At 70.2% G+C, this 56,512-nt stretch carries 55 protein-coding genes (1 of these 55 cut by a window edge); 31 read left to right on the top strand and 24 right to left on the bottom strand.

Going from position 1 to position 56,512, the window contains the following annotated elements; genetic code table 11:
* Together T398_RS05010 and T398_RS05005 are read left to right on the top strand one after the other, a co-directional pair.
* On the top strand, positions 1-534 hold the 3' portion of the coding sequence (locus tag T398_RS05010; RefSeq protein WP_496445442.1) for an SIS domain-containing protein. Its footprint begins 498 nt before the window's first position; 534 of the gene's 1,032 nt are visible here — the last part of the coding sequence; its start codon lies off the left edge, out of view; its stop codon occupies positions 532-534.
* Positions 535-559: 25 nt separating this feature from the next.
* The gene (locus T398_RS05005; RefSeq protein ID WP_496445057.1) at positions 560-2,086 is read left to right on the top strand and encodes a sensor histidine kinase; all 1,527 of its coding nucleotides are present in this window, start codon (positions 560-562) and stop codon (positions 2,084-2,086) included.
* Positions 2,087-2,107: 21 nt separating this feature from the next.
* On the opposite strand, the gene T398_RS05000 is transcribed toward T398_RS05005, so the two are convergent.
* Positions 2,108-3,556 carry a glycosyltransferase family 39 protein gene (locus T398_RS05000; protein WP_496445055.1) on the bottom strand — a complete coding sequence of 483 codons (1,449 nt, stop codon included), beginning with the start codon at positions 3,554-3,556 and terminating at the stop codon, positions 2,108-2,110.
* A 338-nt stretch (positions 3,557-3,894) separates the two neighbouring features.
* On the opposite strand from T398_RS05000, the gene T398_RS04995 reads away from it, so the two are divergent.
* Genes T398_RS04995 through T398_RS04980 form a run of 4 tightly spaced genes read left to right on the top strand, consistent with a single transcriptional unit; the run spans position 3,895 to position 7,254 of the window.
* Positions 3,895-5,604: a nitrite/sulfite reductase gene (locus T398_RS04995; protein ID WP_496445053.1), complete on the top strand. Its 1,710-nt coding sequence runs from the start codon at positions 3,895-3,897 to the stop codon at positions 5,602-5,604.
* On the top strand, positions 5,601-5,759 hold the full coding sequence (locus T398_RS04990; protein ID WP_496445051.1) for a hypothetical protein: 159 nt from the start codon (positions 5,601-5,603) through the stop codon (positions 5,757-5,759). Before T398_RS04995 ends, T398_RS04990 begins: the two co-directional genes overlap by 4 nt.
* The gene (locus T398_RS04985) at positions 5,756-6,511 is read left to right on the top strand and encodes a phosphoadenylyl-sulfate reductase (protein WP_496445049.1); all 756 of its coding nucleotides are present in this window, start codon (positions 5,756-5,758) and stop codon (positions 6,509-6,511) included. The genes T398_RS04990 and T398_RS04985 overlap by 4 nt, the downstream gene beginning before the upstream one ends.
* Positions 6,493-7,254: a sirohydrochlorin chelatase gene (locus T398_RS04980; protein WP_496445047.1), complete on the top strand. Its 762-nt coding sequence runs from the start codon at positions 6,493-6,495 to the stop codon at positions 7,252-7,254. The genes T398_RS04985 and T398_RS04980 overlap by 19 nt, the downstream gene beginning before the upstream one ends.
* Before the next feature lie 110 nt (positions 7,255-7,364).
* On the opposite strand, the gene T398_RS04975 is transcribed toward T398_RS04980, so the two are convergent.
* Together T398_RS04975 and T398_RS04970 are read right to left on the bottom strand one after the other, a co-directional pair.
* Positions 7,365-7,622: a WhiB family transcriptional regulator gene (locus tag T398_RS04975; RefSeq protein WP_012014907.1), complete on the bottom strand. Its 258-nt coding sequence runs from the start codon at positions 7,620-7,622 to the stop codon at positions 7,365-7,367.
* Positions 7,623-8,046: 424 nt separating this feature from the next.
* Positions 8,047-8,997, bottom strand: coding sequence for a diacylglycerol/lipid kinase family protein (locus tag T398_RS04970; protein WP_496445044.1), 951 nt, complete (start codon positions 8,995-8,997; stop codon positions 8,047-8,049).
* Positions 8,998-9,039: 42 nt separating this feature from the next.
* Here T398_RS04970 and T398_RS04965 point away from each other — a divergent pair, with 42 nt between their 5' ends.
* Positions 9,040-9,429: a hypothetical protein gene (locus tag T398_RS04965; protein ID WP_496445042.1), complete on the top strand. Its 390-nt coding sequence runs from the start codon at positions 9,040-9,042 to the stop codon at positions 9,427-9,429.
* A 63-nt stretch (positions 9,430-9,492) separates the two neighbouring features.
* Here T398_RS04965 and T398_RS04960 read toward each other — a convergent pair whose 3' ends face one another.
* Together T398_RS04960 and sodN are read right to left on the bottom strand one after the other, a co-directional pair.
* Positions 9,493-9,894, bottom strand: a complete 402-nt coding sequence (locus T398_RS04960; protein ID WP_496445040.1) for an ATP-binding protein — start codon at positions 9,892-9,894, stop codon at positions 9,493-9,495.
* A gap of 140 nt (positions 9,895-10,034) precedes the next feature.
* Positions 10,035-10,439 carry a superoxide dismutase, Ni gene (gene sodN / locus T398_RS04955; RefSeq protein WP_018252249.1) on the bottom strand — a complete coding sequence of 135 codons (405 nt, stop codon included), beginning with the start codon at positions 10,437-10,439 and terminating at the stop codon, positions 10,035-10,037.
* A gap of 24 nt (positions 10,440-10,463) precedes the next feature.
* Here sodN and T398_RS04950 point away from each other — a divergent pair, with 24 nt between their 5' ends.
* The 3 genes from T398_RS04950 (at position 10,464) to T398_RS04940 (ending at position 13,230) form a co-directional block, all read left to right on the top strand.
* On the top strand, positions 10,464-10,865 hold the full coding sequence (locus T398_RS04950) for a S24/S26 family peptidase (protein WP_496445037.1): 402 nt from the start codon (positions 10,464-10,466) through the stop codon (positions 10,863-10,865).
* Positions 10,866-11,007: 142 nt separating this feature from the next.
* Positions 11,008-12,183, top strand: coding sequence for an NAD(P)-dependent malic enzyme (locus tag T398_RS04945; RefSeq protein WP_496445035.1), 1,176 nt, complete (start codon positions 11,008-11,010; stop codon positions 12,181-12,183).
* 84 nt (positions 12,184-12,267) lie between these two features.
* Positions 12,268-13,230 (top strand): zinc-binding dehydrogenase, encoded by a 963-nt coding sequence (locus tag T398_RS04940; RefSeq protein ID WP_496445033.1) that lies wholly within the window; start codon positions 12,268-12,270, stop codon positions 13,228-13,230.
* Positions 13,231-13,236: 6 nt separating this feature from the next.
* On the opposite strand, the gene T398_RS04935 is transcribed toward T398_RS04940, so the two are convergent.
* From T398_RS04935 to T398_RS04905, 7 genes are all read right to left on the bottom strand, one after another.
* Entirely contained in the window at positions 13,237-14,352 is a 1,116-nt protein-coding gene (locus T398_RS04935) for an acetate/propionate family kinase (RefSeq protein ID WP_496445031.1), read from the bottom strand.
* On the bottom strand, positions 14,349-16,424 hold the full coding sequence (gene pta / locus T398_RS04930) for a phosphate acetyltransferase (protein WP_496445029.1): 2,076 nt from the start codon (positions 16,422-16,424) through the stop codon (positions 14,349-14,351). The genes T398_RS04935 and pta overlap by 4 nt, the downstream gene beginning before the upstream one ends.
* A gap of 91 nt (positions 16,425-16,515) precedes the next feature.
* On the bottom strand, positions 16,516-16,710 hold the full coding sequence (locus T398_RS04925; protein ID WP_018726034.1) for a DUF6104 family protein: 195 nt from the start codon (positions 16,708-16,710) through the stop codon (positions 16,516-16,518).
* Between the two features lie 66 nt (positions 16,711-16,776).
* Entirely contained in the window at positions 16,777-20,514 is a 3,738-nt protein-coding gene (locus T398_RS04920) for a multifunctional oxoglutarate decarboxylase/oxoglutarate dehydrogenase thiamine pyrophosphate-binding subunit/dihydrolipoyllysine-residue succinyltransferase subunit (protein WP_496445027.1), read from the bottom strand.
* A gap of 264 nt (positions 20,515-20,778) precedes the next feature.
* A complete protein-coding gene (locus T398_RS04915) occupies positions 20,779-21,603 on the bottom strand; it encodes an ABC transporter permease (RefSeq protein WP_496445025.1) in 825 nt (274 codons plus the stop codon).
* Positions 21,600-22,535, bottom strand: a complete 936-nt coding sequence (locus tag T398_RS04910) for an ABC transporter ATP-binding protein (protein ID WP_496445023.1) — start codon at positions 22,533-22,535, stop codon at positions 21,600-21,602. The genes T398_RS04915 and T398_RS04910 overlap by 4 nt, the downstream gene beginning before the upstream one ends.
* A gap of 97 nt (positions 22,536-22,632) precedes the next feature.
* Positions 22,633-23,322, bottom strand: a complete 690-nt coding sequence (locus T398_RS04905; protein WP_496445021.1) for a hypothetical protein — start codon at positions 23,320-23,322, stop codon at positions 22,633-22,635.
* 162 nt (positions 23,323-23,484) lie between these two features.
* Between T398_RS04905 and T398_RS04900 the strand changes: the two genes are divergently transcribed.
* From T398_RS04900 to T398_RS04865, 8 genes are all read left to right on the top strand, one after another.
* Entirely contained in the window at positions 23,485-24,186 is a 702-nt protein-coding gene (locus T398_RS04900) for a response regulator transcription factor (protein WP_018726029.1), read from the top strand.
* Positions 24,183-25,754 (top strand): sensor histidine kinase, encoded by a 1,572-nt coding sequence (locus T398_RS04895; RefSeq protein ID WP_496445019.1) that lies wholly within the window; start codon positions 24,183-24,185, stop codon positions 25,752-25,754. Before T398_RS04900 ends, T398_RS04895 begins: the two co-directional genes overlap by 4 nt.
* Before the next feature lie 61 nt (positions 25,755-25,815).
* Entirely contained in the window at positions 25,816-27,321 is a 1,506-nt protein-coding gene (locus T398_RS04890) for a S1C family serine protease (protein WP_496445017.1), read from the top strand.
* 276 nt (positions 27,322-27,597) lie between these two features.
* Positions 27,598-28,740 (top strand): glycosyltransferase family 4 protein, encoded by a 1,143-nt coding sequence (locus tag T398_RS04885; RefSeq protein ID WP_496445441.1) that lies wholly within the window; start codon positions 27,598-27,600, stop codon positions 28,738-28,740.
* A 34-nt stretch (positions 28,741-28,774) separates the two neighbouring features.
* Positions 28,775-29,605, top strand: coding sequence for a patatin-like phospholipase family protein (locus T398_RS04880; protein WP_496445015.1), 831 nt, complete (start codon positions 28,775-28,777; stop codon positions 29,603-29,605).
* Positions 29,606-29,667: 62 nt separating this feature from the next.
* Positions 29,668-29,985 (top strand): divalent-cation tolerance protein CutA, encoded by a 318-nt coding sequence (gene cutA, locus T398_RS04875; protein ID WP_496445013.1) that lies wholly within the window; start codon positions 29,668-29,670, stop codon positions 29,983-29,985.
* Positions 29,986-30,165: 180 nt separating this feature from the next.
* On the top strand, positions 30,166-31,206 hold the full coding sequence (locus T398_RS04870) for a fatty acid desaturase family protein (RefSeq protein WP_496445011.1): 1,041 nt from the start codon (positions 30,166-30,168) through the stop codon (positions 31,204-31,206).
* Positions 31,207-31,336: 130 nt separating this feature from the next.
* Positions 31,337-32,488 carry an FHA domain-containing protein gene (locus T398_RS04865; protein ID WP_496445009.1) on the top strand — a complete coding sequence of 384 codons (1,152 nt, stop codon included), beginning with the start codon at positions 31,337-31,339 and terminating at the stop codon, positions 32,486-32,488.
* Positions 32,489-32,546: 58 nt separating this feature from the next.
* Here T398_RS04865 and rocD read toward each other — a convergent pair whose 3' ends face one another.
* The 3 genes from rocD to T398_RS04850 form a co-directional block, all read right to left on the bottom strand.
* On the bottom strand, positions 32,547-33,761 hold the full coding sequence (gene rocD / locus T398_RS04860) for an ornithine--oxo-acid transaminase (RefSeq protein ID WP_496445007.1): 1,215 nt from the start codon (positions 33,759-33,761) through the stop codon (positions 32,547-32,549).
* Complete coding sequence (gene ddaH / locus T398_RS04855; RefSeq protein WP_496445440.1) at positions 33,762-34,571, bottom strand: dimethylargininase; 810 nt, start codon at positions 34,569-34,571, stop codon at positions 33,762-33,764.
* Between the two features lie 223 nt (positions 34,572-34,794).
* Positions 34,795-36,165 (bottom strand): FAD-dependent oxidoreductase, encoded by a 1,371-nt coding sequence (locus tag T398_RS04850; protein WP_496445005.1) that lies wholly within the window; start codon positions 36,163-36,165, stop codon positions 34,795-34,797.
* A gap of 139 nt (positions 36,166-36,304) precedes the next feature.
* Here T398_RS04850 and T398_RS04845 point away from each other — a divergent pair, with 139 nt between their 5' ends.
* Together T398_RS04845 and fabG are read left to right on the top strand one after the other, a co-directional pair.
* Positions 36,305-37,744 (top strand): carbohydrate-binding protein, encoded by a 1,440-nt coding sequence (locus T398_RS04845; protein WP_496445003.1) that lies wholly within the window; start codon positions 36,305-36,307, stop codon positions 37,742-37,744.
* A 185-nt stretch (positions 37,745-37,929) separates the two neighbouring features.
* On the top strand, positions 37,930-38,685 hold the full coding sequence (gene fabG / locus T398_RS04840; protein WP_496445001.1) for a 3-oxoacyl-ACP reductase FabG: 756 nt from the start codon (positions 37,930-37,932) through the stop codon (positions 38,683-38,685).
* Here the strand turns inward: fabG and T398_RS04835 are convergent.
* Positions 38,658-39,164, bottom strand: a complete 507-nt coding sequence (locus T398_RS04835) for a hypothetical protein (RefSeq protein WP_496444999.1) — start codon at positions 39,162-39,164, stop codon at positions 38,658-38,660. The genes fabG and T398_RS04835 overlap by 28 nt on opposite strands.
* Positions 39,157-39,576 carry a hypothetical protein gene (locus T398_RS04830; RefSeq protein ID WP_496444997.1) on the bottom strand — a complete coding sequence of 140 codons (420 nt, stop codon included), beginning with the start codon at positions 39,574-39,576 and terminating at the stop codon, positions 39,157-39,159. The genes T398_RS04835 and T398_RS04830 overlap by 8 nt, the downstream gene beginning before the upstream one ends.
* Positions 39,577-39,681: 105 nt before the next feature.
* Here T398_RS04830 and T398_RS04825 point away from each other — a divergent pair, with 105 nt between their 5' ends.
* Both T398_RS04825 and erm read left to right on the top strand, forming a co-directional pair.
* A complete protein-coding gene (locus tag T398_RS04825) occupies positions 39,682-40,587 on the top strand; it encodes a Gfo/Idh/MocA family protein (protein ID WP_496444995.1) in 906 nt (301 codons plus the stop codon).
* Between the two features lie 343 nt (positions 40,588-40,930).
* Positions 40,931-41,731, top strand: coding sequence for an ErmE/ErmH/ErmO/ErmR family 23S rRNA (adenine(2058)-N(6))-methyltransferase (erm, locus tag T398_RS04820; RefSeq protein WP_496444993.1), 801 nt, complete (start codon positions 40,931-40,933; stop codon positions 41,729-41,731).
* On the opposite strand, the gene T398_RS04815 is transcribed toward erm, so the two are convergent.
* A complete protein-coding gene (locus tag T398_RS04815) occupies positions 41,728-41,919 on the bottom strand; it encodes a DUF2795 domain-containing protein (RefSeq protein ID WP_496444991.1) in 192 nt (63 codons plus the stop codon). The genes erm and T398_RS04815 overlap by 4 nt on opposite strands.
* Before the next feature lie 70 nt (positions 41,920-41,989).
* On the opposite strand from T398_RS04815, the gene T398_RS04810 reads away from it, so the two are divergent.
* Positions 41,990-43,246: an erythromycin esterase family protein gene (locus T398_RS04810; RefSeq protein ID WP_496444989.1), complete on the top strand. Its 1,257-nt coding sequence runs from the start codon at positions 41,990-41,992 to the stop codon at positions 43,244-43,246.
* A gap of 98 nt (positions 43,247-43,344) precedes the next feature.
* Here T398_RS04810 and T398_RS04805 read toward each other — a convergent pair whose 3' ends face one another.
* Positions 43,345-45,567, bottom strand: coding sequence for an MMPL family transporter (locus T398_RS04805; protein WP_496444987.1), 2,223 nt, complete (start codon positions 45,565-45,567; stop codon positions 43,345-43,347).
* A gap of 31 nt (positions 45,568-45,598) precedes the next feature.
* The gene (locus tag T398_RS04800) at positions 45,599-46,147 is read right to left on the bottom strand and encodes a TetR/AcrR family transcriptional regulator (RefSeq protein WP_180197301.1); all 549 of its coding nucleotides are present in this window, start codon (positions 46,145-46,147) and stop codon (positions 45,599-45,601) included.
* Between the two features lie 160 nt (positions 46,148-46,307).
* Here T398_RS04800 and T398_RS04795 point away from each other — a divergent pair, with 160 nt between their 5' ends.
* Positions 46,308-47,267 (top strand): DNA polymerase domain-containing protein, encoded by a 960-nt coding sequence (locus T398_RS04795; protein ID WP_496444985.1) that lies wholly within the window; start codon positions 46,308-46,310, stop codon positions 47,265-47,267.
* A gap of 29 nt (positions 47,268-47,296) precedes the next feature.
* Here the strand turns inward: T398_RS04795 and T398_RS04790 are convergent, their stop codons facing one another.
* On the bottom strand, positions 47,297-48,031 hold the full coding sequence (locus T398_RS04790) for an alpha/beta fold hydrolase (RefSeq protein WP_496444983.1): 735 nt from the start codon (positions 48,029-48,031) through the stop codon (positions 47,297-47,299).
* Between the two features lie 78 nt (positions 48,032-48,109).
* Between T398_RS04790 and T398_RS04785 the strand changes: the two genes are divergently transcribed.
* On the top strand, positions 48,110-49,099 hold the full coding sequence (locus tag T398_RS04785) for a helix-turn-helix transcriptional regulator (protein ID WP_496444981.1): 990 nt from the start codon (positions 48,110-48,112) through the stop codon (positions 49,097-49,099).
* Between the two features lie 30 nt (positions 49,100-49,129).
* On the opposite strand, the gene T398_RS04780 is transcribed toward T398_RS04785, so the two are convergent.
* Entirely contained in the window at positions 49,130-49,468 is a 339-nt protein-coding gene (locus tag T398_RS04780; RefSeq protein ID WP_496445439.1) for a hypothetical protein, read from the bottom strand.
* A 413-nt stretch (positions 49,469-49,881) separates the two neighbouring features.
* Here T398_RS04780 and T398_RS04775 point away from each other — a divergent pair, with 413 nt between their 5' ends.
* The 6 genes from T398_RS04775 (at position 49,882) to T398_RS04750 (ending at position 54,889) form a co-directional block, all read left to right on the top strand.
* Positions 49,882-50,646: a DUF5753 domain-containing protein gene (locus tag T398_RS04775; RefSeq protein ID WP_496445438.1), complete on the top strand. Its 765-nt coding sequence runs from the start codon at positions 49,882-49,884 to the stop codon at positions 50,644-50,646.
* Complete coding sequence (locus tag T398_RS04770) at positions 50,637-50,825, top strand: DUF397 domain-containing protein (protein WP_496444979.1); 189 nt, start codon at positions 50,637-50,639, stop codon at positions 50,823-50,825. Before T398_RS04775 ends, T398_RS04770 begins: the two co-directional genes overlap by 10 nt.
* A 628-nt stretch (positions 50,826-51,453) precedes the next feature.
* Positions 51,454-51,654: a transposase family protein gene (locus T398_RS04765; protein WP_496444977.1), complete on the top strand. Its 201-nt coding sequence runs from the start codon at positions 51,454-51,456 to the stop codon at positions 51,652-51,654.
* A 558-nt stretch (positions 51,655-52,212) separates the two neighbouring features.
* A complete protein-coding gene (locus T398_RS04760; RefSeq protein WP_496444975.1) occupies positions 52,213-52,959 on the top strand; it encodes an ATP-binding cassette domain-containing protein in 747 nt (248 codons plus the stop codon).
* Between the two features lie 92 nt (positions 52,960-53,051).
* The gene (locus T398_RS04755) at positions 53,052-54,260 is read left to right on the top strand and encodes a hypothetical protein (protein ID WP_496444973.1); all 1,209 of its coding nucleotides are present in this window, start codon (positions 53,052-53,054) and stop codon (positions 54,258-54,260) included.
* A 98-nt stretch (positions 54,261-54,358) separates the two neighbouring features.
* Positions 54,359-54,889, top strand: coding sequence for a hypothetical protein (locus T398_RS04750; RefSeq protein ID WP_496444971.1), 531 nt, complete (start codon positions 54,359-54,361; stop codon positions 54,887-54,889).
* 752 nt (positions 54,890-55,641) lie between these two features.
* Here T398_RS04750 and T398_RS04745 read toward each other — a convergent pair.
* Both T398_RS04745 and T398_RS04740 read right to left on the bottom strand, forming a co-directional pair.
* Complete coding sequence (locus tag T398_RS04745) at positions 55,642-56,124, bottom strand: hypothetical protein (protein ID WP_496444969.1); 483 nt, start codon at positions 56,122-56,124, stop codon at positions 55,642-55,644.
* Positions 56,121-56,285 (bottom strand): hypothetical protein, encoded by a 165-nt coding sequence (locus T398_RS04740; protein ID WP_496444967.1) that lies wholly within the window; start codon positions 56,283-56,285, stop codon positions 56,121-56,123. The genes T398_RS04745 and T398_RS04740 overlap by 4 nt, the downstream gene beginning before the upstream one ends.
* Positions 56,286-56,512 lie beyond the last annotated feature (227 nt).

Raw genomic sequence — 56,512 nt, 5'->3', positions numbered from 1 at the left:
GACGGCGTGCTGCCGGCCGCCGAACAGGCGGCCCTCAGCACGCTGCCCGAACTCGCCGCGCGTACCCTTGCCGATCCGACGCCGGCCCAGCTCGCCCCCCGCTACCGCTTCGCCGCGCAGCTGGTCACGACCGGCCGGGGGTACGCGTACCCGACCGCGCGCGAGGCCGCGCTGAAGCTGATGGAAACCTCGTACCTACCGACGCTCGCCTTCTCCGGTGCCGATCTGCTGCACGGTCCGCTCGCCATGACCGATCCGGACGTGCCGGTGCTCGCGGTGGTCGGGTCCGGCCCCGGCGGTCAGGCGATGGGGGAGGTGCTGCCACGGCTCGGCGAGCGCCGCGCCGATGTGGTGGTGGTCGGCTCGGCGGAGGTGCCCACCGCGACGCGGATCGCCGTTCCCGAGGTTGACGAGCGGTACGCGCCGCTGCTGGACATCCTGCCGCTGCAGCGGCTGGCCCTGTCGCTCGCGCTGGCCCGGGGCGAGGACCCGGACGCGCCCCGGGGCCTGAAGAAGGTCACCGCGACGATGTGAGCCCCGGCGTGGCAGGCTGGGCGGCGTGTCCACGCTGCGCGACCTCGCCGACGAGCACACCCAGCTGCGTCCCGCCGACATCGACCACCTGCACCGGATCGCGGGCGACTGGCAGCTGCTCTCTGACCTGTCCTTTGCCGACCTGCTGCTCTGGGTGCCGGTGGGCGAGGACGGAACGTTCCTCTGCGTGGCCCAGGTTCGACCGACCACCGCGCCCACCGCCTATCAGCATGATCAGGTAGGTCGCATCACCGGTGGGCCGGAGGTGGACCACCTGGAGGTCGCCTACCGGCGAGGCCGGATCTGGCGGGAGGGCGATCCGGTCTGGTACGGGGACGTGCCCGCGCGGCACGAGGCGATCCCGGTACGGCTGCGGACCGACGACGGTGAGCAGGCCGAGGTGATCGCCGTCGTCGGTCGGGACACCAACCTGTCGACCGCCCGGACCCCCAGCCAGCTGGAGCTGAACTACCTGACCACGGCGGACGACCTGGCGCAGATGCTCGCCGACGGCACCTTCCCGCCGCCCCGGCACCCGGGGGAGACCACCTCGGCTCCCCGCGTCGGCGATGGGTTGGTCCGGCTGGACGCGGGTGGCAGGGTGACGTATTCGAGCCCGAACGCGCAGTCGGCGTACCGGCGGGTCGGCTACGCCTCGGACCTGGTGGGGGAGGACCTCGCGGCGCTGCACCGGCGCCTCGCCGACGACCCGTTGGAGGGGACCGACGCGGCCAACGCGGCGCTTGCCGCGCTTCGCGGCGAGGCGCCGCCCCGCCGTGAGATCAACGCGCGTGGGGCGACCATGCTGACCCGGGCGCTGCCGCTGATCCCCGCCGGAGTGCCGATCGGCGCGCTGGTGCTGGTCCGCGATGTCACCGAGGTCCGGCGTCGGGACCGGGCGTTGATGACCAAGGACGCCACCATTCGGGAGATCCATCACCGGGTGAAGAACAACCTCCAGACGGTCGCTGCCCTGTTGCGGCTGCAGGCCCGCCGGGTAGCCATGCCGGAGGCGCGGATCGCGCTGGAGGAGTCGGTCCGCCGGGTCGCCTCGATCGCGCTGGTACACGAGACGCTCTCCATGTCCAACGATGAGGTGGTCGAGTTCGACGGGATCGTGGACCGGGTGGCGAGCGCGGCGACCGAGGTGGCGGCGACCGAGTCGACCGTCCGAATGCGCCGTCAGGGCAGCTTCGGCGTGCTCACCGCCGAACTCGCCACGTCGCTGGTGATGGTCCTCAACGAGCTCCTGCTGAACGCCGTCGAGCACGGGTTCCCCGCCGATGACGAGGCTGGTGAGCAGTCAGGAGCCGCCGGCTTCTCCCCCGAGGTGGTGGTCTCGACGCACCGGTTTCGCAAGATCCTGCATGTGTCGGTGGCCGACAACGGTGGTGGGCTGCCGCCGGGCTTCGACGCTGAGCGCGGCGGCAGCCTCGGCCTGCAGATCGTCCGGGCGCTGGTCACCGGGGAGCTGCGCGGCACGATCGAACTGCGGACGAGTGCCAGCGGAGGCACCGAGGCGCTGCTCGTCCTTCCCCTCAACCGGCCGTGACCACCGGGAGCTCGGCGCCGGCTAACGGCGTACCAGGGCGACGGTCAGACCAGGGGGGTGCCAGACCTGCTCGACCATCCGCCCGTCGCGTAGCGCCATCCCCTTCGGGCCGGGTACGGCGGCCAGCGGGTCGTGGTGCCGACCGGCCAGTACCAGCCAGACCCGGTCCGCGTCGGCCAGGCACCGGGCCGGGCGGGCGCACTCGGCCGCCCACAGGTCGCCCCGGCGGGCCGCGCTGGCGGTGAGCAGCACGTCCTGGGGACGGTGGTCGCCCAGGTGATAGGCCAGGCCCAGGTCGAGGAAGAGCCAGCCCTCCCGGGGTGAGTAGACGACCGCGTCGGTGGGGCGCTGCCCAGCCGCCACGATCTGGGCCGCCCCGGCGTAGTCGACCGGCGCCGAACGGGGCCACTCGTGGGTCCGCCGTAGCGCCGCCTGGGCCGGCAGGCCGAGCGCCCCGGCCAGGGCCACGACGGTCAGCGCCGGTAGCAACGGCACCCGGGCCAGCGCGACACCGGCCAGCAGGCAGCCGAACGGCACCACGAAGACCAGGTATCGGGGTACCCAGAGGGGGACAACCGCGCCGATCGCGAAGACCAGCAACACCGGCAGGAGCACGGCCAACCCGGGCAGCAGCGCCGACCGTCCCAGCGCTGCGGCGCCGAGTGCGGCGAGCCCGACCAGCAGGCCGCCGACCACCCCGCTCTGCGTCACCCCGCCGGCCAACGCGGCGAGATCGGCGGGGCGGGCCGGGTCCACCCAGTCGAGTTGGCGGGCGTGCTGGCCGTGGGCGACCCAGAGCAGCGGACCGACCAACAGCACCACGGGAACGAGCGCCAGCAGCCAGGACCCGACGGGGTGTCGGTCGGGGTGCCGGCGCCGGGCGGCGAGCACCACCACCGCGTGGGCCGGGAGCAGGGTGAGGGCGACCAGGTGGGTCAGGCCGAGCGCGGCCAGCGCCGCGGCGTACCCGGCCCAGCGGAGCCGACGGCGGGCCGGTTGTCCCGTCGCCCGCGAGTCCACGGCAGTGACCAGCAGCAGCGTCGCCAGGACCGCGAGGGCGGTGGCCAGCGCGTACGGGCGGGCCTCCTGCCCGTACCGGGAGGTGCTGGGAAGAACCGCGAAGAGGAGGCCGGCGAGCAGTCCGGCCGACCGGCCGTACAGCCGGGCGCCGAGGAGTGCGGTCAGGGCCGCGGTGGCGGTCATGGCGAGTACGGCCGGCAGCCGCAGGGCGGCCACCGAATCGCCCGCTCCGGCCACCCAGATCTGCATCAGTAGGTAGTACGGCCCGGTAGCGGCATCGATCGTGCCGGCGAGCCGGACCAGGTCGCCGAGCGGGCGGGTGGCGGCGCTCCACGTCGCCAACTCATCTCGCCAGAGCTGTGCCCCGGCCACGTCGGTGAGGGTGACCGCGAGCGTCAGCAGCGCCGGCGGCAGCCACACCGGCAGCTGCGGCACCGTTCGCGTGCCCATGCCGCTGAGCCTCGCACAGCGTCGGGCTGACCGGGGCCGGACCGGAACACCGCCGACCGTGATGTGGGATGCCGCACCCGAACCTTGGCTGCTCCGGTGACGTCGTGGCAGCATAATGTCATGGCTGCCGCCGTTGTTCGCTACTTCGTGGCCCGTCGCCACGTCGACTTCGGCCGCATGCGCAGCGCGATCTGTCCGGCCCACTGACGACGCCCGACCCAGCTGTCTCGGGCGCCCCGCGCCGGCTGCTCCGCCCCAGCCCAACCCGTCGTGCCGGGGCCGGCCACCGCGCTCGGCGCAGCGGCCACGAGGCACCGCAGACAATGGAGGACGCCACGATGGCGCTGCGCAACCCGGCCCGGCCCGGGGATTCGACGCCCCAATCGGCCCGGTCCCCCCGCCGCCCCCGCGGGGAGGGCCAGTGGGCCCTCGGTCACCACGAGCCGCTCAACGCCAACGAGCGGATCAAGAAGGACGACGACCCACTCAACGTCCGGGCCCGGATCGAGAACATCTACGCCCACCAGGGCTTCGCCTCGATCGACCCACAGGACCTGCGGGGTCGGTTCCGTTGGTGGGGGCTGTACACGCAACGCAAGGCCGGCATCGACGGTGGGCGTACCGCCGTGCTGGAGCCGCACGAGCTTGAGGACGAGTTCTTCATGCTCCGGGTGCGGATCGACGGCGGCCAGCTCTCCGTGGCCCAGCTCCGGGTGGTGGCCGAGATCTCCCGCGAGTTCGCCCGCGACACCGCCGATCTCACCGACCGGCAGAACATCCAGTACCACTGGATCCGGGTCGAGGACATGCCGGAGATCTGGCGCCGACTGGAGTCGGTCGGCCTGCAGACCACCGAGGCCTGCGGGGACTGCCCGCGGATCGTGCTCGGTAGCCCGGTCGCCGGCGTGGCCCAGGGCGAGGTGATCGATCCGACGCCGGCGATCGACGAGATCGTCCGCCGCTACGTGGGCGACAAGCAGTACGCCAACCTGCCCCGTAAGTTCAAGTCCTCGATCTCCTGGCTGGTGGACACGCCGTACGAGACGAACGACATCGCTCTCCTCGGGGTGGTACATCCCGACCATGGACCCGGCTTCGATCTCTGGGTCGGTGGCGGCCTCTCCACGAACCCGATGCTCGCCCAGCGGCTGGGTGTCTGGGTGCCGCTGCACGAGGTGCCGGACGTCTGGGCGGGGGTGGTGGGCATCTTCCGCGACTACGGGTACCGGCGGCTGCGCCACCGGGCCCGGCTGAAGTTCCTGGTCGCCGACTGGGGGGTGGCGAAGTTTCGGGAGGTGCTGGAGCAGGAGTATCTGGGCCGGGCCCTGCTGGACGGACCGTCGGCCGAGCTGCCGGCGCAACAGGTCGACCACATCGGGGTGCACGAGCAGCGCGACGGGCGTAACTACGTCGGGGTCGCTGCGACGGTCGGCCGGGTCTCGGGTAGCCAGCTCACCCGGCTCGCCGACGTGGCCGAGGCGCACGGCAGCGATCGCGTCCGGCTGACCCCGTACCAGAAGCTGTTGGTGTTGGACGTGCCGCCGGACCGGACGGAGTCCCTGGTCGAGGCGCTGGGCGAGATCGGCCTGTCGGCTCGGCCATCGGCGTGGCGGCGGGGCGCCATGGCCTGCACCGGCCTCGAGTTCTGCAAGCTGGCCATCGTCGAGACCAAGGCGCGGGGCGCGGAGTTGGTGGCGCGGCTGGAGGAGCGGCTGCGGGACTTCGACGCCGACATCACCATTCACCTCAACGGCTGCCCGAACGCGTGCGCCCGTACCCAGGTCGCCGACATCGGCCTCCGCGGCCAGCTGATGGTCGGCGCGGACGGCCGCCAGGTGGAGGGCTTCCAGGTGCATCTCGGCGGTGGTCTGGGCATGGCGCGGGACCGGGCCGCGGGGTTCGGCCGCAAGCCGCGGGGCCTGAAGGTCACGGCGGCGGAGCTTCCGGAGTACGTGGAGCAGTTGGCTCGGCGCTACCTGGCTGGCCGTACCGACGGCGAGACGTTCGCGAGCTGGGCGATCCGGGCGGACGAGGGGGAGCTGCGATGAGTGACACCCGTTCCGCGCCGCTGTACTGCCCGTACTGCGGGGAGGAGGACCTGCGGCCGAACGAGGCGGGGCACGGCGGTTGGGAGTGCCACACCTGCGCCCGGGTCTTCACCGTACGGCTGCAGGGCCTGTTGGCGAAGGCGGTGCTCCGGTGAGTGGTCTGCGCTGGGCGGCCGATCTCGGCCTGGTCGGGGCCGGTGAACCGGCCGCCGCCGAGCCGAACCGGCGGGAGTTGCGCACCTTGGCGGAGGAGGCTGGCCGGGACCTGGCGGGTGCCCCCGCGCTGGAGGTGGCCCGGTGGGCGGTCGAGACGTTCGGGGACCGGCTCTGTGTCACCAGTTCGATGGCGGACGCGGTGCTCGTCCACCTGTTCTCTCGGGTCGTACCCGGCGTTGACGTGGTCTTCCTGGACACCGGGCTGCACTTCCCGGAGACGCTCAAGGTTCGGGACCAGGTCGCCCGCACGATGCCGGTGAATGTCCGTTCGATCCGACCCCGGCTGACCGTCGGCCAGCAGGACGGCGAGTACGGGCCGCGGCTGTTCCACCGTTCCCCGGATGACTGCTGCCAGCTGCGCAAGGTGGAGTCGCTGGAGCGGGCCCTGGTGGGGTACGACGCGTGGGCCGCGGGGCTGCGCCGGGACGAGTCGCCGTCCCGGGCGAACACCCCGGTGGTGACCTTTGACGCGGGTCGGGGCAAGGTGAAGATCAACCCGATCGTGGCGTGGACGCAGGCCGATGTGGAGACCTACATCTCCCGCTGGGATGTGCCGGTCAACGAGCTGTTCGGCCGGTCCTACAACTCGGTCGGCTGCTGGCCCTGTACCCGGCGGACGGAGGCCGGGGAGGATCCGCGGGCGGGCCGGTGGGCGATGTTCGAGAAGGCCGAGTGCGGCCTGCACGGTTGAGCGGGACCGGGGGCGCCGGGGACCCGGTGCTCCTGGTCGCGCATGGCAGTCGGGACCCGCGGGCCGCGGCGGCGACGCGGGCGCTGGCCGCGGCGGTGTCCATCGCTCGGCCTGGCCGGCGGGTGGTGCCGAGCTGGCTGGACCACACCTGGCCCGCGCCCACGGAGGCGTTACGGGAGTTGGCTGGTGCTGGTTTCCCCCGGGTGGTGTTGGTGCCGCTGCTGCTGACGGCCGCGTATCACCGGCGGGTGGACATCCCGGCGGCCGTTGCGGCGGTCCGGCAGACGGTTCCCGAGCTGGCGGTACGGGTGACCGACGTGCTTGGTCCCGCCGTCCGGGGGGCCGATCCGGCGTTGTTGGCCGGGCTGCGCCGTCGGCTGGCCGAGGCCGAGCCGGGGGGCTATGACGGGCTGGTGCTGGCCGCTGCGGGCACCCGGGATCCGGTCGCGCGCGCCTCGGTGGGGCGGGTGGCGGCATCGCTGCGGGCGGCCCTGGCCGTTCCGACCCGGGTTTCCTATGCCTCGGCTGCCCCGCCCGCCGCTGGTGTGGCGGTGTCCCGCCTGCGCGTACGGGGCGCGCGACGGGTGGCGGTGGCCGCGTATTTTCTGGCGCCCGGGTTGTTCCATGACGCGGTGACCGTCTCGGCCTGGCAGGCCGGTGCGGTGGCGGTGGCGGCTCCGCTCGCCGACGCTCCCGAGCTGGTTGAGCTGGTCCTTCGCCGGGTTGACGCGGTGTCGGACTAGGCCCTGTTGTGGTGTCGCCCCGCTGGTGGCGGGGTCTTGGTTGACGCCGGCCGGGCAGCGAAACACCCCGGTGGTCGAGCTGACCGGGGCGTTCCGCTTTCGGCTGGTGGTCAGGCGGTGTGAGCGCGCAGCACCCGGAGGCCGCCGCGACGCTTGACGGCGCGCCGCTCCTCCTCGCTCATCCCGCCCCAGACGCCTGCGTCCTGGCCGGACTCGAGGGCCCACTGCAGGCACTGGTCCGTCGCCGGGCAGCGCCGGCAGACGGCTTTGGCCTGCTCCACCTGCAGGAGGGCCGGACCGGACGTCCCGATCGGGAAGAACAGTTCGGGGTCCTCGTCGCGGCAGACAGCATGGTGACGCCAGTCCATGGCGGCAACACTCCTCATTCTGGTGGGTGGCAGATGGTTTGCTTTATGCATCCGCAGCGCCGGCCGTAACGGTTCGCGCCCGGCTTGCTGGCAGTGCGTGAGCAGGCTGTTGGCTCCGTCGACCTACTGGAACCGCTCATTCTGCTGAGCGAATCCAGGCGATGTCCCGGAAACTCAAGTCGCTTGTGAATACTTTCACGAACGCTCGCGATGTCAAGGGTGACGCTCCGGAAAACTTCACGCGGTGAGCAAGCCCACAACCAGTTTGTCCTGATTTGCCCGAGGCTCCGGATACTCGGAGTACCACAGTCGGGGATCAATATAGTACGGCGGCACTGATTTCGCTGACATTTCCGTCACTCACCCCAACGTGGCGCCAATCGTCATCGGACGGGCCGGATCAACCGAGGGGAGTGCCCGAGGGCTAGCAGATTACTCGCACTGCGGCGGGGGTGGCGGTGAATTCGACTTTTTCGCGCTCGCCCAGGTACTCACCGTCGAGCTGGAACGCCTGTGGGTGACGGGCGATCAAGGTGAACTCGGTCAGGTCGTGGAGGCGGAGTACCTGTTTGCCGCGCGGACCCGGTGTTCGGCCGAAGAATTGAGTGATCGTCCGTGTTGTGCTGGTCACTCGGAGCTGCCGCAGTGCGAAAGCGTCCAGGCCGAGGTCGAACGATGCCTCCGGATTCGGGTTCACCTCCCGGTCGCCGAGGTACGTCCAGGGTGCGGTGTTCTGGACGATCACTGTGGCGAGCTGCTCCTCGGTGGGTTGGTCCGGCCGCTGGAGGGCGATAGCGGGGTGCCGGCGGTCCGAGGCGAGGAAGTACTGGGCAAGAGTTGATCGGAAGTACAGGCCGGGCGTGGAGACCTCTCCGCGCCGGCGGGACCGTTCCACCCGGTGGATCACCGCGGCGTCAACCCCGAAGCCGGCGCAGAAGGTGAAGTAGCGCTCATCCGCCCGACCCAGGCCGATGGTGCGGTGCCGGTTCAGCCGCAGCCCTTCCAGGATCATGCTGGTGCTGTCCGGCCACTCCCGGGGTAGGCCGAGAGCGCGGGCGAAGACGTTCGTCGAACCGCCCGGCACGGTTGCCAGGGCGGGCAACTGCTCGGCCGGCGTTCTCCCGGTCGGCCCCGCCGTCGGCAACGCGGACATCAGCCCGTTGACGACCTCGTTGACCGTGCCGTCGCCACCGAGTGTGACGACCAGGTCGACGCCCTCCTCGGCCGCCTGGCGGGCCAGGGTTGTGGCGTGCCCCCGGCGCCGGGTGTAGCGCACCGACAGGTCGACTTCACTGCGTAGCGCCCGGACCAGGACATCCCGGCTGCGCTCGCTGGTGGTGGTGGCCTTGGGGTTGACCACCAGGACGGCCCGCATGGGCGGCACTGTACCGCGTGGCGGCATCGGTATCGTGGTCGCGTGACGATCGCCTCCAACCAGATACCCGGCCCGCTCCGGTGGGCCGTCCTGACGCTGCATGGTGAGGCGGGCGCAGTCGGTCTGATCGCTGGCTGGCTGCTCTGGGCAAACCTCACGGCGTCCAGCGTCGACCTGGCATCGGCGCTGCTGTTGACGGTGTTCGCCGCCGGTGCGGCAGCCGTGCTCTGGGCGCTGGGCCGGGCGCTCGCCCGGTGCCGGGCGAGCGCCCGAGCTCCGGCGATCGTGCTTCAGCTCATGCTGTTGCCGATCGGCTGGTTCATGATCCAGGGCGGCCTTGGTTGGCTGGGCGGGCCACTGATGGCACTGGGCCTCGGCGTCACCGCCCTGCTGCTCAGTACCCCGACGACCCGTGCCCTCGGCTTCGAGTAAGGGCGTTTCGAGTGCGGGTGCTGGCAGCCGTCGGTCCTGGCGGGTGCGGCGCGCCGGTTCGACCTAGCCGGCGACGCGACGGGTCAGCAGGGAGATGGTTGCGCGGTCGTTGTCAGTGGTAGCGGCGGCCGAGGTGGTCAGTGCGGTGAGCACCTTCCAGGCAAAGGAGGACTTGGCCGGCAGCCGCGCACCGCGGGAGGTTGGCACCGTGACATCGACGGCGAGTGCATCGTCGGTTACGGAGAACCGGCACTCCAGCTCGGCGTGGTGGGTGGCGATCGAAAGCAGCATGGCGCACGCCTCGTCGACCGCGATGCGGAGATCCTCGATCTCGTCGAGGGTGAACTGCAGCCGGGCCGCGAGCCCGGCCGTGGCCGTGCGGAGCACGCTCAGATAGCCGCCGTCCGCGGGCACGGTCAGGTGCACCACGTCGTCGCTGGCGGGTTGGCTGGTCGTCGGAGTCACGCATCATCCCCCCGGGACGCCCGCTACCCGGATCGGGGATGGCGGCCCGTCAGGGAACTCTACCCGGTGGCCCCGACTCAACTACCACGGCGAGGGCCGGCGCCTCCGCGGACGCGCCGGCCCTCGCCGTGCCGCTTCACCTACGCCTTCTTGGTCTCCCAGAAGATCTTCGAGATCTCGTCGATCTTCTGCAGCAACTCGTCGGCCTTCGCCGGGTCGGTCGCGCCCTTGGCGCCGGTCGCGCCGGCCAGCTTGGTGGCCTCGTTGAAGAGCTGGTGCAGGTGCGGGTACTTCTCGAAGTGGGCCGGCTTGAAGTAGTCGGTCCACAGCACCCACAGGTGGTGCTTCACCAGCTCGGCCCGCTGCTCCTTGATCAGGATAGCCCGGGTGCGGAACTCCGGGTCGGTGTTGGCCTGGTACTTCTCGCAGATCATTTTCACCGACTCGGCCTCGATCCGGGCCTGCGCCGGGTCGTAGACGCCGCAGGGCAGGTCGCAGTGGGCGCTGGCGGTCACTCGGGGGGTGAGGATGCGTGGAAGTCGCATCAGGAGCCTCCTGGGAAGTTTGCGATGATCGAGCACGACATTACTTGGAGGCCGTACCTGGTGGAGGTGAACGGCATGCCCCCGCCCCCGCCGTGCCCGGTGCCGCGCGCCCGGTGGTGGCTCTCCGCCGTTCTGGTGACGGGTCCTTCCATGGCGCCGACCCTGCGGCACGGGGACGCGGTACTGGTGCGCCGCGGGGACCGCGGTATCCGGGCCGGTGACGTGGTGGTCGCGGTCTTTCGGAGTCGCCCCGACCTGCTGGTGGTCAAGCGGGCGGTCGGTCCGACCGCGCAGGGCTGGTGGCTCGCGGGCGACAATCCATTGATCACGGACGACTCGCGGGCGTACGGTGGAGCGGACATCTGGGGGCGGGTGGTGGCGCGCTACTGGCCGCGGCCTCGGCTGCTGTGCCGCCGTGGAGTATGACCCTACTCACATCCGGGCGGCGTGCGCCGCACTATGCTCGGCAGGTGTCCCGGGTGACCCCCACGCCTCGCGCCGCCGGTCAGCGCCCACCTCGCGCCCGGACCGGTTGGTCCAGCTGTATCGACAGATCCTGGAGTCACCAATGTCATCGTCCACTATGGACCCCGAGGACCCGGTCTTCCGACTGCATCGGGGCGGCAAGCTGGCCGTCGCCTCGACCGTGCCGCTGACCAGCCGGGAAGACCTCTCCCTGGCGTACACCCCAGGGGTGGCCCAGGTCTGTGCGGCCATCGCCGCCGACCCTCGGGCAGCCGATGACTACACCTGGGTCGGGCACACCGTCGCGGTCGTCACCGACGGCTCCGCCGTGCTGGGGCTCGGCAACATCGGCCCACACGCCGCGCTGCCGGTCATGGAGGGCAAGGCCGTACTGTTCAAACAGTTCGGCGGGGTGGACGCGGTGCCGATCTGTCTGGACACACAAGACGTGGACGAGATCGTGGCGACGGTACGGGCCCTCGCCCCCTCGTTCGGCGGCATCAACCTGGAGGACATCAGCGCGCCGCGCTGCTTCGAGGTCGAGCAGCGCCTCGACGCGGCGCTGGACATCCCGGTCTTCCACGACGACCAGCACGGCACCGCGGTCGTCGTGCTCGCCGCGCTCCGTAACGCGACGGCGCTGCTCACCCGAAAACTCGGCGACCTTCGGGTGGCGGTCAGTGGCGCGGGTGCCGCCGGCGTGGCGGTGACCAAGATGCTCATCGCCGGCGGCGTGAACCCGGAACAGGTAGTGGTCTGTGATTCCCGGGGCATCCTCGGGCCGCACCGTGCAGGCCTCACCGACGCCAAGGCCGAGCTGGTGGAGCTGACCAACGGTGATGGTCGGCGGGGCGACGTGGCCGAGGCGCTGCGCGGCGCTGATGTGCTGATCGGTGTCTCCGGTGGCCAGATCCCCGAGGCGGCAGTGGCCGGCATGGCTCCGGGCGGCATCGTCTTCGCCCTGGCCAACCCCACCCCCGAGGTGCAGCCGGAGGTGGCCGCCCGGCACGTCGCGGTGGTCGCCACCGGTCGAAGCGACCACCCCAACCAGATCAACAATGTGCTCGCCTTCCCCGGTGTCTTCCGCGGCGCGCTGGATGCCCGGGCCACCCGGATCACCGATGGCATGAAGGTGGCCGCGGCGGACGCGATCGCCGGGGTGGTGGCCGACTCGCTCACGCCCGAGGCGATCGTCCCGTCACCACTGGACCCGCGGGTCGCCCCCGCGGTGGCCGAGGCGGTCGCGGAGGCCGCGCGGCGCGACGGCGTAACCCGGTAGGCGCGGCGGCGCGACGGCGTAACCCCCGACGTGTGGCCTCGCACACGCCGACGGGCCTTCTGGTCACCCGCCCGGGTTGTTACGGTGCCGATCATGCGTGCCGCCTTCGCCTCCCGCTTCGACGACGCCAACCCGCTCGCCGCGCTCACCGTCGGTGAGCGGCCGGAACCCGCGCACCACGGCGACGACTGGGTGACCATCCAGGTCACCGCCAGCTCGCTCAACCACCACGACCTCTGGTCGCTGCGCGGCGTCGGACTGCGCGCGGAGCAGCTGCCGATGATCCTGGGGTGCGACGCGGCCGGCGTTGACCCGGACGGCAACCCGGTGGTCGTCTACCCGGTGCTCCCCACCCCAGCCGATCCACGCCGGATCTCGATCCTCTCCGAGCACTTCCCGGGCACGCTGGCCGAACGGGTCGCCGTACCCCGGGCGAACCTGCTGCCGCTGCCGGCGGGCCTGGCGGCGACCGATGCCGCCTGCCTGCCCACCGCCTGGCTGACCGCCTGGCGGATGCTCACCACGCGGGGCCGGGTGGACGAGGCCGCCGCCGTGCTGGTGCAGGGGGCGGGAGGAGGCGTGGCCACCGCGGCCGTCGCGCTCGCCGCCGCGATGGGTAAGCGGGTCTACGCGACCAGCCGGGACGCCGCCAAGCGGGAGCGGGTCGCGGCGCTCGGCGCCACCGCCGTCGAACCGGGCGCCCGGCTGCCGGAGCGGGTGGACCTGGTGATCGAGACAGTCGGTGCCGCGACCTTCGACCACTCGCTGAAGTCAGCCGCGCCGATGGCCCGGATCGTGGTCTCCGGCGCTACCGCCGGTTACGAACCCACCGTCAACCTGCGTCGGGTCTTCGCCATGCAGCTGGAGATCCTCGGCACCTCCATGGGCACCCCGGACGAGCTGGCCGCGCTGCTGGCCTTCTGCGCCGAGCGAGGGCTGCGCCCGGTGGTGGACCGGGTGGTCCCGTTCACCGCGGTCGAGGAGGCATTCGCCCGCCTGCACTCCGGCGACGTCTTCGGCAAGGTGGTCGTCAACCACACCGCCTGAACGACGTCAGCGTCGGCCCGCCACCTCCCGGGCGGAACGGGCGATCTCCCGCTCCTCGTCGGTGCCGATGACGAAGACCGCCACCTCGCCCCCGTCCGGCGAGATGACCCGGTCGCCACTGCCGGCGTTGCGCTCCGGATCGACCGTGATCCCGAGGCGCTCCAGTCCGGCCAGGGCCACCGCGCGGACCGGGGCGGTGTGCTCGCCGACGCCGGCGGTGAAGGTCACCGCGTCCACCCGGCCGAGCAGCGCGTAGTACGCCCCGACGTAGCTGGTGATCCGGCGGCAGTACACGTCGAAGGCGAGCCGGGCGGCCGGGTCGCCGTCCGCCCGGCGGGCGAGCACCTCGCGCATGTCATTGGCGCCGGTGAGCCCGTACAGGCCGCTGCGGTGGTTGAGCAGCTCGTCGATCTCGTCGACGCCCAGCCCACCCTCCCGCCGCAGGTGAAAGATCACCGCCGGGTCCAGGTCGCCGCTCCGGGTGCCCATGACCAGCCCCTCGAGCGGGGACATCCCCATCGAGGTGGCCACGCTGCGCCCGCCGGCCACGGCGGCGGCGCTCGCGCCGTTGCCCAGGTGCAGGGTGATGGTGTTGGTGTCGGCGTACGGACGACCCAGCAGCTCCGCCGTACGCCGGGAGACGTACGCGTGGGAGGTGCCGTGGAAGCCGTACCGCCGGATGCCGTACCGGTCGGCTGTCGCCCGGTCGATCGCGTAGGTGGCGGCGGAATCGGGCAGCGTGGTGTGGAACGCGGTGTCGAAGACGGCGACCTGGGGGACACCGGGCAGCGCCGCCCGGGCGACCTCGATGCCGGCCAGGTTGGCCGGGTTGTGTAGCGGGGCGAGTGGCACCAACTCTCGGATCGCGGTGAGCACCGCGTCGTCGATCAGGACCGGCTCGCCGAAGCGGCGGCCACCGTGCACCACGCGGTGGCCAACGGCGGCGAGCCCGGTCAGGTCGAGTGCGGTGAGGATCCCCCGGATGGCGGTGCCGTGGTCCGCCGGCCCGCCCCCGGGTTCACCGATCCGTTCGACGGCGCCCCGGTCGAGGACGTCGTCGCCGTCGTAGAGCCGCCACTTGACCGACGACGACCCAGAGTTGAGTACCAGCACCCGGCTCATTTGCCTGCCTCCCCGGCCTGGATCGCGGTGATCGCCACCGTGTTGACGATGTCCGGGACGGTCGCACCCCGGGAAAGGTCGTTCACCGGCCGGCGGAGCCCCTGCATGACCGGCCCGACCGCGACCGCTCGGGCAGACCGCTGCACCGCCTTGTACGTGTTGTTGCCCGTGTTCAGATCCGGGAAGACGAAAACCGTCGCCCGGCCGGCGACCGTGCTGCCGGGCAGCTTCGTCGCCGCCACCGTCGGGTCGATCGCCGCGTCGTACTGGATCGGCCCCTCGACCAGCAGGTCCGGGCGGCGCTCCCGAACCCGTTGGGTGGCCTCCGCGACCTTCTCCACGTCGGCGCCGGCGCCCGAGCTGCCGGTCGAGTACGACAGCATCGCCACCCGCGGCTCGATGCCGAACCGAACGGCGGTGTCGGCGGACGAGATCGCGATGTCGGCGAGCTGCGTGGCGTCCGGGTCGGGATTGACCGCGCAGTCGCCGTAGACGAGCACCCGGTCGGCGAGCAGCATGAAGAAGACGCTGGAGGCGATGGAGACGCCGGGCAGGTTGCGGATGATCTCGAAGGCGGGGCGGATGGTGGCGGCGGTGGTGTGGGTGGCGCCGGAGACCATGCCGTCGGCGTACCCGGCCCACACCATCATCGTGCCGAAGTAGTTCGGCTGGGGCACGATGTCGTGGGCGAGGTCCGGGGTGACGCCCCGGTGGGCGCGGAGCCGGGCGTACCCGTCGGCGAACTCGTCGCGCCACTCACTGGTGAAGGGATCGATCACCCGTGCGCCGACGATGTCGACGCCCAACTCCCGGGTCCGCCGGGCGATATCGTCGGGCCGGCCGAGCAGGGTCAGCTCGACCACATCCCGGCGTAGCAGGATTTCGGCTGCCCGCAGGATCCGCTCCTCGGTCCCCTCCGGCAGCACCACATGCCGGCGCTGTGCCCGGGCCCGGTCGATCAGGTCGTACTCGAACATCAGCGGGGTGACCCGCTGCGAACGGGTGACCCGCAGTCGACGGGACAGGTCGTCGGTGTCCACGCAGCGTTCGAAGGCGCCCAACGCGGCCTCCACCTTGCGCGGGTTGCCGGCGCTCAGCCGGCCCTCGATCCGGTTGCAGGCGGCCACCGTGTCGTAGCTGTCGCTGGACACGGAGAGCACGGCCAGGCCCGGCCGGAGCCGCTCGACCAGCCGCATGGTGCGCGGATCGGGCGTTTCACCGAGGGTGAGGATCAGCCCGGAGAGCGCGACCTGTCCCGCGACGTGCGCGGCGTTGGTGGCGACCAGGAGATCGTCCCGATCCCCCGGCATGATCACCAGGGCGCCTTCGGTCAGGTGGTCGAGCAGCGTGGGCACGTGGGCCGCGCCGACGACATAGTCGAGTACGTCGCGGCTGAGCGTGGCGTCGTCCCCGCCGAGCTGGGTGGCGCCGAGCGCCGTCGCCACCTCGGCAACGGTCGGCGCCGACACGCTGGGCACCTCGGGGATCAGGTACGCGGGCACCGGCAGCTCGGGCAGGGTGAGCGGACCGGTCACCCGGTTCGCGACGACCGCCAGCACCGTCGCGCCGAGGTCCGCCAGGTCGTGGTACGCCCCCCGGGCCGCCGCCGCGATGGTCGCGATCTCCTGCTCGTACCCGTCCACCACGGGGACCACGACGCTGCCGAACTCGGTCGCGAGCCGGGCATTGAAGGCCAGTTCCCGGGGGCCGGCGCCGTCGCCGTCGTCGGCGAAGTCGCTGCCCACCACGACCACTGCCGGGAACTGCCGCTCGACCGCGCGGTACCGCTCGACGATGCGGGAGACGAGCTGCTCCCGCCGGCCTTCGGCGACCATCCCGGTGGCCTCGGTGTAGGTGGTGCCGGTGAGGTCCTCGATCGGCAGGTCGACCCGATACCGTTCGCTCAGTAGGGTGAGGATCGGGTCCGGCTGGTCGCCTCGGACCAACGGTCGGAAGATTCCGACTCGGCCAACCTGTCGGGACAACAGCTCCGCCAGTCCCAGGGCGACGGTGGACTTGCCGCCACCGGAACTCACGCTGGTCAGATACACACTTCGCGCCACGAGATCCACTCTAGGAGCTCGGTGGGCTGTCCGCCCGGGTCCTTCGGCCCGGTCATCCGGCCCGGGGGGCCGAGTGTTCGTCCCGCGGGAGTTCGCGGTCCTACTCGTCATCCTCGTCGTCCAGCCGAGCCAGGTAGGTGGCGAAGCGCTCGATCGGGGTCTCGAATTCGGGGTTCTGGTCGACGAAGTCGCGTAGGCGCTCGGCGAGCCACTCGATGCTGACCTGCTCGTCGCCGCGGCGCTCGGTCAGTTCCTCGATCCCTCGGTCGGTGAAGTACATGCGTTCCTCGGTCACGTCGTGATGTGGGGGGCCGGGACGGTTGTCCCGGCCCCCCACACACAGGTACGGGTTGGGTGGTGCCTACGGGCGGGGGAGTGCGGCGTCGAGCAGGGCGGAGAGCTCGACGTCGTGCATCTTGGCCGAGCCGACCGCCGGGGCGGCGGCCGCTGGGCGGGAGATGCGGCGCAGCCGTACCCCGTCCAGGTGTTCCAGCATGTTGAGCGCGACGAACGACCAGGCGCCCTGGTTGGCCGGCTCCTCCTGGACCCAGGCGAAGTCCTCCGCGTTCGGGTACGCCGCGAGCGCGGCCCGAATCTCCTCGATCGGCATCGGGTAGAGCTGCTCGACCCGGATGATCGCGGTGTCGGTGATACCGCGATCCTGCCGGGCCTGGAACAGGTCGTAGTAGACCTTGCCCGAGCAGAGCAACACCCGCTGCACCTGCTCCGGGGCGGGGGCGCCCCCGTCGGGCAGCACCGGCTGGAAGGTGCCGTTGGTGAAGTCCTCGACCTGCGAGACGCAGAGCCGGTGCCGCAGCAGGGACTTCGGCGTGAAGACGATGAGGGGCTTGCGCTTCGGCGACAGGGCCTGGCGACGCAGCAGGTGGAAGTAGTTCGCCGGGGTCGTCGGGATCGCCACCCGCATGTTGTCCTCGGCGCAGAGCTGGAGGAACCGTTCCGGGCGGCCGGAGGTGTGGTCCGGGCCCTGGCCCTCGTGGCCGTGCGGCAGCAGCAGCGTGACCGCGGAGCGCTGACCCCACTTCACCTCGCCGGAGGAGATGAACTCGTCGATCACCGACTGGGCCCCGTTGACGAAGTCACCGAACTGGGCCTCCCAGCAGACCAGCGCGTTGACGTTCTCCACCGAGTAGCCGTATTCGAAGCCCATCGCCGCGTACTCGGACAGGAGCGAGTCGTGCACGAAGAACCGGGACCGCTCACCGCCGACGGTGAGTGCCTCCAGGGGCAGGTGGTCGTCGCCGGTCTCGGCGTCAACGACGGAGGCGTGCCGCTGCACGAAGGTGCCGCGGCGCGAGTCCTGCCCGGCGAGCCGGATGGTGACCCCGTCGTGCAGCAACGCGCCGAAGGCGATGATCTCGCCGAAGCCCCAGTCGATGTTGCCCTCGCTGGCCATCTTGGCCCGCCGGTCGAGCAGCTGCTGGATCCGCTTGTGCGGGGTGAATGCCGCCGGCAGGTTGAGGTGCGCCTCGCCGATCGTCCGGATCACATCGGCGTCGGTGGCGGTCTCCACCGGTGGCTCGGGTTCGTCCTTGCGCTGCGGGCGGCTGAGCTGACGGGGTGCGGTGGCGGCGTCCCGGGTGGCCTTGAAGACCCGCTCCAGCTGCGCCTGGTAGTCGCGCAGCAGCTCCTCCGCGTCCTCCACGGTGATGTCGCCCCGCCCGATCAGCTCCTCGGTGTAGAGCTTGCGAACCGATCGCTTCGAGTCGATGATCCGGTACATCTCCGGGTTCGACATTGATGGGTCGTCGCCCTCGTTGTGCCCGCGGCGCCGGTAGCAGACCAGGTCGATGACGACATCCTTGTTGAACGTCTGCCGGTACTCGAAGGCCAGCTGGGCGACGCGCACCACGGCCTCCGGGTCGTCACCGTTGACGTGGAAGATCGGCGCCTGGATCATCCGGGCCACGTCGGTGCTGTAGAGGCTGGAGCGGCTGTACTCCGGTGCGGTGGTGAAGCCGACCTGGTTGTTGACCACCACGTGCACCGTGCCGCCGGTGCGGTAGCCACGGAGCTGGGACAGGTTCAGCGTCTCGGCGACGACTCCCTGACCGGCGAAGGCCGCATCCCCGTGCACCGCCAGCGGCAGTACGGTGTAGCCCTCCAGCTTGAGGTCGATCCGGTCCTGCTTGGCCCGGACGATGCCCTCCAGCACCGGGTCGACGGCCTCCAGGTGCGACGGGTTCGCCACCACCGAGACCTTGACCGAGTGCTCGCCGTCCGGGGTGGTGAACTTGCCGTTCTGCCCGAGGTGGTACTTCACGTCGCCGGAGCCCTGCGTGGAGCGCGGGTCCAGGTGTCCCTCGAACTCGGAGAAGATCTTCTCGTACGGCTTGCCGACGATGTTGGCCAACACGTTCAGCCGGCCCCGGTGCGCCATGCCGATGACGACCTCGTCCAGCCCACCTTCGGCAGATGCCTCCAACACCTCGCCGAGCAGCGGAATCAGCGACTCGCCCCCCTCCAATGAGAAGCGCTTCTGGCCGACGTACTTGGTCTGCAGGAAGGTTTCGAAGGCCTCCGCGGCGTTCAGTCGGTTGAGGACGTGCTTCTGCTCGTTGACCGCCGGCTTCTCGTACTTGCGCTCGACCCGCTGCTGGATCCAGCGCCGCTCCTCCGGGTCCTGGATGTGCATGTACTCGATGCCGACCCGGCGGCAGTAGGTGTCCCGGAGTACGCCGAGGACACTGCGCAACTTCATCCGCTGCCGGTTGGCGAACCCGTTCACCGGGAACTGGCGGTCCAGATCCCAGAGGGTGAGCCCGTGCTGGAGGACGTCCAGGTCCGGGTGCTTGCGGATCTTGAACTCCAGCGGGTCGGTGTCGGCCATCAGATGGCCCCGCACCCGGTAGGCGTGGATCAGCTCGTGGACCCGGGCAGTCTTGTTGATCTGCCCCTCGCCGTCGATCGCGACGTCGCGCATCCAGCGCACCGGCTCGTACGGGATGCGGAGCGAGGTGAAGATCTCGTCGTAGAAGCCGTGCTCGCCGAGGAGCACCTCATGCATCACCTTGAGGAACTCGCCGGACTGCGCGCCCTGGATGATCCGGTGGTCGTAGGTGCTGGTCAGCGTGATGACCTTACTGACCGCCAACTCGGCGAGGGTGCCCTCGCTCATGCCCTGGTACGGCGCCGGGTACTCCATCGCGCCGACCCCGATGATCGCGCTCTGGCCGGTCATGAGTCGTGGCATCGAGTGCACGGTGCCGATGCCGCCGGGGTTGGTCAGCGAGATGGTGGTGCCGCCGTGGTCCTCCATGGTCAGCTCGTTCTTCCGAGCCCGCCGGACCACGTCCTCGTACGCCTGCCAGAACTGGCGGAAGTCCAGCTGCTCGCAGGCCTTGATGGAGGGCACCACCAGGTTGCGGCTGCCGTCCGGCTTGACCAGGTCGATCGCGATTCCGAGGTTGATGTGCTCGGGGCGGACCAGCGCCGGTTTGCCGTCCACGACGGCGAAGGAGTTGTTCATCTCCGGGTGCATCGCCAGCGCGCGGACCAGCGCGTACCCGACCAGGTGGGTGAAGCTGACCTTCCCGCCGCGGCCCCGGGCGAGATGGTTGTTGATCACGATGCGGTTGTCCACCAGCAGCTTGGCCGGAACGGCGCGCACGCTGGTCGCGGTCGGCACGCTCAACGAGGCGTCCATGTTCTGGACGATCTTGGCGGCGACCCCGCGTAGCGGTGCGGTCTGCGGGCCGGACGAGGTGGGTGCGGCGGCCGGCTTGGCGGCGGCCGGCTTCGTGGCGGCCGGCTTCGTGGCGGCCGGCTTGGCGGCGGCGGGCTTACTGGGAGCGGGCCTGCTGGGAGCGGCCTTGGTCGACCCGGACTTGCGCTCCGGGGTGGCAGCGGGCGGTGCGGCCGAGGACGCCGGCCGACCGTCGGGCTCCGGCTTCGCGACCGGTTCGCCATCCCGCGTCTCTCCCGGGCCCGGGGTGGGCCGGTAGTCGGCGAAGAAGTCGTGCCAGGCCGGGTCGACGCTGGTGGGGTCGGTGAGGAACCGCTGGTACATCTCTTCGACGATCCACTCGTTCGGGCCGAAACCCGCCAGTGGGTTCTCCTGCGAGGTCTGCTGGGTCGACACGGCCGGTAATCGCCTCTTTCACGCAAGTTTGTGGGTTACGCCGAACGCCGGGGGCCCCCGGACACACGAGTCAGGTTCCAGGCTACGCCGTACCAAACCGATAGGAGTTGCCGACTCGGCTCCGTGGGGGGTTTCACAGAAAATGCCAGAAGTTCGCCAGTCGGGGTGCCTCCCGCCAGCTCCTGGTAACCCGGCCCGAGCCCGTTGGCCGCGGACGGGCGTACCTGCCCGAAGAGCAGGTACGCCGCCCACCTGATGGTTCCGTCAGGAGATGTCCCGCCGACGCATGATGAGGATGCCGATCAGCCCGGAGACCAGCCCATAGCCGATGAGTACGGCGGCGCCGGCCCAGCGCGGCGGCTCCCCTGGAATGTCGACACCGGTGATCATGAGCGCGGAGGCCAGCGACGGCACCAGCACCTGCAGGTTGTTGATCCAGTCGCCGAATTTGTTCGCCGCCATGGTGAGCACGGTCAGTGCCCCGGCCGTGCCCCCCAGATACAGCAGAATCCCGGTGACAGAGGCGCCGATCTGGCTGCGGATGAGCGTCCCCAGACCAACCCCGAAGAACGCCCAGAGCAGGTAGGCCAGCCCGTTGAGGGCAACGGCCTCCCAGACGGCGCCGCCCCACTGGGCGCCCACCCCGACCTGCTCCAGGATCGCTGGTCCGGCGAGCAGGTTCGCCCCGGTCGTCCCCAGCCAGAAAATCAGCGCCAGGCAGGCGGTCGCGGCGAGCTTGGCCAGGACGACCGCGCTCCGCCGCGGAGTGGTCAGGAAGGTGGTGGTCACGGTCTGGTGGAAGAACTCACCGGTCACCACGATGATGCCGAGCAGCATCACCATCAGCAGACCGAGGAACTGGCCGTTGGTGTAAAGATTGGCCGCCAGCGCATCCGGCTGGGACACCGCCCCCACCAACTCGGCCTCTTCCGCCGGCATGCCGTCGCGGCGGTCCTGGGCGAGAAACTCGGTCTGCCCCCAGTTGACCAGCAACGCGATGCCCCACAGTGGCAGGTAGATCAGAGCCATGATCCACCACGTCTTGGTCGTACGGACCTTGAACAGCTCGGCTCGGATCAGGTTGCTCATCGGATGCCTGCCCTTCCGGCCGTCAGCTCCAGGAAGACGCCCTCCAGGTCGGGGCGTTCGGTGGCGAGTTCGTGTAGTTCCACGCCGGCGGCCAGGGCGGCCCGGCCGACCGTCGGCCCGTCCGCACCGACGACCAGCAGCGCTCCCCGGTCGTCCACCTCCACCGTCGCCGACGCCTGCTCCAGCGCGGCGCGCAGCGTCTCGGCCTGCGGGGTGCGCACCCGGACCCGGGCGGTCTGCGCCATCGAGCCGATGACCTGATCCACTGGACCCTGCCGGACCAGTTGGCCGGCCGCGATGATGACGACATCGTCCGCTAGGAGCTGCATCTCCGACAGCAGGTGGCTGGAGACCAGCACGGTGCGCCCCTCGGCGGCCAGGCTCTTCAGGAAGCCGCGCATCCACCGGATGCCCTCCGGGTCGAGCCCGTTGGCCGGCTCGTCCAGAATCAGCACCCGGGGGTCGCCGAGCATCGCCGCGGCGATGCCCAGGCGCTGCTTCATGCCCAGCGAGTAGCCCTTGAACCTGCGCCGGCCCGCTGGCGCCAGACCGACCTGGGCCAGCACCTCGTCAGCCCGGGAGCGGGGCAGCCCGGCGGCGGTGCAGATCATCCGCAAATGGTTGATCCCGGTGCGCCCCCGGTGCGCGCTGGACGCCTCCAGCACCGCGCCGACGTGCCGCAGCGGGTCGGTCAGGTTGGCATACCGTTGCCCGTCGATGGTCGCCCGGCCGGCTGTCGGCGTGACCAGGCTCAGCAGCATGCGCAGGGTGGTGGTCTTGCCGGCACCGTTCGGGCCCAGGAACCCGGTGACCCGACCCGGCTCCACCCGGAAGGAGAGGCCGTTGACCGCGCGAACGCTGCCGTAGATCTTTGTCAGCCCGGAGACCAGGATCTCACCGGTGGTGTCGGGGCTCGACCGTCCGTCCGTCATTCTTCTCCCAGGTTGTGTCGGGCTTACCATCGCCAGTTTGACCGCGCGGCGCAAACTCACCGCGGCCTGGGATTCTGCCCCGACCGATGCCGGTCGGCTACCCCGCTATCCAGGTGGCGCGGGCGTAGCCCAGAAGGCTGCCGTCCGGGGCGAACAAGCTGCTGTGCACCTCGGCTTTGCGGCCCTGGGCACGGGTCAGCACCCCGGTGACCACGCACTCGTCGCCAGGGCGCGGTGCGGCCAGCACGACCGCGGAGATCCGACCCAGCAGGTATGGCCGGCCGGGGGCGATCACCGACCAGCCCCCGGGGCAGTCCAGCGCCGCCCAGGTGGTGACCACGTCCGCTCCCGCTGGAACCCGGAACGGGGCGGCGGTGTGCCCCGCGGAGAGCGGACCGGGGAAGATCCGCAGCCCGTCGGCATGCTCCGGGCCACACACGAAGCAGCTGGGAAACGGGTGGTTGACCAGCCCGGGGTAGTCGGCTGCGGCAGCCCGGGCGGTCGCCAGATCCACCGGTTCCGCCATCGGGTCGAAGGCGGCAACCGTCGCGATCTCGGCGACGAGGTGGCCGGCTGGGTCGCGGACCTCGCCCGCGTCGAGGGTCAACGGCGTCTCCAGTGGCGGCGGCCGGCGCAGGGTCACCTCTACCGGGTCCGCGTCGGCTCGGGGGTGCCGACTGCCGGGCGTCGGTAGCGGAGCGTTCCGGGCGGCCACCGCGAATGTACCCGCGCTCCACCCGCCGTTTCCCGAGCCCGCCGGGCCGTTGTGCCGCGAGTCGATGATCACGCAGTCCTCCTCCGGTCGGCGCCGGCCCGGTCGCCGGGGCCGCCGGGCAGCCTCCCACGGTCCTGCCGCAGCTGCCCAGGGGCGGCCGGATCCTCCCTCCTTCACAGGGTTTTTTCAGGAACCACCCAGGTGCGTCGCAGCCGGGGCGCGGATGATGGCCGCATGGCGGCTACCCAGACCGAGGCCCGACTGCTCGTCGTCGAGGACGACCCGAACATTCTCGAGCTGCTCTCCGCGAGCCTGCGCTTCGCTGGTTTCGACGTGGCGACTGCGACCAGCGGTAGCGCCGCCCTGAGCACGGCGAAGACGCACCGCCCCGATCTGGTCGTGTTGGACATCATGCTGCCGGACCTGGACGGGTTCGAGGTCATCCGGTTGCTGCGCGAGGGAGGCACCCGTACCCCGGTCGTCTTCCTGACCGCGCGGGACGCCACCGACGACAAGATCCGCGGCCTGACCCTGGGTGGCGACGACTACGTGACCAAGCCGTTCAGCCTGGAGGAGTTGACCGCCCGGATCCGGGCGGTACTGCGTCGCAGCGTCAGCGGTGAGCAGGCCCCGGCCCGGCTCACCTTCGCCGATCTCGAACTCGACGAGGAGGCCCACGAGGTGCACCGGGCGGGGCAGCGGGTGCAGCTCTCCCCGACGGAGTTCAAGCTGCTGCGTTACCTGATGCTGAACGCCAACCGGGTGCTCTCCAAGGCGCAGATCCTCGATCACGTCTGGAACTACGACTTCCGGGGCGACGACAACATCGTTGAGTCGTACATATCGTATCTTCGGCGCAAGGTCGACAACACCCAGCCCCGGTTGATCCACACTCTTCGCGGGGTCGGGTACGTGCTCCGCAAGCCGGCAGCGTGAACGCCGTCGCACAGGCGAAGGCCGGGCTGCGCCGGATCCCGCTCCGGGTCAAGCTGATCGCCGCGGTCCTCACCCTGGTGGCGGTCGCGCTCCTGGTGATCAGCACGTTGACCACGGTTTTCCTCCGGAGCTACCTCATCGACCAGGTGGACGGGGGGTTGAGGGTCACGACCCAAAACTTCGACTCTTCTCGGTTACCGTCCGGCGAGTTCAACATGTCCGATCGTATGCCTGTCTTTCCGACGGACTATCTGATCGTCGTAATAAGTGCCAGAACCGGGCCGAACGGCGTGGGGTGGTACGACGAAAACCGGTTCGAGGATCGGGACCTGCCCCCGGTGTCGGCGGACGTCGCGGCGCTTCGGCACCTGGCTGACGAGCCGTTCACTGTCCGCGCCGAGGGCAGCGATGTGCACTGGCGAATGCTCTACACGGAACTGCCGACCGGAGAGTGGCTGGCCGTCGGGCAGCACCTGACCGAGGTGGATCAGGCCGTCAAGCGGCTGGTCTGGATCGACCTGCTGGTGGGCACGTCGGTGTTGCTCCTGCTCGCCTCGATCGGCGCGGGCATCGTCCGCGCCAGCCTGAAGCCCCTCGACGAGATCGAGCAGACCGCCGCCGCGATCGCCGGCGGCGACCTGACCCGCCGGGTGCCGGATCCCGAGGCGGGTAACCCCCAGCCGACCTCGGAGCTGGGGCGGCTGTCCCGGGCGCTCAACATGATGCTCACCCAGATCGAGGCGGCCTTCACCGCCCGCGCCGCCTCGGAGACCGCCGCCCGCGCCGCCGAAACCACCGCTCGGGACGCCGCCGCGCACGCGCAGGCGTCCGAGGCCCGTGCGCGGAGCTCTGAGGAGCGGATGCGGCAGTTCGTCGCGGACGCCTCGCATGAGCTGCGTACCCCACTGACGACCATCCGGGGCTTCGCCGAGCTGTACCGGCAGGGCGCTGCGCGGGATCCTGAGCAGACCGGCGACCTGCTGCGTCGGATCGAGGACGAGGCGGCCCGGATGGGGCTGCTGGTGGAGGATCTGCTGCTGCTCGCCCGGCTGGACCGGGAGCGTCCGCTGTCGCCGGCCCCGGTCGAGCTGCCGGTGCTGGCCGCCGACGCGGTGGCGGCGGCCCGGGCGGTGGCCCCGGACCGGCGGATCGACCTGGACATCGTCGCGGGCTCCGGGCCACTGGTGGTGTACGGCGACGACGCGCGACTGCGGCAGGTGATCGGCAACCTGATGACCAACGCCCTGACGCACACCCCACCGGGGGCGTCGGTGACGCTACGGCTGCGGTCCGAGCCCGGTGCGCTGGCGGTGGTGGAGGTCGCCGACACCGGGCCGGGGCTCTCCGGTGAGCAGGCCGAGCGGGTGTTCGAGCGCTTCTACCGGGCGGACGCGGCCCGGACCCGCCGGGCCGGTGGCAACACCGGGACCGGGCTGGGCCTGGCGATCGTCGCCGCGCTGGTCGCCGCCCACCAGGGCACGGTGGAGGTGGCGCAGACTCCGGGCGGAGGCGCGACGTTCCGGGTCCGGCTGCCCCTGGCGCCGGCGCCGACCGGTGACGAGGTGTAATTTCAGCCAATCCACAGCTGGGTTTCAGGCTGATCGAAGTGGTAGCGGAGAAGGTGGTTCCATGACCGACTACGAGTCCGACCCGCAGCGTCGGCAGACCCCCGGGGAGGCCGAGGCGCCGCACCCCACTGTCGATCTGTCCCGCCTCGAGGGCACCCAGTCCGACTCTTCGGCCGCTACCCCCGGTGCGGACCGGGACGCCGCGCTGCCCGCCGACGCCCCGGCCGACCGTACGGAGGTGTTGCCGTCCCCGGCCCCGGACACCCCGCTGTCGGCCGACCCCGCGGTGCCGCTCGACCCCCCGCTCGGTGCCGCGCCCGTCACCGGGCCGCCCGGTGGGCACCCCTATCCACCCGGCTACTCGCCACAACACCCCGGCACTCCCTGGTACGGGCCGCAGTCCGCCGCGTGGAGCGGGGGGCAGCCGGGCGGGTACGGAGCCCCGTTCTACCCGGGTCAACCAGCGCAGTTGCCCGGGCAGCCCACACCACCGTGGGTGGCACCGCGAACCGCTCCGAATCCGGGCAGCCGGGCCGCGAAGTTCATCGGTGCGGGCGTCGCGGTGCTCGCCCTGATGTTCGGCTCTGGTGTCGCCGGCGGTGCACTCGCACTTGCCCTGAGTGACAGTTCCGGCGTCACGCGCACCTACTCTGCGGCCCCGATCATCGACAGCGCCGACCTGCCGGGGATCGCTGCCGCGGTGCAGCCCAGCGTGGTGTCGATCGGCACTGACACTGGCGGGGGCTCGGGCGTGATCCTCACCGCCGACGGATACGTGCTGACCAACAACCACGTGATCGCCACCGCTAGCGGCGGCACCGTGCTGGTGACCTTCGCCGACGGCGAGACGGTGTCGGCGCAGATCAAAGGCACCGACCCCAAGACCGACCTGGCGGTGGTGAAGGCCGCCGGGGTCAGCGACCTGAGGCCGGCGGAGTTCGGCGACAGCGACGCGATGCAGGTCGGCGATCAGGTCCTCGCCCTCGGTAGCCCACTGGGCCTGCAGGGGTCGGTGACCGCCGGCATCCTCAGCGCACGGGACCGCACCATCCAGGCCGGCGGTTCGGAGCAGGACCCGGCGGCGGGAGTCACCTCGATCTCGGGGCTGTTGCAGACCGACGCGCCGATCAATCCGGGTAACTCCGGTGGGGCGCTGGTCAACACCCGAGGTGAGGTGATCGGGATCAACACCGCGATCGCCACCAGCGGCCAAGGCAGCACCGGCAACATCGGGGTCGGCTTCGCCATCCCCAGCAACAAGGCAAAGGATGTCGCCGAGCCGCTGCAACGGGGCGAGAAGGTCAGCCACCCCACCCTCGGCGTCAGCGTCAAAGCCGCGGAGGGCGGCGGCGCCCTGGTGGCCGAGGTCCTCCCCGGCAGCGCTGCCGAGCGGGCGGGCTTCCAGCAGGGCGACGTCATCATCCGGTTCGGCGAGAAGGTGATCAGCGACTCCGAAGATCTGGTCGCCGTGGTCCAGGCCGGGAAGGTGGGCGACCGGGTGGATGTGACCTACAAGCGAAACAATGTTGAAGCGACGGCAACCGTGACGCTCGCCGAAGCGTCCTAAGAAGTGATGCCCACCCAGGGCGTCACTGCGATCGGGACTTTCCTCCTCCCTCCAGCGGCGGGTGGTGGAGCCAAGGGGGTTGGCTCCACCACCCGCCGCGTCCGTTGGGGACGGTGGTTCACCCCGCTGGTGGGGTGAACCACCGTCACCTCGGCTGCCGGCGTCGGCGGGCGAACCAGGGCCGGCCGGAGCAGCGAGGATGCGCCCGGCTTGTCCGGTTTAGTTGGGTGGCTACCGGGAATCCGCCCCCGACTGGCAGCCGTGCTGGGGGCGGGCATGGCGGTGCTCACCGGCGGCCCCGGAGGGGGACTCGTGGCGCGCAACCGCGGGGACGGCAGCGTGGCCGGGCGGCCACTACGGATCGCGATGGTGATCCCGCCGTGGCTGTCGGTGCCGCCAGCCGGCTACGGCGGCCTGGAGCAGGTCGTCGCTGGCCTCGTGGACGGGCTCACCGCCCGGGGCCACCCGGTGACCCTCTTCGGGGCGGGTGAGCAGACCGGGACCACCGCCCGCTACGTCTCGACCGACGCCGAGCTGAAGTTTCACCGGATGGGTGAGGCACTGCCCGAGCTGGCCCACCTCGTTCAGGTGAATCAGTTCGTCACTCCGGAACATTTCGATGTGGTCCACGACCACACCACGATCGGCCCCCTGTTGGCCGGACGCCGGTCCGTGCCCACCGTCGCCACCGTGCACGGCAACCCGATCGGGGAGTACGGCACCATTCTTGGGGATATCGACCGAGGTGTCGGTCTGGTGGCCATCTCCCACGCCCAACGGCGGCTCAACCCGCGGCTGCCCTGGGTAGCCACCGTGCACAACGGGCTGGACATCGAAGATATCCCGCACAAGCTGACGCCGGGTCGGGGGCCGGTGCTCTGGCTGGCCCGGTTCAGTCCGGACAAGGGACCCGACCTCGCCATCCGTGCCTGCCGAGCGGCCGGCCTGCCACTGATCCTCGCCGGCAAGTGCAACGAACCGGCCGAACGTCGCTACTTCGACGAGGTGGTCCGGCCGATGCTCGGCGCTGATGTCACCGTCATCCTCGACGCCGACCGGCGGGACTCGTTCCGTCTGCTGCTCGACGCCCGCTGTCTGGTGCTGCCGATCCAGTGGGAGGAGCCGTTCGGCGTCGTCATGCTGGAGGCGATGGCCACCGGGACGCCGGTGGTGGCGCTACGTCGAGGTGCCGTGCCGGAGTTGATCGTGCCGGGCCGAACCGGTCTGATCTGCGAGAGCGGGGACGAGTTGCCGGGGGCGCTGCGGATGGCGGGCGGCCTGGACCCGGCGGTCTGCGTCGCGCATGTGGCGGAGCACTTCTCCACCGCCCGGCTGGTTGACGGCTACGAGGCGGTGCTGCAGCGGTTCGTCTCGGCGGTGGTCCCCGCGCGCGAACCCGCCCCCACCACGTTCCGCTGAGGGCGGCGGCGTAGCCCATGCCAGGATGGCAGCTATGGCTGGGGGTCCGGTGGCGTTCGTGCTCGGTGGCGGCGGCGTTCTCGGTGCGGTCGAGGTCGGCATGCTGCGTGCTCTGTTCCGCGCCGAAATTCGACCCGACCTGGTGTTCGGCACCTCGATTGGTGCGGTCAACGGAGTGCTGGTGGCCGCCGATCCGTCCACTGCGGTTACCGACCGGTTGATCCGGCTCTGGGCCTCCCCCGAGGCGAGCGAGGTGTACGGCGACTCGGTGGCCCGGCAGCTACGCCGGTTCGCCGCGCGTACCCATCTGCACTCGCCGCGGCCACTGCGCACACTGTTGGAGCGGGAACTCGGCGCCGACACCACCTTCGCGGACCTGCGGGTGCCCTTCCGCTGCTGCGCGGCGAACATCGAGCGGGCCGCCGAGCACTGGTTCGACACCGGGCCGGTGGTACCGGCCGTCCTCGCCAGCGCCTCCGTGCCGGGTCTTCTCCCCCCAGCCCAGATCGACGGCCAGCACTACATCGACGGCGGTGTGGTCAACCCGATCCCGGTCGGCGAGGCGGTGGCGGCTGGAGCCACCCGGATCTTCGTGCTTCAGGTGGGGCGAATCGAACGCGAGCTCAGCCCACCACGGCGGCCCTGGGAGATCTCCCAGGTCGCGCTTGAGATCGCCCGCCGGCACCGGATTGCCCGCGAGCTGGCCGCCGTGCCCGACGGGGTCCAGGTGCATGTGCTGCCGACCGGAGGTATCCAGCCCCGGGAGGACTCGCCGTGGGCGTACCGGGACACGGCGGCGGTGGGGCGGCGGATCAGCCGGGCCTACACGGCCTCGCGGCACTACCTGGCCCAGCTGGACCGCTGATGCCACCACCACCCCGGTGGCTGTGCGGGACGCGCCAGAACGGGTCCACGTAGGGTGACCGGGTGGAGGAGATCTGTGTGGTGACGACGGTGGTGGACGAGCGCTCGGTCGCGGCGGGGCTCGCGGACGCGGCGGTGGCCGATCACCTGGCGGCCTGTGCACAGGTGGGTGGCCAGGTGGACAGCACGTACTGGTGGCAACAGCGCGTCGAGACCAACTCTGAGTGGTCCGTGCAGTTCAAGACCGCCCCGGGGCGAGTCGGCGCGCTGGTCGAGCAGATTCAGGCCAACCATCCCTACGACGTACCGGAGATCCTGGTGAACCGGGTGGAGAGCAACCCCGACTACGCCGCCTGGGTCCACGAGCAGACCCGTCCGTAGCCCACCCCGGTAGGGCGTACCCCACCTCCAGTCGGGGGCGTACCACCACCACCGGCCGGGGTGTATTCCCACCTCCAGCCGGGGGCGTACCGGCTTACCGGGCGCAACCCTCCTCGGCAGACTCGGTGCCGATGGTCGAGCTGACCGGCGCGACCGGAGTCGAGTAGGGGGTGGGCGAGTATGCGGCAGGTGGTGTCGGATCCGCCGGTACGGGGCAGTGACTACGCCGAGTTGTCCCGGCGGATTCGCGCGGCAGGGCTGCTGGAGCGCCGTCCCGGCTGGTATGCGGTTCGGATCGGGTTGACCACCGCGTTCTTCGGCGCGGCCTGGGCGCTGGTCATCCTCGTGGGCGACTCCTGGGGACAGGCCGCGGTCGCGGTACTGATGGCGGTGGCCAGCACCCAGGTGGCCTTCCTCGGTCACGACGCCGGGCACCGGCAGATGTTCCGGCGGCGCGGGCCGAGCGAACTGGTCGGTCTGCTCGCTGGGAACCTGGCGGTCGGGCTCAGCTACGGGTGGTGGGTGGAGAAGCACAATCGGCACCACGCCAACCCCAACCACGCCGATGAGGATCCGGACGTGGGGGCGGGCGCGTTGGTCTGGTCGGTGGAGCAGGCCCGGGCGACCCGGGGGTTCGCTCGGTGGCTGGCGCGCCGGCAGGCGTTCCTCTTCTTCCCGATGCTGCTGTTGGAAGGGCTGAACCTGCATCTGTCGAGCCTGCGAGCCATCGTTGGGCGGGGGCCGGACGGGCGGTTCCAGACGCCGATGCGGCACCGGGGTGCTGAGGCGGTCCTGCTCGCCGCGCACACCGTCCTCTACGCCGGTGGCCTGCTGCTGGTGATGTCACCGGGGAAGGCGGTGGTCTTCGCGGTGGTGCACCAGGGGCTGTGGGGGCTGTACATGGGGTGCGCGTTCGCCCCGAATCACAAGGGTATGCCGATGCCGACCGCCGTTGACCAGCTGGACTTCCTGCGGAAGCAGGTGATCACCTCACGGAACGTACGAGGTGGTCGGTTTGTCGATGTCGCGTTGGGTGGGTTGAACCAGCAGATCGAGCATCACCTGTTTCCGAGTATGCCGCGCGACAACCTGCGCCGGGCCCAACCGATCGTCCGGGCCTACTGCGCGCAGCGGGGGGTCCCGTACGTCGAGGTGGGAGTGGTGGAGTCGTACCGGCAGGCGCTCGCGCACCTGCATGCGGTCGGCCGACCGTTGCGCTGAGCGGGTAGCGCCCCCGGGTAGCGAGCTGGCGTCGACACCGTTGGTCAGCTCCCTACCAGCGGTGCCGGTAGGGTCGGCGCATGGCAGCCGTGCGCACCGGGCGGAGGGCGACCCTCGTGGGGGAGATCCGATGAGATTCGAGATCAGCAAGGTGCTGGACGCCATTGAGGGCCGGGTGTCCACCGACCCCTGGCTGACCCGCGCGGTGCTCGACCTGGCCGAGGTGATCCGATACCAGGATATTGACGGTGGCCGGCCGGCCAGTCTGCTCCGCCTCGGCATGGTGATCGACGCCCTGGCGCGTCACTTGGAGGAGGAAAGCGTCCCGGTCTACGCGGTGGTGCACCGGGGCGTACTCTCCGACGCCGACCTGACCTCGAACGAGCGGATGGTGGTGCGGCGCTGGGCCGATGACGGCCTGGTGGAGGTGCTGGACAATCCCGGTGGTCGGATGCTGGAGGTCGCCGACCTGCTCGGGCTTCCGGTGCTGAGCCGGGCCCGGTTCGACGGGTTGCGGGGGCGCTACCCCTGGGTGGCCGACCAGCCGGGCCGGGTGGTCGCCCCGGTACCCGCCCAGAGTGGGCCGACCTTCGTCGCGCACGTCGGGGGCGGGGACGCTCTCTCCGCCGGGGAACGGTCCGTGGCCGGCGCCAAGCTGTTGGCCCGGCACTGGCGCTGCCCCGAGTCCCCGTGCGCGCTCTTCGGCCAGGGCGGTGGGGGTGGGGCCTTTGCCGATCTGGCCGCGGTCAGCGATCGCAGCCCGGTGACGCAGCCGCCGCCCAGTCTGCGCGGGGGAGCGCCGACCTGCCCCCGGCACGGTGCTCGGCTCAGCGACGCGGGCCCGCGTCCGCGGTCGGCGGTGTTGGCGGTCCGGGTCGGTGGCCTGATCCGGCGTCGGTTCGTGCTCTCCGACTCCGAGCCGGTGCTGGTCGGGCGTGCTCCGGAGGCTGACGGCGGGATCATCCTCGGCCAGTGGCTCAACGATGAGGCCCGCCGGTGGATCAGCCGCAGCCACCTGCGACTGGAGTTGCGGGTCGGCGAGATCGTCGTCACCGACGTGAGTACCAACGGCTCGGGGATCCGGCCGAACGGGTCGATGGTGGAGGCGGAGCGGGTCCCGCTGGCGCCGCAGCAGTCTCGGGTGCTGGCCGAGGGGGACATGGTGGAGCTGTACCCGGGCGTGCAGGTCGGGCGCCCGGACGAACTGCCGGCTGGCGCGCCGTACACCCCGGCCTCGGTGATGGCGGAGGCGCCGACGATGGCGATGCGCCTGCCGCGTTGACCGGCCCCGGCAGGGGGTGCCGGGTCACCCGACCCGGCACGCCCGCTTCGGTACGGGGCTATCCGGTGAGGATCGCAGCGAGCTGTGCCACCGTGTGGTCGGTCTCGTCCTCGGTGATGACCAGGGGCGGGGCCAGGCGGAGGGTGGAGCCGTGGGTGTCCTTGGCGAGGATGCCGCGGCTCATCAGCCGTTCGCTCGCCGCCCGCCCGCTCATCAGGGCCGGGTCGATGTCCAGGCCGGCCCAGAGCCCGCGGCCCCGGACCGCGAGCAGGCCCTTGCCGACCAGCGCCTGAAGCCCGGCGTGTAGCCGGGCGCCGAGCTCGGCGGAGCGGCGCTGGAACTCGCCGGTGGCCAGGAGCCGGACAACCTCGGTGGCGACCGCGGCGGCGAGGGGGTTGCCGCCGAAGGTGGAACCGTGCTGGCCCGGTTGGAGCACGCCGAGCACGTCGGCATCCGCCGCGACGGCCGAGACTGGCACGATGCCGCCACCGAGAGCCTTACCGAGCAGGTACATGTCCGGCACCACAGCTTCGTGCTCGCAGGCGAACGTGGTGCCGGTGCGGCCGAGGCCGGACTGGATCTCGTCGGCGAGGAGGAGCACGTTCTGGTCGGTGCAGACCCGCCGTACGCCCGGCAGGTAGCCGGCCGGTGGCACGATCACCCCCTGCTCGCCCTGGATCGGTTCGAGCAGCACCGCGACGGTGTTCTCGTCGATGGCGGCGGTCAGCGCCGCCAGGTCGCCGTAGGCGACGAGGCGGAAGCCCGGCGTGTACGGCCCGAAGTCGGCGCGGGCGTCCTCGTCGGTGGAGAAGCTGACGATGGTGGTGGTGCGACCGTGGAAGTTGCCCTCGGCCACCACAATGTTCGCCTGCTCCGCCGCGACCCCCTTGACCCGGTAGCCCCATTTGCGAGCCACCTTGATGCCGGTCTCGACGGCCTCGGCCCCGGTGTTCATCGGCAGCACCAGCTCCTTGCCGCAGAGCTGGGACAGCTCCCGACAGAAGTCGGCGAACTGGTCGTGGATGAAGGCGCGGCTGGTCAGGGTGAGCCGGTCCAGCTGGGCGTGGGCGGCTTCGACCAGCCGCGGGTGGCGGTGCCCGAAGTTGAGCGCCGAGTAGCCGGCCAGGCAGTCCAGGTAGCGGTGGCCGTCCACATCGGTCACCCAGGCGCCCTCGGCCGAGGAGATGACCACCGGCAGCGGATGGTAGTTGTGCGCTGTCCACCGTTGAGCGTCGCGTACGGCCGCGGGTGTCCGTACCTCGTCTTTGATCATCTACTTGCCTCCCTGCCGGAGTCGCAACGTGCAGCACTTCGGGCCGCCGCCGGCCTTACGCAGCTCGGACAGGTCGATCCCGATCGTCTGGTAGCCCCGCTCCCGCAGCTGCGCCGCCAACCCGGTGGCCTGCGCCGGCAGGACGACGTGCCGGCCGTCGCTGACCGCGTTGAGGCCCAGGACCGCGGCGTCGGCCATGCTGGCGAGTACGGCGTCCGGGAAGAGTCGGCGCAGCACCGCCTGGCTGCCGGGGGAGAATGCCTCGGGGAGGTACGCGATGGTGCGCTCGTCCAGCACGGTCAGCGCGGTGTCCAGGTGGTAGAAGCGGGGGTCCACCAGCTGCATGGTGAGGACCGGGTAGCCGAAGACCTCCTGCAACCGCGCATGGGCGGGGTGCGCGGTCCGGAACCCGGTGCCGGCGAGGAGGTAGCCACCGGCGAGCAGGATGTCGCCTTCGCCCTCGTTGACGTGCTTCGGGTCGTGCACTTCGAGGCCGGCGGCTTCGAACCAGGCCCGGTAGGCGGGTGCCTCGTCGGCGCGCTGCGGGTCCCGGAACTGCACCGCCATGGCCTGACCGCCGAGGACCGTGCCGCCGTTCGCGGCGAAGACCATGTCGGGGAGGCCCGGCAGCGGGGTGATCTCCTCGACGGCGTGGCCGAGATCCCGGTAGGTCTGGCGTAGCTGCTCCCACTGCCGGATCGCCAGGTCGACGTCGACCGGGGCGGTCGGGTCCATCCACGGGTTGATCGCGTAGTCGACGGCGAAGTGGGTCGGCCGGCACATGAGGAAGCGCTGGCGGGTGGCGTCCATCGGCATTGTCCTGCTCCCAGGGTTGGGCGCGCCCGGCCACCGTGGCCCGCGGGCTGGCGCCGTTGTTCCACGGTATGTGGGGCAGGCCAGCGGGATCCACCGTAGGAAGTTGCTTTGGCCGTCGGATCATTGCGTTTGACGGCTTGTCTGTAGCGTTTCCTTGCAGGTGCCCGCCGGAGGGAGTCTCCGACTGCTCCGGCCCGGACGGGGAGGTGGACCCGTGTCACCGACCGAGGGCGTCGACGGCCTTACGCGCGGCGATCAGCACCGGATCCCAGACCGGGGAGTACGGCGGGGCGTAGCCGAGGTCCAGGGCGGTCATGTCATCCACCGTCATGCCGTTCCAGAGCGCCACGGCCAGGGCGTCGATCCGCTTCGCCGCCTCCGACCAGCCCACGATCTGGGCGCCGAGGAGCCGTCCGGTGGGCCGTTCGGCGATGAGCTTGACGGTCATCGGGCGGGAGCCGGGGAAGTAGCCGGCGCGGTTGGTGGACTCGGTGATCACCGAGACGAACTCGAAGCCCGCCGCCGCGGCGTCCTGCTCCCGGAGTCCGGTGCGGCCGACCTCCAGGTCACAGACCTTGATCACCGCAGTGCCGATCACTCCGGGGAAGGTCGCGTACCCGCCGCCGATGTTGACGCCGGCCACCCGGCCCTGCTTGTTGGCGTGTGTGCCCAGCGGGATGTGTACGGGCATTCCGCTGACCCGGTGCAGGCACTCCACGCAGTCACCGGCGGCCCATACGTCGTCAACTCCGGGTACCCGCATGCGCCGGTCCACCCGCAGTGCCCCGCTGGGCCCGATCGGCAGCCCTGCGGCCTCGGCGAGCGCGACGTTGGGGCGGACACCGAGGCCGAGCACGACCAGGTCGGCGGGGATCGGCCCGTCGGAGGTGAGTACCGCGCAGACCCGCCCGTCTCGTTCCTGCAGGCCGGTCACCGTCAGGTCGGTGCGGATCTGCACCCCCACTCCGTGCATGGCGTCGTTGACCAGCTTGGCCATGTCCGGGTCCACCGTCGACATCGGTTGACTGGCCTTCTCGACCAGGGTGACCGCCAGCCCGCGCTGGATCAGCGCCTCGGCCATCTCGACCCCGATGTAGCCTCCGCCGACCACGACCGCCTGCCGGGGGCGCGGATCAGTGTCCAGCCAGTCCCGGAGGGCGGCGCCGTCGTCGAGGGTCTGCACGCCGAAGACACCCTTCACCCCGGTGCGCGCCCAGGCGGGCCGTAGCGGGTGGGCGCCGGTGGCGTAGACCAGGGTGTCGAACCGCTCGCGGACCTCGCCGCCGTTGGCCAGGTCCCGGGCGACTACCTCGCGCCGGTCCAGGTCGACCGCGGTGACCTCGTGCCGTAGCCGAACTCCGATGTCGAACCGTTCGCGGAAGGTCGTTGGATCGCGGGCGATCAGCTGGTCGCGCTGCGGCACCAGACCACTGATCCAGTACGGGATGCCGCATGCCGAGTAGGACGTGAACCGGCCCCGCTCGAAGGCAATGATCTCCAGGTCGTCCGGGCCTCGACGGCGGCGGGCCTGGGATGCCGCCGCCATCCCGGCGGCGTCGCCGCCGATGACGATCAACCGTTCTGCCACCAGCTCATCCTGTCACGGATCGACCCGGGTCCGGGCGCGCTGAGCGGAGGTTCGAGAGATCGACATTGACAACTGGGTGGTGGGCACGTACAACTCGGAGAGAGCGCTCTCTCGACCCGTCCCCCAGAGAGGTACGTTCATGCACACCCCACCCGGGGCGCCTGCCGCCCTGCCCGCGAGACGCCGGAAGCGACTGGCGTTGGCGCTGTTCACTGCCCTTACCACCACCGCCCTGGCCGGTGTCGCGGTCACCGCGAACGCCGCCGTACCCACGCCCGCCCCCGGCTGGAGTCTGGTCTGGAGCGACGACTTCGACGGCGCGGCCGGCACCCTGCCCTCCTCGGCCAACTGGATTATCGACATCGGCACCAGCTACCCCGGCGGCCCGCCCAACTGGGGCACCGGTGAGATCCAGACGTACACCGACAGCACCGCCAACCTCAGTCACGATGGTGCGGGCAACCTACGAATCACCCCCTTGCGCGACTCGGCCGGCGGGTGGACCTCGGCCCGGATCGAGACCGTACGGACCGACTTCAAACCGCCGGCCGGAGGTGTCCTCGCGATCGAGGGCCGGCTCCAGGTGCCGAATGTGACCGGGGCTCCGGCGGCCGGCTACTGGCCGGCGTTCTGGGCGCTCGGGTCGCCGTACCGGGGTAACTTCCAGAACTGGCCGAGCGTCGGCGAGTTTGACGTGATGGAGAACGTCAACGGGATCAACTCGGTCTGGGGAGTGCTGCACTGCGGCTACGCGCCGGGCGGGCCGTGCGACGAGTTCAACGGCATCGGCGCCTCCCGAACCTGCCCGGGAGCCACCTGTCAGTCGGCGTTCCACACCTACCGGTTCGAGTGGGACGCCTCGGTCAGCCCGCAGGAACTGCGCTGGTACGTCGACGGCGAGCAGTACCACACGGTGACGCAGACCCGGGTCGGTGAGCCGGCCTGGTCGCAGATGACCAGCCACGACGGTTACTTCCTGCTGCTCAACGTGGCGATGGGTGGCGCCTTCCCGAATGGTGTCGCCGGGGGAACCACCCCGACCGCCGCGACGGTGCCGGGCCGGCCGATGCTCGTTGACTACGTCGCGGTCTACAGCCGGGGCGACGGCACCGCTCCGCCGACCACCGCTCCGCCGACCACCGCACCACCGACCACCCCACCGCCGGGTGGGGTGCGGGACGCGTACGCGACAATCGAGGCCGAGTCGTTCGACGGCCAGTACGGCGTTCAGGTGGAGGACGCCACCGAGGGCGGGGAGAACATCGGCTACCTGCGCAACGGTGACTGGGCCCGCTACGACAACGTCGAGTTCGGCGCCACCCCACCACAGGACTTCGTCGCCCGGATCGCCTCCGGCGCCGGTAGCGGGGTGAGCGGGTTGGTCGAGGTGCGCCTGGACAGCCCGACCAGCACACCGATCGGCAGCTTCGCGATCGGCAGCACCGGCGGCTGGCAGAGCTGGCGTTCGGTGCCCGGCAACGTCGCCGGCCCCACCGGTCGCCACACGGTCTATCTGACCTTCACCAGCGGCCAGCCGAACGACTTCGTCAACGTCAACTGGTTCACCTTCCGCCGCTAGCGGTGCGAGCGGCCCTGGTCGGCTTCCCATCCACGCCTACCAGGGCCGCTCATCGGCTCCTTCCCCCTCGGTAGCGCGGCGGAAGACCCGTCGAGCGCCCGAGCGGCGACCGCTTCCTGGCCGGGTACCGGGTCGAGTCGAGTGGGTTAAGCTCCTTCGATCGATTGAGGTTACTGGGAGGTAGCATGTCGGAGCAGCGGGTCGCGATCGTGACCGGCGCGGCACGGGGAATCGGGGCGGCCACCGCCCGGCGGTTGGCCGCCGACGGGTTGGCCGTGGCGGTGGTGGACATCGACGAGTCCGCGACCGGTGCGACCGTCGCCGCCATCACCGACGCGGGTGGGCGGGCGCTCGGCGTCGGCGCGGACGTGTCGGACCGGGCCCAGGTGGAGGCGGCCGTCGAGCGGGTCGCCGCCGAGCTCGGCGCGCCCACCGTCCTGGTGAACAACGCCGGTGTGCTGCGGGACAATCTGCTGTTCAAGATGTCCGACGCCGACTGGGACACGGTGTTGGGCGTGCACCTGCGGGGTGCCTTCCTGTTCAGCCAGGCGACCCAGCAGCACATGGTCGAGCAGCGGTGGGGCCGGATCGTCAACCTCTCCAGCACCTCCGCGCTCGGTAACCGGGGGCAGGCGAACTACGCCGCGGCCAAGGCCGGTCTGCAAGGCTTCACCAAGACCCTCGCGATCGAGTTGGGCCCGTTCGGGGTGACGGTCAACGCCGTCGCTCCGGGTTTCATCGTCACCGACATGACCGCGGCGACCGCCGCCCGAATGAAGGTCGACTTCGAGGCGCTGCAGAAACACGCGGAGGCGGAGATCCCGGTCCGCCGGGTGGGCCGCCCGGAGGATATCGCGCACACCATCTCGTTCCTGGCCAGTGCGGGCGCGTCGTTCGTCTCCGGGCAGGTGCTCTACGTCGCCGGTGGGCCGAAGGACTGATCCGGTACGACCCGGGACGGCCTCGGCCGGCTGGTCACAGCCAGGTCGAGGTCGTGGCGGGTACGCCAGAGCCAGAGCAGCCCAAGCACCGGAAGCACCAGCGGGATGTAGCCGTACCCGCTGCCGAAGCCGGACCAGACCGTCTCGTCCGGGAACAAATCCGGCCGGGCCTGGCTGACCGCACCGACACCCACCACCCCGACCAACTCGACCGTGCAGCAGGCCAGCGCGATCAGGCGGCCGGTGCGACCGGCCCGGCCCAGCCCCACCGCCGCCACGATGTAGACCGTCGCGGCGAAGGCGGAGAGGAGGTACGCCATCGGCGCCATCTCGAACCGGGTGGCGATCTGGAGGCCGGCCCGGCTGGTGGCGGCGATGGCGAAGAGCAGGTAGACCGCGATCAGGAGGCGGCCGGGGCCGGTATTGGTCCGCGTCCGCGCGGCGGGTTGCGGGCGCGCGGTGGGTTGCGGGTCAGCCACCGAGCACCGTCCAGGTCTGCTGGAGCCGGACCAGAACCACCGGGGTGACCAGGCAGATCGTGCAGACGATGGCCGACCCCCACCGGGTGGGCTCCATCCGGGCCAGCACCCAGGCCAGCGGGGGTAGACAGACCAGGGTGGCCAGGTAGCCGAAGAAGGATCCCGGTTCGTCCGGCCGCTGACCATCGCCGAGGGCGATCACGGTGACGACGGTGAGCACGAGCAGCGCCGCTTCCAGCACGGCCAAGCCCGCGAACTGCGCCCGGTCCGGGGCCCGGTGCCGCAGCGTCGCCACGAGGGCCCAACCCGCGACGAGGAGGGAGAGCGCGATCGGGGCGGCGGCGAGGAGCCCGTCGATGGGAAGGTCGGCGGCAGCAGCGCTGGTGGTCGCGCTCGCTTCGGTCACCGGCACACTCTACTAATCCGGGTGGTACACCTGCCGGTGGCATCCTTGCCCCGCCGGATAGCGTGGTCTGCGACACCGCGGTGGGTCGCGGCGCTGACTGGTGGGAGGTTCGTGGTGCGGTTCGGGTTGTTCGGTACTGGGCACTGGGCGGGCGAGACGCACGGAGCGGGCCTGGCGGCTCATCCCCGTACCGAGTTGGTCGGTGTCTGGGGGCGTGATCCGGCCAAGGCCGCCGCGCTCGCCGAGCGGTACGGCGTGCCGGCGTTCGACGACGCCGACGCGCTGATTGAGGCGTGCGAGGCGGTGGCGATCGCCCTGCCACCTGATGTGCAGGTCGAGCTGGCGACCCGGGCCGCCGCGGCGGGGCGGCACCTGCTGCTCGACAAGCCGCTCGCGTTGACCCTCGACGACGCCGACCGCCTGGTCGCCACGGCCCAGGCCGCCGATGTCGCCTCGCTGGTCTTCTTCACCCAGCGCTATCACCAGAACGTCACCAGCTTCCTCGCCGCCACCGCCGCGGACGGCGGCTGGCAACATGCCGAGGCGACTCTCTTCGCCTCGATCTTCGGGCCCGACAGCCCGTACGCCGGCTCGACCTGGCGGCGTGAGCACGGCGGGCTCTGGGACATCGGTCCGCACGCGCTGTCGCTGATCCTGCCGGTCATGGGGCGGGTCACCCGGGTCGCGGCGATGAACGGCCCCCGGGGTCTGGTGCACCTGCTGCTCACCCACGACAACGGCGCCACGAGCCGGCTCTCGCTCACCCTCGACGCCCCCAGCGGAGTGGTCCGCAAGGATGTCGTCTTCTACGGCGAGAGCGGCATCGAGACCGCTCCCCACGGCAACGGCACCCTGGCCGGGGCGTTCGGGACGGCGATCGACCAGCTCCTGGCGGAGATCGACTCGGGGACTCGGGATCACCGCCTCGACGTCCGGTTCGGTCGTGAGGTGGTGGCGATCCTGGCGGCGGCGGAGACGGCCCGCACCGAGGCCCGCACCGTTGAGGTGCCCGCGTAGCCGCTCAGCGCGTCCCGACCGATTCCGGTACGGGCGAAAGTCAGTACCGACGCGCCGGTACGGCGAAAACCCGTTGAGCGGGGTGCCCGGGGCGATTACCGTCCGGGCCATGTTCGCGTACCCCCTGACTGAGTGGGCCGCCGTGTCGGCTGCCCACGGGCCGTTGTTGGTGGTCCGTCCGCGCGTGTGGCGTCCGGCCCCGGCCGGCGCCCGCCGCGCCTGACCCAACCGCGCACCGCGCGCCCGCGCCGAGGGCCGTCCGAGTCCCGACCCACCCGGACAGGCCCCGATTCCGGCTGCCTGTCCCGCGTCGCCACCCGGGCGACAGACAGGACGACGACCAATGGCGCCCCGCCGTACCCGAGCAACCGAACGCGACCGGTCCCGTCGCGTACTCTCCCAGAACTTTCTCGTTGATCCGGCCGCGGTTAACCGGCTGACCCGAGCCGCCCAGCCCGACCCGGACCGCCTCCTGCTGGAGGTCGGCGCCGGGCGGGGCCAGCTGACCCGGCTGCTCGCCGCCCGCAGCCGTCACCTCATCGCCTACGAGGTGGACCCGATCGCCGGTGCCGAACTGGCCCGACGCTGCGCGGATCTGCCCACGGTGACCTGTCGGCAGGCCGACTTCCTGACCGCCCCGCCACCACGGGCGCCGTTCGACGTGGTCGGCAACATTCCGTGGTCGCTGACCTCCGCCGTGGTCCGCTGGTGTCTGGCCGCGCCGGGACTGCGGGCGGCCACCCTGCTCACCCAACTTGAGTACGCCCGCAAGCGCAGCGGCGACTACGGGCGGTGGACGCGGATGGCCGTGTCCAGCTGGCCGGAGTTCAGCTGGCGGCTGGCCGGGAGGGTGCCCCGGACGGCATTCCGCCCGGTGCCGCGGGTGGACGGCGGCATCCTGCGGATCGAGCGCCGCCGGGAGCCGCTACTGCCGGTGGCGGATCTGGCCGCGTACCGCCGGATGGTCGAGTTGGGCTTCGACGGCGTCGGCGGCTCGCTCGCGGCGTCGCTGGGCCGCCACCATCCACGGGTGCGGGTGGCGGCGGCGCTGCGCGCGACCCGACTCGATCCGGCGACCCCGGTCGGTCAGGTCTGGCCGGAGCAGTGGCTGGTGCTGTTCCGCCTGCTGCGGCCATACCGCTAACCGAGCGGGTTCAGCGCCTCGGACAGCTCGGCCGGGGAGTCGAAGCTCTCCTCCGGAAGCAGCCGCAGGGCCTGCAGCATCTCCGTGCTCACCCCGTTCTCCTGGCCCCACCGGACCAGGTCCTCCCGGGAGACGGGGTAGTCGAGGGCGGCGATGGAGTCCTGCAACTGCGCGCCGGAGATGGTCATGCGCCCGGCTACCCGCCCCGCGCCCCGGCACACCGGGTTTGTCCACCCGGGGTGGGGGTAGCCGCCCGGCATGCTGGTGCGGCGGCTCGGCGCCCCGAGTGATTTCGACCCATTGCTGGAGCGCGCCCGGGACGCCCGGATCGTGATGCTCGGGGAGGCGACCCACGGCAGCCATGACTACTACCGGCTGCGCGGGGAGCTGACCCGGCGGTTGATCGCCGAGGGAGGCTTCTCGTTCGTCGCGGTGGAGGGGGACTGGCCGGACTGTGACCGGGTGCATCGCTCGGTCACGGCCGCCCCCGACACCGCGGTCGAACCATGGGCCGCCCTCGAGCGGTTCGAGCGGTGGCCCACCTGGATGTGGGCGAACGCCGAGGTGGCCCGCTTCTGTTACTGGCTACGGGAGTGGAATGGGCAGCGGCCCGAGCCGGAACGGGTTGGCTTCCACGGATTGGATGTCTACAGCCTGTGGGAGTCGATGCAGGCCATCTTCGACTACCTGGGGGAGGAGGCACCGGCGACGCTGGACGCCGCGCAGGACGCCTACCGGTGCTTCGAGCCGTACGGCCGGCGAATCGAGGAGTACGGTGCGGCGAGCCGGTTCGTCTCCGCACGTTGCGAGGACGAGGTGGTCTGTCTGCTGGCGCGGATTCGGGAACGCGCGGCGACCGACGGTGCGGACGCCTTCTCGGCCTGGCAGAACGCGGAGGTCGTCTCCGGCGCGGAGCGGTACTACCGGGCCATGGTCGCGGGTGGACCGGAGTCGTGGAACATCCGCGACAACCACATGGCCGACACGCTGGACCGGTTGCTGGAGCGCTACGGCCCGTCAGCGCGTGGGGTGGTGTGGGCTCACAACACCCACATCGGGGACGCGCGGGCAACCGACATGGCCGCCGACGGCATGGTGAACCTCGGCCAACTGGCCCGGGAACGGCACGGCCGGGCCGATGTCGTCCTGGTCGGCTTCGGCAGCCATCGGGGTACGGTGGTCGCCGCGCCGCACTGGGGCTCGCCGGCCGAGAAGATGATCGTTCCGCCGGCCCGGGAGGGCTCGGTGGAACGGCGGCTGCACGAACTGCTGCCCGAGCAGGCGGTGCTGGTCTTCGGTGGCGCCGACCAGCCGGGCTGGGTGACCGAGCCGCTGGATCACCGGGCGATCGGCGTGGTCTACAACCCCTCGTTCGAGTCCTGGGGTAACTATCAGCCGACGCGGCTGGGGGAGCGATACGACGGGTTCGTCTGGTGTGACGAGTCGACCGCCTTGGATCCGCTGCCCGCCCGGGGTGCCGGCGGTGAGTTGGAGACGTATCCGGCCGGGGTGTAGCGGGCAGCACCCAGGGGAGGGCCCCTGGTCCGGCGCAGCACGGGAAGGGCCCCCTGCCCGGCGCGGCGCGCGCTGGACAGGGGGCCGCTTCGGTGACCTCAGGTGCGGGCGGGCTCCTGCTCCGCCAGGTGGTTCCGCAGTCCCTCACCCTCCACGTCCACGTTGGGCAGGATCCGGTTCAGCCAGCGCGGCAGCCACCAACCGGCGTCGCCGAGCAGGGACATGACCGCCGGCACGATCGTCATCCGGACCACGAACGCATCGATGGCGACGCCGACCGCCAGCGCGAAGCCCATCGACTTGATGACCGGGTCCTCCATGAAGATGAAGCCACCGAAGACGGAGATCATGATGAGCGCGGCCGCGGTGACCACCCGGGCACCGTGCCCCATGCCGTTGATGGTGGCCTGCTGGGCGGTGTCGCCGTGGACGAAGTCCTCCCGCATCCGGGAGACGAGGAAGACCTCGTAGTCCATTGCCAGTCCGAAGAGGATTCCGATGAGCAGGATCGGCAGGAAGCTGATCAGCGGCCCCGGTGTGTCCAGACCGACCAGGTCGGCGAGGTGGCCCTGTTGGAAGACCGCGACGGTGAGTCCGAAGGTGGCAGCCACGGTGAGCAGGAAGCCCAGCGCAGCCTTCACCGGCACCAGCAGCGAGCGGAACACCAGCATCAGCAGCACGATCGACAGCCCGACCACCAGGAGCAGGTAGATCGGCAGGGCGTCGGTGAGCTTCTCCGAGACGTCGATGCCGATCGCGGTTACCCCGGTGAGCAGCACCTCGGCGCCCTGGATGCCGCCGACCGAGCCGCGGATGTCGTCCACCACCTGCTCGGTCGCCGGGTCGGTGGGCCCGGTCTCCGGGATCACCCCGAGCAGGGCGGTCTGTCCGTCCGGACTCAGCTGCGGTGGCGTCACGGCCAGGACGTTGTCGGTGTCCTGGACCAGGGCCGCGACCTGGGGTACGGCCGCCGCCGTCGCCTCCGGGCTGTCCCCGGCCACCACGATCGCCAGCCGACCGGTGAAGCCCGGTCCGAAGCCCTCGCTGATCAGGTCGTTGGAGACCCGGGCCGGCGAGCCGACGGGTGCGGTCCCCTGGTCCGGGAGGGCCAGTCGCATGTCGGAGGTGGGCAGCGCGAGCGCGCCCAGCCCGAGCAGGGCGACCAGGATCACCGGTACCCGGAACCGGATGACCAGCCGGGCCCAGCGGAAGCCGAAGGTGGTGCGGTCCTCGGCGGGCGCGGTCGGCGCGGGCGCGTCCGTGCCGGGTGCGTCGGTTCCCGGCTGGGTCGGGGTGGCCCCGTAGTGGTGCCGTTGTTTGCGGCGGAGCACCCGCCGGCCGGCGAAGCCGAGCAGCGCCGGCTGCAGGGTGAGGGCGACCAGCACGGCGACGACGACCGTTCCGGCGGCGGCCAGACCCATCACGGTCAGGAACGGGATGTTCACCACTGCCAGACCGGAGAGCGCGATGACCACGGTGGCGCCGGCGAAGAGCACCGCCGAGCCGGCGGTGCCGACGGCCCGGCCGACCGCCTCGTCCGGCGGCAGCCCGTCGAGCAGGTTCTGTCGGTAGCGGGAGGTGATGAAGAGCGAGTAGTCGATGCCGACCGCGAGACCGAGCATCAGGGCGAGGATCGGCGCGGTGCTGGTCAACTCGACCGTGCCGCTGAGCGCGTAGAGACCGGCCATGCCGACGCCGACCCCGATCAGCGCGTTCAGCATGGTCATTCCCGCCGCTACCAGCGAGCCGAAGGTGATGACCAGGACGATCGCCGCGACGGCGACGCCGATCGCCTCGGAGGAGCCGGCCTGCGGCTCGGCGTTGAGCACCTCACCGCCGGGGGCCACCTGCCAGCCCTGTGCCTCGGCGGCGGCGCCGACCTGCTCGTACGCCTCCCGCTCCTCGTCGGTGACCTTGTCCGCGCCCTCGGCGAACTGGACCTGGATCAGCCCGTACTGGCCGTCGGGGGTGATGGCCTGGGCCGTGAGTGGATCCACCGCGCTGATCACGCCGGGCAGCGTGGCGGCCTCCTGGGTGACCTCGGCGGCCACCGCCTGGCCCTGCGGCGTGCCGAGCAGGCCCGGCTGGGGAGCTTTGAGCGCGATCGTGCCGGTGGCACCGCTGGCCGCCGGGAACTGTTCATCGAGCAGATCCCGGGCCTGCTGCGACTCGGTGCCGGGCATGCTGAAGTCGCTCGCCGTCGGGCCGCGCAGGTTCAGGGCCGCCAGGCCGAGACCGACGAGCACGACTAGCCAGATCGCGGCGACGAGGCGCCGTCTGCGCATCGCGCCGCGGCCGAGCCGGTAGAGCAGGGTCGACATGGGTCGATGTCCTCCGTCGTTATTGGTGGGGTCAGTTGACCGGTTCGAGTGCCCGGCGGACCAGCGCGAGTAGCGCCGGACGTAGTTCCGCCTCGGGGAGATCGATGAATTCGCCGCACGTTTCGGCGATGCCGGCGAGGATCACCAGCGCCGAGACCCGGGCAGCCGGGCGGTCGGAATGTCCGGCAAAGGCGCGGACGAGCCGATCCGGGATGTGTTGTAGGTGACTGAAGGGGGGTTGCTGGAACAGGCCGGGGAACTCACCGCGGAGGAACGCGGTCTCGCGGCGGAACTGCACGGCCAGGTCGACGTAGCCCTCGGCCGCGACCCGTTGCGCCTCGGCCGGGCTGCCCGCGGCGGCGATGCGCTCGTCGAGCTCCCGTAGCTGGTCGATCGGCCCGGCTACCAGTTCGGCAAGAATGGCCCGCTTGTCGGCGAAGTGGTAGAGCACCGCCGCCTTCGAACAGCCCACGTCTGCCGCGATGTCCTGCAACGACGTGCCCCGGTAGCCGGATTGCGCGAATCGTCGCCCCGCCGCTGCGAGAATATCGTCGTGCCGCTCGGGCGCTGCCCGTGTCATGTCGGTCCCACCTCCTCGAACAGCATGCCTGACCGATCGGTCAGATGCCGACTGACAGGCGAACCAGTGGCGTTCGCCACACGCAGGTGGGTCCGTTTGGCCGTGTCGAAGGACGGCCTGGTGTGTTGACCGCCGCCTCGACTGTCGGCAGGGTGATCAGATGGGCAAGGTCGAGGAGTCCCGGGACGGGGTCGCGCTGACCAACCTGGGTCAGCCGCTGTTCGACGGGGCGGGAGCGACAAAGCACGACCTGGTGAACTACCTGGACGCGGTGCGCGACCGAATCCTGCCGCACCTGCGGGAGCGCCCGCTGTCGGTCATGCGGGTACGCCCCGGGCAGCCCCCGTTCATGCAGAAGAACCTGCCGAAGTACACCCCGGACTGGATTCCTCGTACGGGGGTGTGGGCGGCGGCGTCGCACCGCGAGATCTCGTACGCCCTCTGCGGCGACCGACGTACGTTGCTCTGGCTCGCCAACCAGCGGGCGGTGGAGTTCCACCCCACCCTCGCCCAGGTCGCCGCCCTGCAGTGCCCGACCCACCTCGTGCTCGACCTGGACCCGCCGGAGGGCGCCCCGTTCGAGGTGGTGGTGGCCGCGGCCCTTCTGGTCCGGCGGGCGCTCGCCGGTGCCGGGCTGGCCGGGGCGGTGAAGACCAGCGGCGCCAAGGGGGTGCACGTGTTCGTGCCGGTGACGGCGGAGGCGACGGCGGAGGAACTGGCCGCCGCCACCCGGGCGCTCGCGCAGCGGGCGGCACGCCTCGACCCGGAGGTCGCGACGACCGCCTTCATCCGGGAGGACCGGAGTGGGAAGGTCTTCATCGACTCCACCCGAGCCGGTGGGGCGACGGTGGTGGCCGCCTACAGCCCGCGACTAAGGCCAGGCGTGCCGGTTTCGTTCCCGGTGCCCTGGGACGTGCTGCCTTCGGTCACGCCCGCCGATTTCACGATTCAGACCGTGCCCGGCCTGGTCGCCACCGGAGACCCGTGGGCGGACGGAATGCCCACGGCGCAACAGCTCCCGGCCGACCTGATCGCCGAGGGGCGCACCATCCCGGTGGCTCGGGTGCAGGCGATGCAGGAGGGGAAACGCCGGGCCCGTGCCCGGCGGGCCGCCGGCTGAGTGCCGAACCCCGTTCCGTCCGTCGCAGCTCAGCTGACCGCAGCATCGAGGACGTCGGCGAGATCAGCCGGGGCAGACAACATCGGCCAGTGCCCCGTACGCAGGTCGAAACGCCGCCACGGCGGCTGGTTGAGGGATGCCAGGATCGGTACTCCGGCGTTCAACAACTCCCGGAAGTCGTTGCATGTGACGAGGACGCGGTCGACGTCGTGGTGAGGTTCGGCTGGGCCAGCGAGCCGCTGCTCGTAGGTCCCGAACGGCTGGGCGGTAGCACGTGCCCGCAGCAGTTCCCGGTTGCTTCGGTCGAGTCCGTCGAGACTGCTGGACATTCCCAGGACTTCAAAGGGTGGCATCGGTAGTCGCCACCCCCCGCCATCCGCTGCGACCTGTTGGCGCAGCTGGTCGGCAGCCTCCGGTGGCATCAGGTCGAGCATGCGCATGCCCGGGGCGAACGGCGCGCTGTCCACGTACACCAAACGCTTCAGCCGTTCACCGAGTTGTGCGGCTGCTCCGGTGACGGGAGCGCCCGCGTAGCTGTGGGCGACCAGGGTGACGTCGTGCAGGTCACGTCGCTCGATGAAGTCGACTATGTCTGCGATGTGGGTTTCCAGGTTTGTCGCCGGGGTGCCCCGGTCGGCGTACTCGCCGAGGCCGGTCAGCGTCAGCGGAAGCGTCGTGTGCCCGCGCTCAGCTAGCGCGTGCGCGGTGTCTTTCCAGGCCCATGCGCCGAGCCAGGCGCCGGGAACGAGTACGAAGGTAGCCATTGTGATCTCCCTGAGGTGAAGTGTCGTCAGCGTAGGATGAATACAGGACAGATTCCGCCCGGATATGTTGAGTGATCCATGTCGCATCCACTTACCCGCGTCTTGACCCTGCTGGAGCTCCTCCAGTCGCACCCGCGCCTTGCTGGTCGGGAACTGGCCGACCGGCTCGGCACTGACGTTCGAACTGTCCGTCGCTACGCCGCGTACCTGCGCGATCTCGGGATCCCGGTAGCGGCCGAACGGGGACGCCACGGCGGCTATCGGCTAGCCCGCGGCTATCGGATGCCGCCTTTGGTCCTCACCAACGACGAGGCCCTCGCCGTTGTCGTGGGACTGCTCGCCGCGGAGCGGCTGGGCATGAGCATGACCACTCCGGCGCACTCGGGCGCCCTGGCCAAGATCGAACGGGTCCTTCCGCGCGGCCTGCGAGAGCCGCTGGCCGCCATTCGAGAGACCCTGTCCTTCACGGCGAACGCGGTGACCGCACAAGCGCCGGAGGCGGGTGTGCTGCTGGCCCTGGCCCAGGCGTCGCGCGCCCGCACGGCCGTCCGGATGAGCTACCTGTCCTGGCAACAGGAGCAGACCGAACGCGATCTCGATCCCTACGGTGTCGTCTTCCATCGCGGCCGCTGGTATGTGGTCGGACGCGACCACCGGTACGACAGCCTGAGAACCTTCCGGATCGACCGGATCGCTTCGCTCGCGACTGGTACGCGAACCTTCACGGTCCCTGACGGCTTTGACCCCGTACTCCACCTGACGTCGGCGCTGGCTCGTGTTCCGTACCGCTGGGAGGTCGAAGTCCTCATTCACGGCCCACTGGACGACGTCGCCCGCCGACTGCCGCGCTCCGCCGTGACGCTCGAGGCGGATGCCGCCGGTGTCGTGATGCATGCGCGGGCTGAGTGTCTGGACGGTATGGCCCGCCTGCTGGCCGCACTGGAATGGCCCTTCACCATCCGCCGCCCCGACGAGTTACGGCCGGCGCTGAGGAACCTGGCTGACCAGCTCACGGCAGCCGCAGAGCGCGTACCGAGTGAACCGTCTGCTCGCGCAGGGTCTGGGTAGTGCGTAGCAGGTAGTGGCCGGTGTCGGGCGTCACTCCTGCGGCTCCAACGCCGGCCGCCGGTAGGGGCCCCAGGCCACGAACCGGTCGAAGAGCTCACGCGGGCCCGGCCCGTCGTGCGGGTTCAGGTGATACAGGTCGTGCATCGCCTCGTACAACAGCCCGGCGAGGTAGATCGACAAACTGGGCAGCCTCGTCGCGAACTCGGCTTTCAGCAGCAGCCGGGCCTCCCCGCAGGGCCATGGCTGACCGCACGCCCGGCACGCCCACATCGGCCGCAACGGCGTGTGCGGCGGTCGGCTCCCGGTGCGGTGGCGGGGGTGCTCGGGGTGGGGGCCGAGTCTGGGCTGCGGCAGCGCGTGCGGGTTCACCATCGACCGCCGTTCGCCCGCCAGGTCTGAGCGGGCGTCAGCCACCCGACCCGACCGGGTTGGGGGAACGCCGCGGTCGGCTGGGTCGCCCACGACGCCGGGGCCACCCCCCGGGCCCGGGGGGTCGGCTGTATCGGCGGGTCGTCCCGGTGGTTCCGGCGACGACCTCGAAGCAGGGCGTCGTTTCGGTTGCGGCGACGGCCCGGGAAGCGGAACAGCATGGCTACCTCCTCAGTGGCGTGGCGGGCCGCCCCACCAACCCCCGGCGGGGCGGCCCCGACAGTGCCTCCGGCGGGTTCGGGTCCGCCACCGGCCGCACCGTCCTGCCCCCACTCTCCAACGCGAAGCTGGACAACTACACAGCGTTGCATTTAGTTTTTTCGACAGTCTTCTTGTTCTGGATTGGAGCAGGCATGAACCACGCGTTTGTCGCAGCGCTCGCCGAGGCGGGGCACACCGCCGAAAGCCTCGCGGGTCAAGTCGGTGTCCATCCGAAGACCGCCGCGCGGTGGGCCAACCCCGGCCACATCCCACAGGCCCGGCACCGCGCCACCGTCGCGGAGCTACTGGGCCGGGACATCGACACCCTCTGGCCGGACGTGAGCCGCCGCCGGGAGCCGGTCTGGTTCCGCCCCTGGGTCAACGTCGAGCGCGAGGCCATCGCGTTACGGGCCTTCGAGCTCGCCTGGGTGCCGGGGCTGCTCCAGACCGAGGCGTACGCGGAGGCGACCCTCGCCGGCGGAATCCTCACCACCGACACCGACGAACTCGTCGAGGCGCGGCTCAACCGCCAGGCGATCCTCCAGCGCGAGCAGGGGCCGCTACTGATCGCCGTGCTGGACGCCGGGGTCCTGCGGCGGCGGGTCGGCGACAGCCGGGCCCTGATGGCCGAGCAGCTCGCCCACCTCCTGGCCTGCGCCGAGTCGCCGAAGGTGCAGCTGCACGTCGTCCCGCTCGACGCCCCCAGCTACCCCGGGCTGGACGGGCCCTTCACCATCGCCGACATGCCGGACGGGTCGCGGGCGGCCCACGTGGACAGCCCCGCGCGGGCGCAACTACTGGAGAAGACATCGGACATTGTTACGCTGGAGCGACGGTGGGAACTCATTCGTGGGGAGGCCCTCCCCCGTGGGCGCTCCCTGGATCTCCTGAGAGAAGCGGCAGCAGCATGGACCTGACCAGTGCCCGGTGGCGCAAGAGCACGAAGAGCGGCGGTAACGGCGGCAACTGTGTAGAGGTGGCCGACAACCTCTCCGGCGTCGTGGGCGTCCGGGACAGCAAGGACCCGACCGGTCCGTCGCTGATGTTCGGCCCGGTTTCGTGGAAGGCGTTCGTCGCGCACGCCAAGAAGCACTGACCCCACAACGGAGCGGGCCCGCGGCTTCGTGCCGGGGCCCTCTTCGCTCAGCGGATCGGGCAAGCGCCCGACCGGCACTCCTCATCGATGCCGTTACTGATCGTTTTCCAGCGGCGGACTCGTACTGCTCCGCCTGTAGGAGGCGGAACGCCATACGGCCTGCGGCACGCCGCTGTGTCGACCTGGCTCACCCGGGGAGTGCCGCCGAAACAGCTGGCCTACTACCTGTGCTTCGGCCCGGCCGGGACGCTCGACGAGGATCTGATTTGCGTCGCCGGGACCCGTTGGTCGGTGGAGGAATCGTTGTGCGCCACGAGGCGCCTTGTCGTATCCCCAACGCAGTTCGGAGGAACCCGGAGGTTTCTGGGTCTGAATGGCTTACCCGAAGCCGAAAGGTGAACGGGGACAAGAGCATGCCAGGAAACCAGTGGCCGGGCCCAGGCGTTAGGGGCGGTGCGCTGGGAGACCCGCGTGATATGGCGAAAGCTGGATTGCCCACCCACGGGCACCTCGCCGGGCGGCCCACCCAACCCAGACCGCCAAAACCGAAGTCGGCCTGGACCACTATCAGGTCCGCCGCTACGACGCCTGGTACCGTCACATAACTCCCGTTCACATCCATCGATGGGTGGTGGTGTCGCCGCTGGCGGCGCGGTTGGCGCGGGTGCCGGATCCGCGTCGGCTGCGAGGGCTGCGCCATCCGCAGCTGGTGGTCTTGGTGCTGACCGCGTGCGCCACGTTGGTGGCCGGTAGCGACGGCGTAACCGCGATCCGGCAGTGGCCACCCGAGAGGCCAACCACCGCCCTCACGACCTCATCACCGCCGTGACCACCGGAAAGCCGGCTGTGACCAGCGGTTTCTCTACCTTGGAATAACTTTCGGGCCTGCCCGAACCGCAAACCTCGCGAAAGGTGTTAGAGTCTCCCTACTCGTGGCCATGGGGCAGGTATGGACATAAAATCGGAGGAATGTATGCGACGGGTGTCACGTGCACTAGTACTTACAGCAGCGGCATTTGCCGTAGTGGGCACTGGGGCCGGGGTGGCCGCAGCGGAATCGGCGTCGGATGACGCGTCCATAATGTGCACGCTTAAAGTCGACCAGCCGAATAGCAGTAACGACGCAGAAGTGGGACGTTCCGGCTGCGGGAACACGCTCGATGGAAAAGGCCAAATTCTGGAGGATCGCAATAACTGGCCCGATGATGCAGTCGGCACGACGGAGGGTTCCGGCTGGGGCGTAAAATGGGTCTATGGGTCCTGTGGCAATGGTGACGGTATGTACTATTCTCAGTTCGAGTCTGGTAGTGGAGCGAATGCGCAGTCCTCGCGTGTGCGGCGTTGCTAGATAGGTTCCTGTTTCGCTACTACGAGGACGAGGGTTCGCGTGGCAGGTATTGAGGTTCGAGACATCTCGTTCTCGTACAGGAGGCGCCGGGTTCTCACCGGCGCCTCCTGGGCGGTTGAACGGGGAGTGAATGCTCTCTTGGGCCCTAATGGGTCAGGAAAGACCACCTTGATTAGATGTATGGTGGGTCTAGCACGACCGGAGCTGGGCCAAGTGATCGTCGATGGTCGAGATATCAGTGACGGTGAGTCGACTCAAAGGCTGATTGGATACGTACCACAGAACCCGCTACTCCCGTGGTCGGCGAAGGTGCGCGATCTCGTTGCCTACGCGGCCTGGCTGAGTGGAGTGGAAGCAACGCAGGCGGGTGCAGCAGTCGAGGTAGCTATGGAGAAGATGCAGGTTTTAGACTTGGCGTCTCGGCGCATCCGATCACTCAGCGGTGGGCAGCGTCAACGCGTCGCCTTAGCTACCGGAATCGTTCACGATCCACGTATCCTTATTCTGGATGAGCCCACGGTCAGTCTCGACCCGGGGCAGCGCCTGAAGGTCCGCGAGGTGATCCAGCAGTTCGCTTCCGAACGGCCTGTGGTGTTGTCAACTCACCTGACCGAGGACGTCGAGTATCTCGCCGATTCTGTCGGCGTGCTGGTTGATGGAGAAATTCGTTTTCAGGGTCCGACGTCGCAGCTCACAGTAGCTGATGCCGGTGGTGATGTTCGGCCAGGATCGCCGTTCGAACGCGGCTATGACGATCTCATCAAATCATTTGGTAGCTCGGAATGAATCATCTGCGTCTATTATGTGGTTGGCCAGCCTCCAGTTGGATATTCCCGGCCTCGGGGGCCTTCATGGCAGTCGGGTCACTTCTGGCGACCATGGAAATTCTCAAGTCCGACTACGTGACATGGTTTGTAGTCACCACAACATGGCACGAGTCGCTCTGGATTACCGGGGCGATAGCGGCCGGTGGGGCCGCTGCGCTGGGAGCGGCGTACTTTCCTAGGGCGTCGCCAGTTGCTGCGCCGATCAGGCCAAGGGTGAATGTCGGATTGTTCCTCATTCATGGGCTTGCCTTGGCGCTGTGGCTCTGCATGGGGCATGCCCTCGGGTTGACCCCAATTCACATCGCTGCGGCGCGAGAAGCGACCGCTGGTGCTTTGGCCCTCCAGGATGTCGTCATCGGCTTGTCTGGTCTGACCGCGCTGACGGTGATTGGATTCTGCATCGGAGCTGCCGTTCGGCACTGGGTAATTGCTCCTGCTGTAGCAGTTCTCGTCTTCGTAATAATGGGCTTGCCCCAAGAGCCGTTGTTCCGTCCCATCGGGCTGCTGCTACCGGTACGCCAATGGAGTAGCTCGGCGAGGTTTGAGGTAAACCCGCCGACTGCGGTCTTCGCCGTTGTCGCCTCTGTCGGGATCTGCCTGCTTGCCGCCTCATTTGCGGCCTGGGTCGGTGCCCGCCGAACGGTCCGCCGGCAAGGAATGCCGCTATTCGCATGGCTGGCTGCCGTGGTCGCCCTGGTAGTGACCGCCTTCCTATGGCGCCCCGAACTGACTGTGGTGGACCGTCCCGTCGAAAGTGTGTGTCAAGATGTCGATGACACACGAGTATGCCTACATGCAGCCAATCAGCCTGCGATGGCCCGCACGGTAGATGTCGTGAGCCGCCTTCGCGCCGCTGGGCTGTCTCCGGTCTTGCGTAACGTTACGGATTTCGACTTTTCCGACCATGACCTTCCCCAGGCCGGGGAAGCGTTCGTCAGGTTCGACCCGAGCCCTCGCGATCGAAGGTTTTCCGCAAGGACCATTTCTGACCAGGTGGCATCAGGGGTGGCAGAATCTTTCACTCGGGACCGCTGTTCCCCCGACAGGGGAAACGACGATCATGATATCGCCACGGCTCTATATTTGCGCATCCTCAAGCTGGCCGGGTTTGAGGAGGTAGGAGAAGCCGCTGTCGCGGAGCCGTCGTCGGTGGTGGCGCAACCGTTGGCCACTATGAACTCCGATCAGCTCACTAAATTTGTTGATACTAACCAGGAATTGGTCCGCTCGTGTCGCCTGTCGCTAGCAGAATTCGGGTAGCGCAGAGTCGTGCTGCGGGAATATTGCATGTCCGCAGCGGACCCCTCGCGCTTGCCGTCCTCGTCATCGCACTTCTCTTCACCGGAGCATTTCCAGAGTTGAGTATCCCGGTCAGCGTCGTGTTCGACCAACCGCCTAGGGGGGTGGGAACCCCGGAGATCGTCGCGCTCGCCCTGGCCAGCATCTTGCCTGCCCTCACCGTTCCCTCCTTTGATGGCCGGGAGCTCATGGCAGGACGGTCTGCGCGACTGGGGAATTTAGCCTATTCTGCGGCTACACTCACCGCGCCGCTACTGGTCCTGCCAACCTGGTATTGGAGAATACAGGCAGTTCACCCCGATGTGTCATTCCCGCCCTTACACGGCCTAATTGGCAATGTTTTTGTTTTCTCCTGCGCCGGCGCTATCCTTTGTCTTACCCTGGGTCCGCTGCTCTCTGCTGCGGCCACACCAACCCTTTTTGCAGGATTCGTGGTTGTCCAGCAAGCGGCACCCCATTCGTTTCTCGCGGTCGAATTTGCCACCGGGCTGTCCTGGTATACCAATTATTGGATCACGACCGCTTTGGTGCTACTCACCCTCGGTCTCACCTGGCACATGCGCGCCGTGCCCTGGACCAATCGGGGTTAACGAAGTTGATGGGGGCTGGCCAGAGCCAAAGCAAAGTCAGTTGATCATGGTTGCGATGCGTTGAGCAGGGCTGGGATGAGTATCTTGTCGGCGTGGTGACGTTCCATCACCTGCTTGATCCTGGAGTGTCCAGCGAGCCGGATCAGGGCGATGGTGAGATTGCGCAGGGCGGCCAGGGCGTGGGCGACGCCGCCGAGCCAGGCGTGGTGGGTGTCCTCACCGAACAGGACGTCACGGACCCAGTGGGTAGGGTCGGCCGCATGGCGAGGTGCCTGTTGGGCAGGTCCATTTCCATGCGGCCTCCCTCCGAACCGGACATGATAGTTTCCTGATCATCCGGCTCTCCAGTGACTTCACGCAGGACACCCAGCACCGTTTCGGCGCTCTGCATTACGCATACCTCCCGGTCCGGTGGTGTCCGATCACCTGGCCCCCTTCGCCCGCGCGGACGGCTTTCCCGTCCTCCCTGGCCGGTCGTGACTCCGGCGACTACTACGGGGCCTCCGTCGCCGTAGGGCTCGCGCCCGTTAGGCGATCCCACGTTCGTCCTCGTCGTACGTGACAGCGTGACGTAGGCGTCCCACTCATCTCCTTAAATGCCCTCGTTGGGCATCGCCCAGCGCCCGGAGGTTGCACCAGCCCCGTAGATACATGCCGGTGCAGAGCGCGGCGTCGGCTTCGAGCGCGGTGCCGACGGAGTCGAAATCTGCCTCGCTGGAGATTGGGCTTCAGGCAATCCAGCTTTCGCCATATCACGCGGGTCTCCCACCGCACCGCTCCTCACGCTTGGACACGGCCGGTGGTTTGCTGGCATGCTCCGGTCCCCTTCGCCTTTCGGCATCCGGGTAAGCCATCAGACCCAGAGATGTCCCTCCAATCTCTCCCGGCTGAGCCGGGAATACGACGAGGCGTTGCGTGGCGCACACCTTGTTCTCGATCCACCAGTGGGTGCGCACGTGTCTGGCGATCTTGGCTCCCGCGCTGGTCAGGCTGGTGATGCCGTGGACGATCTGTTTGCTGATCCGTTGCCCGTCCGGGGCGTACACGTCACGGCGGAGCCGGAACACGGTGGCCGCGCCGGGGAAGTCGATGCAGGTGGCGGGTGCCACCCAGATGGTGCGGGTGACCCGGTAGCCGCTGCGGCGTTCGGTGTCGGTGTGCGCGCTGGTCGCGGCCGTGGCGGCGGGTAGCCGGTCGGTGATCGCGGCCAGCAGCGCGGGCCTGTTGCCCTTCACGGTGAACACGTAGTCCGCGTCTCGGTGCCGCCGCTGGGGTGCGCGGTGTCGTGGCGCATCGCGGCGAACAGCTGCACATCGACTCCGCCCGGTCCGCCCGAGTTGCGGAGGGTCTTACCGGCCACCGCCAGCCCACACCCGCCGGCCGGTGGAGCGAGCATCGTCCCCGACCATCGGTCTGGACATGCTGATCGTCATCTGGGTTGGTCCGTCCTCGCCCCGGGAGGGCCTTCGATTGTGAACCGCTGGTCTTACTCAACCCTGACACCCAGGGGCCCGCACAGTGTTTCCGGCCGGGCCTCACGCCGCACGGCGCGTCGGACGAACGGTATGCAGGTCACTACGGCGATCAGCCCGGCGGCCCCGGTAGCGGCGACCAGCGCGCGGG

Source organism: Salinispora goodfellowii, assembly GCF_059570675.1.
The sequence above is the reverse complement of the archived record's forward strand: the minus strand, read 5'-3'. Positions and strand labels throughout refer to the sequence as shown.

Excerpts from the sequence above, each read along its gene's own strand:
- T398_RS04915 (WP_496445025.1), bottom strand. The coding sequence starts at position 21,603 with ATGAGCAACCTGATCCGAGCCGAGCTGTTCAAGGTCCGTACGACCAAG.
- T398_RS04945 (WP_496445035.1), top strand. The coding sequence starts at position 11,008 with ATGTCATCGTCCACTATGGACCCCGAGGACCCGGTCTTCCGACTGCAT.
- T398_RS04845 (WP_496445003.1), top strand. The coding sequence starts at position 36,305 with ATGCACACCCCACCCGGGGCGCCTGCCGCCCTGCCCGCGAGACGCCGG.
- T398_RS04970 (WP_496445044.1), bottom strand. The coding sequence starts at position 8,997 with ATGCGGGCCGTCCTGGTGGTCAACCCCAAGGCCACCACCACCAGCGAG.
- T398_RS04865 (WP_496445009.1), top strand. The coding sequence starts at position 31,337 with ATGAGATTCGAGATCAGCAAGGTGCTGGACGCCATTGAGGGCCGGGTG.
- ddaH (WP_496445440.1), bottom strand. The coding sequence starts at position 34,571 with ATGGACGCCACCCGCCAGCGCTTCCTCATGTGCCGGCCGACCCACTTC.
- T398_RS04815 (WP_496444991.1), bottom strand. The coding sequence starts at position 41,919 with ATGACCATCTCCGGCGCGCAGTTGCAGGACTCCATCGCCGCCCTCGAC.
- fabG (WP_496445001.1), top strand. The coding sequence starts at position 37,930 with ATGTCGGAGCAGCGGGTCGCGATCGTGACCGGCGCGGCACGGGGAATC.
- sodN (WP_018252249.1), bottom strand. The coding sequence starts at position 10,439 with ATGCGACTTCCACGCATCCTCACCCCCCGAGTGACCGCCAGCGCCCAC.
- T398_RS04950 (WP_496445037.1), top strand. The coding sequence starts at position 10,464 with ATGATCGAGCACGACATTACTTGGAGGCCGTACCTGGTGGAGGTGAAC.
- T398_RS04740 (WP_496444967.1), bottom strand. The coding sequence starts at position 56,285 with ATGCTCGCTCCACCGGCCGGCGGGTGTGGGCTGGCGGTGGCCGGTAAG.
- erm (WP_496444993.1), top strand. The coding sequence starts at position 40,931 with ATGGCGCCCCGCCGTACCCGAGCAACCGAACGCGACCGGTCCCGTCGC.
- T398_RS04805 (WP_496444987.1), bottom strand. The coding sequence starts at position 45,567 with ATGTCGACCCTGCTCTACCGGCTCGGCCGCGGCGCGATGCGCAGACGG.
- T398_RS04870 (WP_496445011.1), top strand. The coding sequence starts at position 30,166 with ATGCGGCAGGTGGTGTCGGATCCGCCGGTACGGGGCAGTGACTACGCC.
- T398_RS04880 (WP_496445015.1), top strand. The coding sequence starts at position 28,775 with ATGGCTGGGGGTCCGGTGGCGTTCGTGCTCGGTGGCGGCGGCGTTCTC.
- T398_RS04995 (WP_496445053.1), top strand. The coding sequence starts at position 3,895 with ATGGCGCTGCGCAACCCGGCCCGGCCCGGGGATTCGACGCCCCAATCG.
- T398_RS05000 (WP_496445055.1), bottom strand. The coding sequence starts at position 3,556 with ATGGGCACGCGAACGGTGCCGCAGCTGCCGGTGTGGCTGCCGCCGGCG.
- T398_RS04795 (WP_496444985.1), top strand. The coding sequence starts at position 46,308 with ATGGGCAAGGTCGAGGAGTCCCGGGACGGGGTCGCGCTGACCAACCTG.
- T398_RS04770 (WP_496444979.1), top strand. The coding sequence starts at position 50,637 with ATGGACCTGACCAGTGCCCGGTGGCGCAAGAGCACGAAGAGCGGCGGT.
- T398_RS04890 (WP_496445017.1), top strand. The coding sequence starts at position 25,816 with ATGACCGACTACGAGTCCGACCCGCAGCGTCGGCAGACCCCCGGGGAG.
- T398_RS04800 (WP_180197301.1), bottom strand. The coding sequence starts at position 46,147 with ATGACACGGGCAGCGCCCGAGCGGCACGACGATATTCTCGCAGCGGCG.
- T398_RS04900 (WP_018726029.1), top strand. The coding sequence starts at position 23,485 with ATGGCGGCTACCCAGACCGAGGCCCGACTGCTCGTCGTCGAGGACGAC.
- T398_RS04785 (WP_496444981.1), top strand. The coding sequence starts at position 48,110 with ATGTCGCATCCACTTACCCGCGTCTTGACCCTGCTGGAGCTCCTCCAG.
- T398_RS04790 (WP_496444983.1), bottom strand. The coding sequence starts at position 48,031 with ATGGCTACCTTCGTACTCGTTCCCGGCGCCTGGCTCGGCGCATGGGCC.
- T398_RS04975 (WP_012014907.1), bottom strand. The coding sequence starts at position 7,622 with ATGGACTGGCGTCACCATGCTGTCTGCCGCGACGAGGACCCCGAACTG.
- T398_RS04775 (WP_496445438.1), top strand. The coding sequence starts at position 49,882 with ATGAACCACGCGTTTGTCGCAGCGCTCGCCGAGGCGGGGCACACCGCC.
- T398_RS04910 (WP_496445023.1), bottom strand. The coding sequence starts at position 22,535 with ATGACGGACGGACGGTCGAGCCCCGACACCACCGGTGAGATCCTGGTC.
- T398_RS04810 (WP_496444989.1), top strand. The coding sequence starts at position 41,990 with ATGCTGGTGCGGCGGCTCGGCGCCCCGAGTGATTTCGACCCATTGCTG.
- T398_RS04755 (WP_496444973.1), top strand. The coding sequence starts at position 53,052 with ATGGAAATTCTCAAGTCCGACTACGTGACATGGTTTGTAGTCACCACA.
- T398_RS04885 (WP_496445441.1), top strand. The coding sequence starts at position 27,598 with ATGGCGGTGCTCACCGGCGGCCCCGGAGGGGGACTCGTGGCGCGCAAC.
- T398_RS04990 (WP_496445051.1), top strand. The coding sequence starts at position 5,601 with ATGAGTGACACCCGTTCCGCGCCGCTGTACTGCCCGTACTGCGGGGAG.
- rocD (WP_496445007.1), bottom strand. The coding sequence starts at position 33,761 with ATGATCAAAGACGAGGTACGGACACCCGCGGCCGTACGCGACGCTCAA.
- T398_RS04935 (WP_496445031.1), bottom strand. The coding sequence starts at position 14,352 with ATGAGCCGGGTGCTGGTACTCAACTCTGGGTCGTCGTCGGTCAAGTGG.